Annotated in this window: 47 protein-coding genes and 1 riboswitch (1 of these 48 running past the window's edge); of the genes, 34 read left to right on the top strand and 13 right to left on the bottom strand. The window is 71.8% G+C overall.

Features of this window, described 5'->3' with window-relative positions; all coding sequences use genetic code 11:
* The 6 genes from A6A08_RS24915 to A6A08_RS24890 form a co-directional block, all read left to right on the top strand.
* A protein-coding gene (locus A6A08_RS24915; protein WP_073705249.1) for a mannose-1-phosphate guanyltransferase crosses the window boundary here: on the top strand, positions 1-1,949 show its 3' portion. The gene continues 553 nt to the left of window position 1, outside the view; only the last 1,949 of its 2,502 coding nucleotides appear in the window; the start codon falls outside the window, past its left edge; its stop codon occupies positions 1,947-1,949.
* A 623-nt stretch (positions 1,950-2,572) separates the two neighbouring features.
* Positions 2,573-3,115 carry an FHA domain-containing protein gene (locus tag A6A08_RS24910; protein WP_073705089.1) on the top strand — a complete coding sequence of 181 codons (543 nt, stop codon included), beginning with the start codon at positions 2,573-2,575 and terminating at the stop codon, positions 3,113-3,115.
* A 173-nt stretch (positions 3,116-3,288) separates the two neighbouring features.
* Positions 3,289-3,762: a bifunctional nuclease family protein gene (locus A6A08_RS24905; RefSeq protein WP_073705088.1), complete on the top strand. Its 474-nt coding sequence runs from the start codon at positions 3,289-3,291 to the stop codon at positions 3,760-3,762.
* Positions 3,763-4,238: 476 nt separating this feature from the next.
* A complete protein-coding gene (locus A6A08_RS24900) occupies positions 4,239-4,727 on the top strand; it encodes a MerR family transcriptional regulator (RefSeq protein WP_073705087.1) in 489 nt (162 codons plus the stop codon).
* A 204-nt stretch (positions 4,728-4,931) separates the two neighbouring features.
* Positions 4,932-5,021: riboswitch (glycine riboswitch) on the top strand.
* Between the two features lie 98 nt (positions 5,022-5,119).
* The gene (gene gcvP / locus A6A08_RS24895) at positions 5,120-8,014 is read left to right on the top strand and encodes an aminomethyl-transferring glycine dehydrogenase (RefSeq protein WP_073705086.1); all 2,895 of its coding nucleotides are present in this window, start codon (positions 5,120-5,122) and stop codon (positions 8,012-8,014) included.
* A 259-nt stretch (positions 8,015-8,273) separates the two neighbouring features.
* A complete protein-coding gene (locus A6A08_RS24890; protein WP_073705085.1) occupies positions 8,274-9,533 on the top strand; it encodes a tetratricopeptide repeat protein in 1,260 nt (419 codons plus the stop codon).
* 55 nt (positions 9,534-9,588) lie between these two features.
* Here the strand turns inward: A6A08_RS24890 and A6A08_RS24885 are convergent, their stop codons facing one another.
* From A6A08_RS24885 to A6A08_RS24870, 4 genes are all read right to left on the bottom strand, one after another.
* On the bottom strand, positions 9,589-9,777 hold the full coding sequence (locus A6A08_RS24885; protein ID WP_073705084.1) for a DUF5999 family protein: 189 nt from the start codon (positions 9,775-9,777) through the stop codon (positions 9,589-9,591).
* A 186-nt stretch (positions 9,778-9,963) separates the two neighbouring features.
* Positions 9,964-11,412 (bottom strand): threonine/serine exporter ThrE family protein, encoded by a 1,449-nt coding sequence (locus tag A6A08_RS24880; protein ID WP_242422882.1) that lies wholly within the window; start codon positions 11,410-11,412, stop codon positions 9,964-9,966.
* A 300-nt stretch (positions 11,413-11,712) separates the two neighbouring features.
* On the bottom strand, positions 11,713-12,417 hold the full coding sequence (locus tag A6A08_RS24875) for a response regulator transcription factor (RefSeq protein ID WP_073705083.1): 705 nt from the start codon (positions 12,415-12,417) through the stop codon (positions 11,713-11,715).
* 56 nt (positions 12,418-12,473) lie between these two features.
* The gene (locus tag A6A08_RS24870; protein WP_073705082.1) at positions 12,474-13,313 is read right to left on the bottom strand and encodes a RecB family exonuclease; all 840 of its coding nucleotides are present in this window, start codon (positions 13,311-13,313) and stop codon (positions 12,474-12,476) included.
* 205 nt (positions 13,314-13,518) lie between these two features.
* Between A6A08_RS24870 and A6A08_RS24865 the strand changes: the two genes are divergently transcribed.
* Entirely contained in the window at positions 13,519-14,613 is a 1,095-nt protein-coding gene (locus tag A6A08_RS24865) for a site-2 protease family protein (protein ID WP_242422876.1), read from the top strand.
* 42 nt (positions 14,614-14,655) lie between these two features.
* Here the strand turns inward: A6A08_RS24865 and A6A08_RS24860 are convergent, their stop codons facing one another.
* Positions 14,656-15,129, bottom strand: coding sequence for a hypothetical protein (locus A6A08_RS24860; RefSeq protein WP_073705081.1), 474 nt, complete (start codon positions 15,127-15,129; stop codon positions 14,656-14,658).
* Between the two features lie 32 nt (positions 15,130-15,161).
* Positions 15,162-16,442 (bottom strand): helix-turn-helix transcriptional regulator, encoded by a 1,281-nt coding sequence (locus tag A6A08_RS24855; RefSeq protein ID WP_083609268.1) that lies wholly within the window; start codon positions 16,440-16,442, stop codon positions 15,162-15,164.
* 200 nt (positions 16,443-16,642) lie between these two features.
* Here A6A08_RS24855 and A6A08_RS24850 point away from each other — a divergent pair, with 200 nt between their 5' ends.
* Positions 16,643-17,008, top strand: coding sequence for a hypothetical protein (locus A6A08_RS24850; protein WP_083609267.1), 366 nt, complete (start codon positions 16,643-16,645; stop codon positions 17,006-17,008).
* 166 nt (positions 17,009-17,174) lie between these two features.
* On the opposite strand, the gene A6A08_RS24845 is transcribed toward A6A08_RS24850, so the two are convergent.
* A complete protein-coding gene (locus A6A08_RS24845) occupies positions 17,175-18,032 on the bottom strand; it encodes an AraC family transcriptional regulator (RefSeq protein WP_242422874.1) in 858 nt (285 codons plus the stop codon).
* A gap of 75 nt (positions 18,033-18,107) precedes the next feature.
* Here A6A08_RS24845 and A6A08_RS24840 point away from each other — a divergent pair, with 75 nt between their 5' ends.
* Positions 18,108-18,518, top strand: a complete 411-nt coding sequence (locus A6A08_RS24840) for a DUF2000 domain-containing protein (RefSeq protein WP_073705078.1) — start codon at positions 18,108-18,110, stop codon at positions 18,516-18,518.
* A 33-nt stretch (positions 18,519-18,551) separates the two neighbouring features.
* Here A6A08_RS24840 and ppgK read toward each other — a convergent pair whose 3' ends face one another.
* Positions 18,552-19,316: a polyphosphate--glucose phosphotransferase gene (gene ppgK / locus A6A08_RS24835; protein ID WP_073705077.1), complete on the bottom strand. Its 765-nt coding sequence runs from the start codon at positions 19,314-19,316 to the stop codon at positions 18,552-18,554.
* 235 nt (positions 19,317-19,551) lie between these two features.
* Between ppgK and A6A08_RS24830 the strand changes: the two genes are divergently transcribed.
* The 4 genes from A6A08_RS24830 (at position 19,552) to A6A08_RS24815 (ending at position 26,591) form a co-directional block, all read left to right on the top strand.
* Positions 19,552-20,571 carry a tRNA (adenine-N1)-methyltransferase gene (locus A6A08_RS24830; protein ID WP_073705076.1) on the top strand — a complete coding sequence of 340 codons (1,020 nt, stop codon included), beginning with the start codon at positions 19,552-19,554 and terminating at the stop codon, positions 20,569-20,571.
* Between the two features lie 327 nt (positions 20,572-20,898).
* Positions 20,899-22,668, top strand: a complete 1,770-nt coding sequence (gene arc, locus A6A08_RS24825; protein ID WP_083609266.1) for a proteasome ATPase — start codon at positions 20,899-20,901, stop codon at positions 22,666-22,668.
* Positions 22,669-23,698: 1,030 nt separating this feature from the next.
* Positions 23,699-24,556 carry a SigB/SigF/SigG family RNA polymerase sigma factor gene (locus A6A08_RS24820; protein WP_073705075.1) on the top strand — a complete coding sequence of 286 codons (858 nt, stop codon included), beginning with the start codon at positions 23,699-23,701 and terminating at the stop codon, positions 24,554-24,556.
* A 226-nt stretch (positions 24,557-24,782) separates the two neighbouring features.
* Positions 24,783-26,591 (top strand): GAF domain-containing SpoIIE family protein phosphatase, encoded by a 1,809-nt coding sequence (locus A6A08_RS24815; RefSeq protein WP_073705074.1) that lies wholly within the window; start codon positions 24,783-24,785, stop codon positions 26,589-26,591.
* A gap of 94 nt (positions 26,592-26,685) precedes the next feature.
* Here the strand turns inward: A6A08_RS24815 and A6A08_RS24810 are convergent, their stop codons facing one another.
* Positions 26,686-27,030, bottom strand: coding sequence for a hypothetical protein (locus A6A08_RS24810; protein ID WP_206780080.1), 345 nt, complete (start codon positions 27,028-27,030; stop codon positions 26,686-26,688).
* Positions 27,031-27,732: 702 nt separating this feature from the next.
* Here A6A08_RS24810 and A6A08_RS28355 point away from each other — a divergent pair.
* The 4 genes from A6A08_RS28355 to dop all read left to right on the top strand — a co-directional run bounded on the left by A6A08_RS28355 (position 27,733) and on the right by dop (position 32,493).
* Positions 27,733-28,068, top strand: a complete 336-nt coding sequence (locus A6A08_RS28355; RefSeq protein WP_073705073.1) for a hypothetical protein — start codon at positions 27,733-27,735, stop codon at positions 28,066-28,068.
* Positions 28,069-28,127: 59 nt separating this feature from the next.
* A complete protein-coding gene (locus A6A08_RS28350) occupies positions 28,128-28,922 on the top strand; it encodes a hypothetical protein (protein WP_073705072.1) in 795 nt (264 codons plus the stop codon).
* A gap of 24 nt (positions 28,923-28,946) precedes the next feature.
* Positions 28,947-30,740: a hypothetical protein gene (locus A6A08_RS28345; protein ID WP_338013142.1), complete on the top strand. Its 1,794-nt coding sequence runs from the start codon at positions 28,947-28,949 to the stop codon at positions 30,738-30,740.
* 235 nt (positions 30,741-30,975) lie between these two features.
* Positions 30,976-32,493: a depupylase/deamidase Dop gene (gene dop, locus A6A08_RS24790; RefSeq protein WP_073705071.1), complete on the top strand. Its 1,518-nt coding sequence runs from the start codon at positions 30,976-30,978 to the stop codon at positions 32,491-32,493.
* 63 nt (positions 32,494-32,556) lie between these two features.
* Here dop and A6A08_RS24785 read toward each other — a convergent pair whose 3' ends face one another.
* Complete coding sequence (locus A6A08_RS24785) at positions 32,557-34,071, bottom strand: PucR family transcriptional regulator (RefSeq protein WP_073705070.1); 1,515 nt, start codon at positions 34,069-34,071, stop codon at positions 32,557-32,559.
* A 274-nt stretch (positions 34,072-34,345) separates the two neighbouring features.
* On the opposite strand from A6A08_RS24785, the gene A6A08_RS24780 reads away from it, so the two are divergent.
* Together A6A08_RS24780 and A6A08_RS24775 are read left to right on the top strand one after the other, a co-directional pair.
* Positions 34,346-35,644, top strand: a complete 1,299-nt coding sequence (locus tag A6A08_RS24780; protein WP_073705069.1) for an MFS transporter — start codon at positions 34,346-34,348, stop codon at positions 35,642-35,644.
* Between the two features lie 96 nt (positions 35,645-35,740).
* Complete coding sequence (locus A6A08_RS24775) at positions 35,741-37,354, top strand: amidohydrolase (protein WP_073705068.1); 1,614 nt, start codon at positions 35,741-35,743, stop codon at positions 37,352-37,354.
* Positions 37,355-37,471: 117 nt separating this feature from the next.
* Here A6A08_RS24775 and A6A08_RS24770 read toward each other — a convergent pair whose 3' ends face one another.
* Complete coding sequence (locus A6A08_RS24770; RefSeq protein ID WP_073705067.1) at positions 37,472-38,623, bottom strand: S1 family peptidase; 1,152 nt, start codon at positions 38,621-38,623, stop codon at positions 37,472-37,474.
* Positions 38,624-39,722: 1,099 nt separating this feature from the next.
* On the opposite strand from A6A08_RS24770, the gene A6A08_RS24765 reads away from it, so the two are divergent.
* The 6 genes from A6A08_RS24765 to A6A08_RS24740 all read left to right on the top strand — a co-directional run bounded on the left by A6A08_RS24765 (position 39,723) and on the right by A6A08_RS24740 (position 45,967).
* Positions 39,723-39,926, top strand: a complete 204-nt coding sequence (locus tag A6A08_RS24765; protein ID WP_073705066.1) for a ubiquitin-like protein Pup — start codon at positions 39,723-39,725, stop codon at positions 39,924-39,926.
* A 167-nt stretch (positions 39,927-40,093) separates the two neighbouring features.
* Entirely contained in the window at positions 40,094-40,936 is an 843-nt protein-coding gene (prcB, locus tag A6A08_RS24760) for a proteasome subunit beta (protein WP_073705065.1), read from the top strand.
* A 54-nt stretch (positions 40,937-40,990) separates the two neighbouring features.
* Complete coding sequence (prcA, locus tag A6A08_RS24755) at positions 40,991-41,752, top strand: proteasome subunit alpha (RefSeq protein WP_073705064.1); 762 nt, start codon at positions 40,991-40,993, stop codon at positions 41,750-41,752.
* 112 nt (positions 41,753-41,864) lie between these two features.
* On the top strand, positions 41,865-43,223 hold the full coding sequence (gene pafA, locus A6A08_RS24750) for a Pup--protein ligase (RefSeq protein ID WP_073705063.1): 1,359 nt from the start codon (positions 41,865-41,867) through the stop codon (positions 43,221-43,223).
* A 208-nt stretch (positions 43,224-43,431) separates the two neighbouring features.
* Positions 43,432-44,553, top strand: coding sequence for an FKBP-type peptidyl-prolyl cis-trans isomerase (locus tag A6A08_RS24745; protein WP_073705062.1), 1,122 nt, complete (start codon positions 43,432-43,434; stop codon positions 44,551-44,553).
* Positions 44,554-44,860: 307 nt separating this feature from the next.
* Entirely contained in the window at positions 44,861-45,967 is a 1,107-nt protein-coding gene (locus A6A08_RS24740; RefSeq protein WP_073705061.1) for a methionyl-tRNA formyltransferase, read from the top strand.
* Positions 45,968-46,021: 54 nt separating this feature from the next.
* Here the strand turns inward: A6A08_RS24740 and A6A08_RS24735 are convergent, their stop codons facing one another.
* Entirely contained in the window at positions 46,022-47,110 is a 1,089-nt protein-coding gene (locus A6A08_RS24735; RefSeq protein WP_073705060.1) for a DUF3866 family protein, read from the bottom strand.
* Between the two features lie 96 nt (positions 47,111-47,206).
* Between A6A08_RS24735 and A6A08_RS24730 the strand changes: the two genes are divergently transcribed.
* From A6A08_RS24730 to A6A08_RS24700, 7 genes are all read left to right on the top strand, one after another.
* The gene (locus A6A08_RS24730; protein ID WP_073705059.1) at positions 47,207-49,261 is read left to right on the top strand and encodes a YafY family protein; all 2,055 of its coding nucleotides are present in this window, start codon (positions 47,207-47,209) and stop codon (positions 49,259-49,261) included.
* A 60-nt stretch (positions 49,262-49,321) separates the two neighbouring features.
* Complete coding sequence (locus A6A08_RS24725) at positions 49,322-49,507, top strand: hypothetical protein (RefSeq protein ID WP_073705058.1); 186 nt, start codon at positions 49,322-49,324, stop codon at positions 49,505-49,507.
* 66 nt (positions 49,508-49,573) lie between these two features.
* Complete coding sequence (gene tatA / locus A6A08_RS24720; protein ID WP_073705057.1) at positions 49,574-49,894, top strand: Sec-independent protein translocase subunit TatA; 321 nt, start codon at positions 49,574-49,576, stop codon at positions 49,892-49,894.
* A 161-nt stretch (positions 49,895-50,055) separates the two neighbouring features.
* Complete coding sequence (gene tatC, locus A6A08_RS24715) at positions 50,056-50,886, top strand: twin-arginine translocase subunit TatC (protein ID WP_073705243.1); 831 nt, start codon at positions 50,056-50,058, stop codon at positions 50,884-50,886.
* Positions 50,887-50,993: 107 nt separating this feature from the next.
* The gene (locus A6A08_RS24710) at positions 50,994-51,416 is read left to right on the top strand and encodes a DUF397 domain-containing protein (protein WP_073705056.1); all 423 of its coding nucleotides are present in this window, start codon (positions 50,994-50,996) and stop codon (positions 51,414-51,416) included.
* Between the two features lie 100 nt (positions 51,417-51,516).
* The gene (locus tag A6A08_RS24705) at positions 51,517-52,413 is read left to right on the top strand and encodes a diacylglycerol kinase family protein (RefSeq protein WP_073705055.1); all 897 of its coding nucleotides are present in this window, start codon (positions 51,517-51,519) and stop codon (positions 52,411-52,413) included.
* A 12-nt stretch (positions 52,414-52,425) separates the two neighbouring features.
* Entirely contained in the window at positions 52,426-55,269 is a 2,844-nt protein-coding gene (locus tag A6A08_RS24700) for an RNA helicase (RefSeq protein ID WP_073705054.1), read from the top strand.
* Between the two features lie 111 nt (positions 55,270-55,380).
* Here A6A08_RS24700 and A6A08_RS24695 read toward each other — a convergent pair whose 3' ends face one another.
* Positions 55,381-56,454 (bottom strand): LacI family DNA-binding transcriptional regulator, encoded by a 1,074-nt coding sequence (locus A6A08_RS24695; RefSeq protein WP_073705053.1) that lies wholly within the window; start codon positions 56,452-56,454, stop codon positions 55,381-55,383.
* A 279-nt stretch (positions 56,455-56,733) separates the two neighbouring features.
* Here A6A08_RS24695 and panD point away from each other — a divergent pair, with 279 nt between their 5' ends.
* Together panD and A6A08_RS24685 are read left to right on the top strand one after the other, a co-directional pair.
* Positions 56,734-57,138: an aspartate 1-decarboxylase gene (panD, locus tag A6A08_RS24690; RefSeq protein ID WP_073705052.1), complete on the top strand. Its 405-nt coding sequence runs from the start codon at positions 56,734-56,736 to the stop codon at positions 57,136-57,138.
* Between the two features lie 200 nt (positions 57,139-57,338).
* Positions 57,339-57,623 (top strand): hypothetical protein, encoded by a 285-nt coding sequence (locus A6A08_RS24685; protein WP_073705051.1) that lies wholly within the window; start codon positions 57,339-57,341, stop codon positions 57,621-57,623.
* Positions 57,624-57,671: the final 48 nt, after the last annotated feature.

The following is a 57,671-nucleotide window of genomic DNA, read 5'->3' as shown; positions in this document are numbered from 1 at the left end:
CCGAGGGCGAGGTCGTGGACTGGTCCGGCGACGTCTTCCCCCAGCTCCTGGAGGAGGGCGAGCCCCTCTACGGCTACATCGCCGACGGCTACTGGGAGGACGTGGGCACCCACGAGAGCTACCTCAGCGCCCAGGCCGACGTGCTCTCGGGCAAGGTCGACGTGGAGATCGACGGCTTCGAGGTCTCCCCGGGCGTGTGGGTCGGCGAGGGCGCCGAGGTTCACCCCGCCGCCGTGCTCAAGGGCCCGCTCTACGTCGGCGACTACGCCAAGGTCGAGGCGGGCGCCGAGCTGCGGGAGTTCACCGTGGTCGGCAGCAACGCCGTGGTGCGCTCGGAGGCCTTCGCCCACCGCACCGTCCTGCACGACAACGTGTTCATCGGCCGCGGCGCCAACCTGCGCGGCGCCGTCATCGGCAAGAACACCGACGTCATGGCCGCGGCCCGGATCGAGGAGGGCGCGGTCGTGGGCGAGGACTGCGTCATCGAGTCCGAGGCCTACGTCCACAACGACGTCAAGGTCTACCCCTTCAAGACCATCGAGGCCGGGGCGGTGGTCAGCACCAACGTCATCTGGGAGTCGCGCGGGCAGCGCTCGCTGTTCGGCCCCCGGGGCGTCTCGGGCCTGATCAACGTCGAGATCACGCCGGAACTGGCGGTGCGCCTGGCCAACGCCTACGCCACCACCCTCAAGAAGGGCGCGATCGTCACCACCTCGCGTGACGTCTCGCGCGCCGCCCGCACGCTCAAGCGCGCCATCATCAGCGCGCTCACCGCCGCCGCCATCGAGGTGCGCGACCTGGAGGTGGTGCCGCTGCCGGTGGCCCGCTTCCACACCTCCCAGAGCGGTGTCAGCGGCGGCATCACCGTGCGCACCAGCCCGGGCGACCCTGAGTCGGTGGACATCCTGTTCCTGGACGGCGAGGGCGCCGACCTGTCGCCCGCCGCGCAGCGCAAGCTGGACAGGGTCTTCTCCCGCGCCGAGTACCGCCGGGCCTTCCCCGGCGAGATCGGAGAGCTGACCTTCCCGTCCCGCAACGTGGAGAGCTACTCGCACGAACTGCTGCGCAGGGTGGACACCTCCGGCGTCGCCGAGGCCGAGCTCAAGGTCGTGGTGGACTGCGCCGGCGGCAGCGGCTCGCTGATCCTGCCCTCCCTGCTGGGCCGGATCGGGGTGGACGTCCTCACCGTCAACAACCGGCTGGACGAGGCCTCGCCCACCGACAGCGTCGCCAAGCAGAACCGGGACCTGGCACGGCTGGGCGAGCTGGTCGCCAACTCGGGCGCCGACTTCGGGGTGCGGTTCGACCCCGTGGCCGAGCGGCTGTCCATCGTGGACGAGAACGGCGAGCTCGTCGAGAGCGGACGGGCCCTGCTGGTCGTCCTGGAGCTGGTCTGCGCCGAGTACGGCGGCGGAACGGTGGCCCTGCCCGTGACCACCACGCGGGTCGCCGAGACGGTGGCCGCCTCGCACGGGGTCAAGGTGCACTGGACGGCCACGGCCACCGACGAGCTGACCAAGGCGGTCCGGGCCGAGGACGACATCATCTTCGCGGGCGACGGCCGCGGCGGTTTCGTCGTGCCGCGGTTCAGCCCCACCAGTGACGCCATCGCCGCCTTCGTGCGGCTGCTGTCCCTGGTGGCCCGTACCCGACGCTCGCTGAGCCAGATCGACCGTACGATCCCTCAGGCGCACCTGCTGCGCCGTTCCGTGCCCACCCCGTGGGCGATCAAGGGGAGCGTGATGCGGGCCGTCGTGGAGGCGGCTGGCGACCGCCAGCTCGACACCACCGACGGCGTCCGGGTGATCGAGCCGGACGGCAGCTGGGCCCTGGTCCTCCCCGACACCGCGGAGGCCGTGACTCATCTTTGGGCCGAAGGTCCCGACTCCGACACCGCGCACCGTCTGCTGGACGAGTGGTCGGCCGTGGTGGAGCGCGCCGAGGGCTGAGCCGGGCCGCGTGGGCGCGGGCGACCCCCGCACGCGCCCACGCGGTGTGTGTCGGTACGATGACGCTGTGTACTCGACTGCGAACCCCGCACGGGGTGACTCCACTGGCTAAACTGGACATACAGGCAGGTCATGGCGGCCCGGTGCAGCCGGTGCGAATCCGCGTGGATCCTCGCAGAACCAAACCCGTCGGCGGGGCATCAGCCCCAGGACAGGTGTCCTTCTCCGACCGGGTCGGCCATCGGTGCGGGGCGGTGTTCCGGACAGCGGATCCCCCGCCGTCCGGGGCGTTCGCGCCGGGGTGTCCGCGGCGGACCGAGGAGGAGCGAAAACCTTCCTGGACAGGGATATGGTTTAAAGTCGAGTGTTCCCCGGAGCGCCGCGTCGCCCACGGGGCCGGGTATCCCGGCAACGGCGGACACCCTTCACCGGGGGTGACAAGGAGTACAACATGGGGGATGAGACCTAGCGACCGACCGTGTGAGGCGCACCGCTGGCGCGACAGTGGACGTCTCGCCGCGTTCGGGGCGGTGTGCGGGCCAGGTGTCCGCACGGTGCCCGGAACGTGCCACCGACCAGCCGAATCAAGCACCGCCCCGTGCGGTAGGAGGCCGAGCCGACCTATGTCGAGCGTTTACTGCACGCAGTGCGGTCACGCCGTTGCGGATGATGCCCGTTTCTGCTCCCACTGTGGGACTCCCCTCCGCAAGGCCGAACAGCAGGACCCCCGGCCCGGCGCTGGCGGGGACTCCGGCGGAGACGTCACGTCGACCATCTCCATCTCCGGCATCCAGGCCCTGGAGGACGAGGAGTCCGGTGACGATCTGGGCGGCGACGACCCCACGAACCCCGAAGCCCTGCCACCGGGCACGGCGCTGCTCGTGGTCAGGCGCGGCCCCAATGCCGGGAGCCGCTTCCTCCTGGACAGCGACGTGACCACCGCCGGCCGCCATCCCAACAGCGACATCTTCCTCGACGACGTCACCGTCTCCCGCCGCCACGTGGAGTTCTTCCGCCGCGGCGACGGGTTCGGCGTCCGCGACGTGGGCAGCCTCAACGGCACCTACGTCAACCGCGAGCCGGTCGACGAGGCCCAACTCGGCGGAGGGGACGAGATCCAGATCGGTAAGTTCCGGATGGTCCTGCTGACCAAACCGCGACGCTGACGGGCACACCGGACGCGGACGCGGGCGCGGTGGGCGGGCCGATGAGGTTTGCGGCCCCCCGCCACAGGACAGCTTTGTAACGAAGGGTGCCGATTTCGCCCTCGGGTCCTGATCCACAGGAGGAGCAGGGACGAGCGCCCATCCGGCATGACGACTCGTGGGACGGAGACGCTGTGAAGCACATGGAGGTCGTCGGCGTCCGGGTTGAGATGCCCTCGAACCAGCCGATTGTCCTGCTCAAGGAATCCGATGGGGACCGCTACCTGCCGATCTGGATCGGCGGGGTGGAGGCGACCGCGATCGCGCTGGCCCAGCAGGGCGTGGCGCCGGCCCGGCCGCTCACCCACGACCTGCTCCGGGACGTGCTCGACGCCCTGGACACCGGGCTCAAGACGGTGAACATCACCGGTCTCAGCGACGGCATCTTCTACGCCGAACTGGTCTTCAGCAACGGAGTGGAGGTGAGTGCGCGCCCCTCCGACTCGATCGCCCTGGCACTGCGGACGGGCACGCCCATCTACGCGCACGAGGACGTGATCGCCGAGGCCGGGATGCCGATACCGGACGAGCAGGAGGACCAGGTCGAGGCGTTCCGGGAGTTCCTGGACAACATCTCGCCCGAGGACTTCGGCAGACGCACGGAGTAGGACCGGGGCGCACTTCTCCCGGGACCCGCGTCCGCGCGGGTCCCGCGTGTGTGCGGCACCGGATGCCACCGGTCCGGCCCGGCCGAAAAGGAAACGCCGTGACCTGCGGCTTCGTTCCGGGTGCCGGTGATAGATTGGAGCAGGGAAATGGTCGTAGCGATCCGGGCCGAAACCCCGGCGGATGTACGGGACGCCGCCGGAAGGGCTCCGCGACACCAGCGCCGCGCGCACTTGGCGACGCGCCGCGTGGTGTCGTTGACGCTGTCGTGCGGCCGTCCTACCGTCAGTGCAGTGGAACCCACGGCGCACCCATTTCCCTGAGTGGACATCCCCTGTCGAGACCGCCGTGGGACGAGAAGCCGGAGGTCGGCGTGGCGGTAGCGGGCGGCGAGCGGGATCCCCATGACAGGCGGTTCGCGCTGCGGCTGGCGGGGCAGCAGGGCCTACTGTGCGAAGAGGACGTGGTGGCGCTGCCTATGGACGTCGGGTATCGGGGCCCCGCAGCGTGTACCGCTGCCGGGATCAGCTACCGCCAACTCGACTACTGGGCCAGGACCGGCCTGGTGGAGCCGAGCGTGCGCACCGGAGCCCACAACGCCCCCCTGTACAGCCTCCCCGACATCCTGTTGCTCAAGGTGGCCAAACGCCTCCTGGACACCGGGATCTCACTGCAGCAGATCCGTACCGCGGTCGACCACCTGCGCGGCCGCCCCGCCCCCGACCTGGCCCGCATCACCCTCATGAGCGACGGCGTCAGCGTCTACGAGTGCACCTCGCCCGAGGAGGTCGTCGACCTCATGCAGCGCGGACAGGGCATGTTCGGGCTGGCCCTGGCCAACGTCTGGCACGAGCTGGAGGAGGCGCTGGGCGTGGTCCCCGCCGAGGAGCGGACCGACCTGCCCGCCGCGGCGCCCCAGCCCGTGGACGAGCTGGCCAGGCGCCGCCGGGAGCGCCGGACCGGCTGAGCCCCGCTTCCGGGCGCACGGCGGACCCGCCGCGGGATCCGGGCGTTCGTTCGTGGGATCCCACAGGACGGCGCCGCCGATCCGGTGGAACACCTGACCGGAGGCGCTGCTCGGCACGGCCATCGAGTACCGTCGTAGTCACAACAGGGATGAAAAACGACATTCACCCTGCTTGTACACATGTACAGACTGTCAGCTGGCTGTCGATGCCGCGCGAGAGAGACCCCGCCAACGGGGCGCCGACGGGGCAATACTCCCCAGTAACCTCTCAGGCACCAGGACCGCGTGGAGTAGGCCGCTCTGAAGCCTGGGCACCGCCGTGCCCGGTGACAGAGGGGGAGACCGTGAGGAACACCGCCGACCGGAGTCGGCCCTGTCACCAGGAGGTCTCCGTGCCAGACCAGCCCCTGCACACCCCCGGCGCGCCCGCCAGGGTGTTCGCCGACCGCCACATCGGCCCCACGCCGGCCGAGACCCAGGAGATGCTCAAGGCCGTCGGCTACGGCTCCACCGCCGAACTCATGTCCGACGCCGTGCCCGAGTCCATCCTCACCGGCCCCGGCAGGAGCGCGCCGCTGAACCTGCCCGAGGCGATCGGCGAGGCCGAGGCCCTGGCCGAGCTGCGCGACCTGGCCTCGCGCAACGACACGCGCACCTCGCTGATCGGCCAGGGCTACTACGGGACCTTCACCCCGCCGGTCATCCTGCGCAACATCATGGAGAACCCCGCCTGGTACACGGCCTACACGCCCTACCAGCCCGAGATCTCCCAGGGGCGCCTGGAGGCCCTGCTCAACTTCCAGACCATGGTCTCGGACCTGACCGGCCTGCCCGTCTCCGGAGCCTCACTGCTGGACGAGGCCACCGCCGCCGCCGAGGCCATGACCCTGGCCCGCCGCGCCTCCCGGAGCAAGGCCGACGTCTTCGTCGTCGACTCCGACGTCTTCCCCCAGACCCTGCAGGTGCTGCGCACCCGTGCCGAGCCCCTGGGCATCGAGGTCGTGGTCGCCGACCTGTCCCAGGGCATGCCCGAGGGCGAGGCCTTCGGCGTCCTGGTGCAGTACCCCGCCTCCAGCGGCGCGGTCCGCGACCCCGGCACCGTCATCGCCCGGGCGCACGAGCGCGGAGCCCTCGCGGTGGTGGCGGCCGACATCCTCGCCCTGACCCTGCTGCGCAGCCCCGGCAACCTGGGCGCCGACATCGCGGTCGGCTCCACCCAGCGCTTCGGCGTGCCGCTCGGCTTCGGCGGCCCGCACGCCGGCTACATGGCCGTCACCGAGAAGCTGCGCCGCCAGCTGCCCGGCCGCCTGGTCGGCGTCTCGGTGGACAACGCGGGCAGGCCCGCCTACCGCCTGGCCCTGCAGACCCGCGAGCAGCACATCCGCCGTGAGAGGGCCACCAGCAACATCTGCACCGCGCAGGTCCTGCTCGCCATCATGGCGGGGATGTACGCCGTCTACCACGGCCCCGACGGACTGCGCGCGATCGCCCGCCAGGTGCACGCACGCACCGCCGCCCTGGCCGACGCCCTCACCGAGCGCGGCTTCGAGGTCGTGCACTCCGCCTACTTCGACACCCTGCGCGTGCGCGTGCCCGGCGCGTCGCGCGTCGTGCGGTCGGCCCTGGAGGCCGGGTACAACCTGCTGGCCGTCGACCAGGACACGGTCGGGGTGAGCGTGGACGAGACCACCACCGAGGCCGACCTGGAGAAGGTCCTGGCCGCCTTCGGCGAGTCCGAGCGCGGCTCCTCCCGGGGAGGCCTGGGCGTGGACGAGGACGCCGACCGCCTGCCCGCCGAGCTGGCCCGCGAGGTCGACTACCTGACCCACCCGGTGTTCAACACCCACCGCAGCGAGACCTCGCTGCTGCGCTACATGCGCCGCCTGTCCGACCGCGACCTGGCGCTGGACCGCACGATGATCCCGCTGGGCTCGTGCACCATGAAGCTCAACTCCACCACCGAGATGGAGCCGGTCACCTGGCCGGAGTTCGCGGGCCTGCACCCGCTCGCGCCGCTGGACCAGGCCGCCGGAAGCGTGGCCCTGATCCACGACCTGGAGGCCTGGCTGGCCGAGGTCACCGGCTACGACGCGGTGTCCCTGCAGCCCAACGCCGGCTCCCAGGGCGAGCTCGCCGGGCTGCTGGCCATCCGCGGCCACCACCGCTCGCGAGGTGAGTCCCACCGCGACGTGTGCCTGATCCCCAGCTCCGCGCACGGCACCAACGCCGCCAGCGCGGTCATGGCCGGTATGCGCGTGGCCGTGGTGGCCTGCGACGACAACGGCAACGTCGACATGGACGACCTGCGCGCCAAGACCGCGGAGCACGCGGAGGACCTGGCGGCCATCATGGTCACCTACCCGTCCACGCACGGCGTGTACGAGAGCACCATCACCGAGGTGTGCCGCCTGGTCCACGAGGCGGGCGGCCAGGTGTACGTGGACGGCGCCAACCTGAACGCGCTGCTGGGCTGGGCCAAGCCGGGGAGGTTCGGCGCCGACGTCAGCCACCTGAACCTGCACAAGACCTTCTGCATCCCGCACGGCGGCGGCGGTCCGGGCGTGGGCCCGGTCGCGGTCCGCGCCCACCTGGCCGGCTTCCTGCCCAACCACCCGAGCCAGCCCGAGGCGGGTCCGCACACGGGCGTGGGCCCGGTCTCCGCGGCCCCGTTCGGATCGGCGGGCATCCTGCCCATCTCCTGGGCCTACATGCGGATGATGGGGGAGGAGGGCCTGCGCTCGGCCACCGAGATCGCGGTGCTGTCCGCCAACTACCTGGCCAAGCGGCTGGAGCCGTACTTCCCCGTTCTCTACACGGGTGCGGACGGCCTGGTGGCCCACGAGTGCGTCATCGACATCCGCCCGCTGCAGAAGGCCAGCGGCATCAGCAACGAGGACGTCGCCAAGCGGCTCATGGACTACGGTTTCCACGCGCCGACGATGTCGTTCCCGGTCAACGGCACCCTGATGGTGGAGCCGACCGAGAGCGAGAACCTGGCCGAGCTGGACCGGTTCGCGGAGGCGATGATCGCCATCCGCGGCGAGATCGACAAGGTGGCCTCGGGCGAGTGGGACGCCGAGGACAACCCGCTGCGCAACGCGCCGCACACGGCCGAGGCGGTGACCGCCGACGAGTGGGAGCACGGCTACACCCGCGCCGAGGCGGCGTACCCGCTGGCGTCGCTGCGTACGGACAAGTACTGGCCGCCGGTCGGCCGGATCGACCAGGCCTACGGCGACCGCAACCTGGTCTGCTCCTGCCCGCCGCCGGAGGCCTTCCAGATGTAGGGCCGCCGGGGGAGTGAGGGGCGCCGGCCCGCGGGCCGGCGCCCCTTCCGCGTTCCTTTCAGTGGCGCTCCCCGGGGCCCGGTGCTGAATCTACGTCGTACAGGCGATGCCCGTGTTGAGGGAAGGTGGAGAGGGGCAGGAAAAAGGGAGATTAAACGGGTGCGGGCCGCCACCCCCTCGGTGCGACCCGCGTTAGAGTTGCGGCGACACGGCCCGCGTCCCCACCACACGCACCGACGCCCCCATGGAAAGCGGAACCATGACCACGACGTCCGGACCTCCCGCGCGCCCTGGCCCCGACGACCCGCCTTCGGCCATCGACCCCGAGGACACGGAGGGGACCGCCGCACCCTCCGGGCGGGACGCCTCGGGCCTGTGCGACCAGGCCCAGGACCTCGCCTCGACCGGTCACCTCGAACGCGCGGCCAGGCTCTACCAGCAGGCCGTGGCGGCCAACCCCCACCCGAGCGTGCAGGCCCGCGCCCTGTTCGGCCTGGCCGTGGTCGAGGACCAGCGCGGCGACCTGCCCGCCGCGCGCGAGGCGGCCCGCCGCGCGCTGGCCACGGGGGACTCCCGGTACGCCCCGCGCGCCGCCTACCACCTCGCGCTCTCCTTGGAGCAGGACGGCGAGGCCGCCGAGGCCGAACACGTCTGGCGCCGCCTGCTCGACCTCGGCGGCCCGGCCTACACCGCGGTGGCCCACTACGGACTGGCCCGCGCCGCAGAGGAGCGCGGTGACGCCGAAGGCGCCGAGGAGCACTGGGAGGCGGCGCTGGCCCTGCCGCCCGACCCCGAGGCGCTCAGCCGCCTGCACGCCGCCACGGTCGTCGACGCCTCACGTGACCTGTCCGGGCGCCTGCTGGGCCGGGGACTGCCCGGCGCCGCCGCGGCGGCCGTCGAACGCGGGCTGTCGGTCGTGGACGACCCCGGCCTGCGCCTGCTGCGCGCCGCCGCCCACCTCGAACACGCCATCGCCGACGTCGGCGCGGTCGTCGACTCGGGAGGGGAGGCGGGCGGTGACCGGAACGCCCCAGCGCCCGAACCGGATACCTCGGCCGCCGCCGTGGAGCTCCTCGCGGGGCTGCTCGCCCTGCGCGGGGACCCCGTCGCGGCCGAACGGGCCTGGCGGACGGGCCTGGAGGGCCGGGACCCGGCCACCTCCGAGGAGGTGCGCCGACGGCTGCGCAGGGGCTTCGCCACACCGGTGGAGGAGGACGGCGAGGCCGGACCTCCGTGGTGGACCCCCTACCTGGAGGAGGCCGTGGCGACGGCGAGCGCGCCCGCCCTGGCGGGGGAGCTCTTCGCGGTCATCACCCGGATGCACGCCCTGCTGGCGGTACCGGTGGTGGAGGGCGAGTCGCATCCGGCCGCGCTGCGGGCCGCCATGGACCAAGCCCTGCGCACCCCGAGCGAACTGGTGTGGGGCCCCGGCGTGCACGCCGACTTCCGGCGCCGGCTGAGCGAGGCCACGGGCGGACGGGACGTGCTGCCGGAGGGCTGGCCCGAGGACGGGGGATGACCGTCGGCGCGCCGGTGTCCGGTCCCCGGGGCCGGACACCGGTCCGCCCGCTCGGTCAGGCGGCGACGCGGGGCCGGTGCGGGGCGACGGACGCCCCGTCGGGGAGCAGTTCACCGGTGTCGTCGAAGAGGACGACACCGTTGCAGAGCAGGCTCCAGCCCTGTTCTGGGTGGCTGGAGACGATCCGGGCCGCCTCGCGGTCGGTGTCCTCGGAGGACGGGCAGGGAGGTTCATGGCTGCACATGGCACTGGCCTTTCGGTCCACAGGTGCTCGTCGTTGAGCTGAGGCCAAGAGTAGTGGCTCACATCACATGCTTGTTGCGGTTTGGGGCGGACGGAAGGCCCCTGCGGCCGTCGTTCGCCCATCACCGGATGGAACACTCCCAGGTCAGCGAGGGTGCTCGCCCGTCCGGTCCCGGCCGGAAGGAATTCAGTACCCGCCGCGGGTACGGCGTGCCGCCGGGCGGCTGCGCATTCCGGCGCCCGCCAGGCCGCCGCGCTGGAAGGCCCGCACCAACTCGCCGCCCAGGTTGACCCCCGCGCCCAGCGCCAGGCCCACCATGACCGCCTCCGCCAGGCTGAGCAGGCCCGCCACCGCGCTGACCTCCAGGTTGTCGGTGTTCTGGGTGATCTGGATCAGTCCCCGGTACAGGATGCTTCCCGGCAGCAGCGGCGCGATCGACGGAACCAGGTAGGGCAGCACCGGCCTGCGCGTACGCCGCGCCAGCCAGTGGCCCACCATGCCCACCGCGACCGCGCCCGCGACCGTGCCCACCACGGGCGGCACGTACAGCAGGGAGCGCAGGCCCGCGTAGATCACCCAGATCATCACGCCGAGCGCGCCGATGGTGGGCAGCATCCGGGGCGGTACCGCGAGCGAGATCGCGAACGCCATCGCGATCCCGGCCGCGCCGACCAGGACCGGAAGCTCCAGGGAGGTGCCGGCCGAGGGCAGGCTGTCCAGGTCGATGCCCACGCCCAGGCGCCCCGCGGTGTAGGCGACCGCGCCCACACCCGAGACGATCGCGCCCAGGATGAAGAAGGTCTCCAGCAGGCGGGCCGCCGCGGACACGTAGGTGCCGCTGATCCCGTCCTGGAGGCTGGCGACCAGCGGGCGGCCGGGCAGCAGGGCCATGATGTTCCCCGTGATGATCGCCCCCGCCTGCAGCCCCAGGTCCAGTGTGCTGCTCACCCACAGCAGGGCCACGCCGATGGTCGCAGCGACGATCGCGGCCGCCGTCATCTGGTAGAACTCGGCGACACCGCGCTTGGCCAGGAACACCGCGGTGCGGTCGCCCAGCACGGTGGCCATGAACGCCACGGTCGCCACGATGAAGCCGCCGCCCATCATGAGGCCCGCGCTGGAGGCGATGAGGCCGAACCCGACGGCGATGAGCCAGTTCGGGTAGGGCATGCGGGCGCGCCGGATCTGCCTCAGGCGCGCGGCGGCGTCCTCCAGCTCCAGCAGTCCCAGCGCGGACTCCTGCACGAGGGTGTGCAGCTCGTTGACGCGGAAGTAGTCCAGGGTGCGGCGGCGCACCACCCGCTCGCCGGTGATCGGGTGGTGGTCGCCGCCGGGGTGGATGGACAGGGTGATCGTGGTGAAGGTGACCGAGACCTCCGAGCGGGGCAGGTCGAAGGCGATCGAGAGGCTCAGCATGGCCTCGCTGACGGCCTCGGTGCCCTCACCGCTGGCCAGCATCAGCTCGCCGACGCGCAGCACCAGGTCGATGGCGCGCGCGTCCGGGAGATCGACGTCCTCGTCCTCGTCGAGGCCGTCCGGGGTCAGCTCGCGTTCGTGCGCGGCCCGCCAGTCCCGCATCCTGCTGAGCAGGCGGTCCTCGCTCGGGGGTACGGGCCGCTCCCGCTTGCTTGGCATCCCTGTCTCCGTTCCCTCCCCGCCTGTACACCACGGTGGTCGGCGCGTTGATCAAACCCTTGAGGGGACGCGGCCCGAGGGGGCCGGGTTCGCCCGGAGCGGGGGGCGCCTCGGGTGAGTTCGATCACCGGGACATCCTGTCAAGCCCCGTGGTCCTCCGACAGCGACGCGCCGGGGACGCGGGGGCGGCCGTGGGCGGCCTCCGGGCCCCGCGGAGCGTCCTGCCCGGAAACGGGAGGACGTACCGCGGGGCGGGGCGGCGGCGCCCCGGGGGCGGTGCCCGGGCCGCGGTCCGGCGGTTCAGCGTGAGGGCGGTCCGGCGTCCTCGTCGAGCTGCCCCGGGCGGACCAGACCGTGCTCGTAGGCGTACACCACCGCCTGGACCCGGTCGCGCAGCCCCAGCTTGGTCAGGATGCTGCCCACGTGCGACTTGACGGTGGTCTCGCCCAGGACCAGGTGGGCGGCGATCTCGGCGTTGGACCACCCGCGCGCGAGCAGGCGCAGGACCTCGTGCTCGCGGGCGGTCAGGGGGTCCTCGCCGCCCTCGGCGTCGGGCGGGGCGGCGGGCAGGAGCGGGGCGAAGCGGTCCAGCAGGCGGCGCAGCACCGGTGGGGAGACGACCGCCGACCCGTCCGCGACCACCTCGACGGCCGACACGAGCTCGACGGGCGGCGCGTCCTTGAGGAGGAACCCGGCGGCGCCCGCGCGCAGCACCTCGACCGCGTACTCGTCCAGGTCGAAGGTGGTCAGGGCCAGTACCCGCACCCGGTGGTCCAGGGACCGCGCCCACGACACGATCCGGCGTGTGGCCTCGATGCCGTCCATCCCGGCCATGCGCACGTCCATGAGGACGACGTCGGGCAGCAGGCTCCGGACCGCGCGGACCGCCTCGCGGCCGTCGGAGGCCTCACCCACCACCGACAGGTGCGGGGCGGACTCCAGGATCATGCGGAAACCGGCACGGACGAGGGGCTGGTCGTCGACCAGCAGTACTGAGACGGGCACAGGAGTGATTGTGCCCTACACGGGGCCGGGCCCCGGCAGCACGCCCGGGGACGGGTTCAGGCCTCGGAGGCCGGACCCGGTCCCGGGGCGGGGGAGCGGACGGGCAGGGGCGGCGGGGTGCCGCCGAACTCCGGGCACAGCGCCTGGTGCTCGCACCAGCCGCAGAGCTTGCTCTTCCTGGGCTCCCAGACCCCGGCGCGCCCGGCGGCCTCGATCTGCGCCCAGATGTCGGAGATCTCCGCCTCGGCGGACCGCAGTTCGTCCTCGGTGGGGTCGTACCAGCGCACGGCGCCGTCGCCGCCGAGGTAGACGAGTTGGAGGCGGGTGGGGACGATACCGAGGTCGCGCCAGATCATCACCGCGTAGAAGAAGATCTGGAAGCGCGACTTGTCCTCGAAGCGGGGGTGGGGCGACTTGCCGGTCTTGTAGTCCACGATCCGGATCTGGCCGGAGGGGGCGACGTCGAGGCGGTCGACGTAGCCGCGCAGCCTGAGTCCGGTGGGCAGGGACACGTCCAGGCGCATCTCGCGGTCGCGGGGTTCCAGGGCGGCGGGGTTCTCCAGGTCGAAGTAGCGCTGGACCAGGGCGCGGGCCGACTCCAGCCAGGTGTCGCGCTCGGCCTCGTCGGCGAAGAGCTCCTCCAGTTCGGGCTTCCTCTCGCGCAGCTTCCTCCACTGGGGGTCGACGAGGCCGAGGGCGTTGCGCGGGGTGCGTGACTCGGCGGGCAGCTCGTACAGGCGCTCCAGGCAGGCGTGGACGAGGGTTCCGCGCAGGGCCGCCGCGCTGGGCGCCTCGGGGAGCCGGTCGATGGTGCGGAAGCGGAACAGCAGGGGGCACTGCAGGAAGTCGGAGGCCCGGGAGGGGGAGAGGGCGGACGGAAGGAGCGCGGTGGTCATGTGGTGAGCCTATGAGAAGGCCGTGACAAGGGGGAACCCTGTGGGAGGAGCTGTGGACTCCGGGGCGGGCGGCCGCGTACACGGGAGGGCGTGCCCGGTCGCGGGGGGTCCGCGGGGCGCGGCGGGAGGGCCGTAGGCTGGGGGTGTGACGACCGGTAGTGACCCATCAGCGCCCCGAGCCCGCAACCGTTCCGCGAAGCCGGGGTTGCTGATCGGCCGACCCTTCGGCATCCCCGTCCACGTGACGCCCTCGTGGCTGATCGTGGCGGTGCTGATCACCCTGGTCTACGGCGGCGTCGTCCAGGACCGCCTGGCACTGGGGCCCTCCGCCTACCTGCTGGCATTCGTCTTCGCCGTCCTGCTCTACGCCTCGGTCCTGGTGCACGAGCTCGCCCACTCGGTGGTCGCGCGCATGTACGGCCTTCCGGTCCGGCGCATCGTGCTGTACGTGCTGGGCGGGGTCTCCGAGATCGAACGCGAGGCGCCCACACCGGGCCGCGAGTTCTGGATCGCCTTCGCCGGCCCCCTGTTCTCCCTGCTCCTGGCGGCGTGCGGGTTCGGCCTGTACCTGCTGGCCGACCCGTTCAGCGTGGTCGGTGAGCTGCTGTTCCAGCTGTGGATCGCCAACCTGCTGGTGGGCGTGTTCAACCTGCTGCCGGGGCTCCCCCTGGACGGCGGTCGGCTGCTGCGCGCCGCGGTGTGGAAGGTGACCGGCAGGCCCTTCCTGGGAAGCGTGGCCGCCGCCTGGGGCGGTCGGGCGCTGGCCCTGGTGGTCGTGGCGCTGCCGTTCCTGCTGGCCTGGTCGGCGGGCGGCGGACCCAGTCCCTGGACCGTGGTCTGGGGACTGATCCTGGGGGGCTTCATGTGGATGGGCGCCACGGACGCGCTGCGGGCCGCCCGGATGCGTGAGCGGCTTCCCCGCCTGCGGGCCCGTGACCTGGCCCGGCAGGCGGTCACGGTGCTGGCCGACACCCCGCTCGCGGAGGCTCAGCGCCGGGCGGGTGAGGCGGGGGGCGTGGAGGTCGTGGTGACCGACTCCGACGGCACGGCGATCTCGATCGTGCATCCGGCGGCGGCCGAGGCGATCGCCGAGGAGCGCCGGGCGTGGGTTCCGGTGTCGAGTGTGGCACGTGCGGTCACCGAGCATTCACTGGTTCCGGTGGGGCTTGAGGGCGAGGAGCTGCTGAACACGCTCACCAGTCGTCCGCTGCCCGAGTACCTGGTGGTGGCGGAGGACGGCGGTGTGCGCGGGGTGCTGCGGGCCGCGGACGTGAACGCGGCGGTGTCGGGCCGAAGCTGAGGCCGCGGCTGCGGGGCCGGGCAGCGCGGTCCCCGGGGGCCGTCAGCGGCGGGCGCCCTCGGGCCACAGCACCGAGACCGGGCGGGAGAGCGAACGGGCGTAGGACACCACGTCGGCGGTGCCGCCGGGCCCCCGCGCGGGGCGGCCGTCCCAGACGGCCACGAGCTGGTCGCAGCGCCGCACGAGCAGCCTTCCGGCCTCCAGGTGCGCCTCGGGCGTGGACTCGGTGCGCGGTAACTCGTGGACGAGGACGGACTGTGCCAACAGGCGGTCGTAGACGGGGCGGTGTTCCTCCGGGAGCGCCTCCCGGTAGCCGGCGGCGGGGACGACCGCCTCCAGCGGCGCCCCGGCGGCCAGGACCGCCTCGGCGAAGACGGCGTCGGCGCCGTCGGCCAGGCAGGACAGGCCCACCATCTCGCAGCCGTACGGCTCCAGGTGCTCGAAGACCAGTGCGGCGACGGCGCTGCTCACCTCGGGGGCCAGGGCCCGGTGACCGGTGACTCCGATGCGGATCACGAAACCTCCCTCTCGGTCGCTTCGCGGCTCTTCTACCCGGAAGCGGCGATGCCGGTAACCAGGGACATGAGCTGTTCGTCCAGGTCGGCCGCACCGCGCGTGCGGCGCCCCGGATACCGGCGCCGAAAGGCGCGCACCCGTCCGATGACCCGCTCCGACCCGAACCGCATCCCCGTGGTCAGCGCCTCCCGGGCCAGGCGGAACGCCTCGTCCTCGTCGCCCGCCTCGGCGTGCGCCGAGGCCAGCTCCACCTGCAGCACGGCGGACTGCTTGACGTTGGCCGCCCTCGGGGTGAAGGCCTCGGTGAAGGCCCGGCGGGCGTCGTGCGGACGGCTCAGCCGCACACCCACCAGGGCCCGGTAGCCGGCGACCTTGGCCTCGTCGAAGGCGAACACCCACGGCCAGGGCGGGTCGGCGTTGGCCGACCGTGCCGCCTCCCTCTCGGCCCGGCCGATGGCACCGACGGCGGCCGGGCCGTCGCCGGCCCCGGCGTGCGCGAGCGCCTCCACGCAGGCGAGCCAGGCGCGGGCGGTGGGGTGCGCCGAGGGGCCCAGGAGGTGCTCGGCCTCCTGGACCAGCCCCAGGCCCAGCCGGGGGTCCTGCGCCGTGTCGGTCTCGAAGGCCGACAGGGAACCCAGCATGTACACGTCGAGCAGGCGTATGCCCGCTTGCCGGGCACGCACCACCGCCGTGCGGTAGTGCATGCGGGCCGATCCCGTGTCGCCCTGGTCGGCGTGCAGCCACGCGGCGAACCCCGAGGCCTCGCTGGCGGCCGCACTCAGCTCCGAGTGGAACGGTGTCCCGTGCGCCTGCGCAAGCATCTGCTCGGACAGATGCACGTGCGCCACCGCGCTGGGCAGCAGGTGTCGGGCGGGGGAGGTGGCGTCCATGCGGCGCTGGCCCCCGGTGATGGAACGCAGGGCGGAGGCGGTCGTCTCGTTGACGGAGCGGTGGCCCGCCGCCGGTGCGTGCGACGGCGCGGCGGTCGCGGGGACGGCGGTGGCGGTGAGCAGGGCACTCGCGGCGACCGCACGTCCGAAGTCGCGGCGTCTCGTGGTGTCCACCCCCTTCTCTGCGGGACCGGCCTGGGGCGGGCCACCGCCGAAACGCAGCAGGTGCAGCGGGATGTCCAGCCGCCGGGCGAGGTCGTGTACCTGGCTGATGGTCAGTGACTGCTGGCCGTTGACCACGCGAGAGACCCAGCTCTGGGAGTAGTCGATCGCGCGGGCGAGGTCGCCCTGGGACCATCCGCGTGCCGTGCGCACGCCCTCGATGACCGCGGCCATGTCACAGTTGGCCAGGGCGCTCGCCATGCGAGGCCGCATCCACAGGTCCGGTGGAAGAACGCCGTCTGGTTGGGGCATGAGCCTAGATTAGGGATTCCGGGCGGCCTCAGTGGCTATGTGTGAAAAAGAAGGGGCCATGCGGGATCCGCATAGACCCGCCCGCCCCCCTCTCCGGTGCGGCAGAGTGCAAGGGTCGTTGGTCCCGGAAGAGCCTGGGAGGGGAACCCGTGACCGTTGAGACCCCGTCTGTGGGAAGCCCGAGCCTGAGAGGCGCCGCCGGCGCCGCCGGGGCGGTGGACCGTGGGGAGCTGGCGGGCCTCGCCCTGCGGGGCCTGGCCGCGGAACTGCGTTCACGCGGGGTGGAGGTCCGTGAGGACGGCGCGTTCGGCGCCGTCGACGCCGGCCCCAGGGCCCGGCCCCAGCGCGCCCTGCTGCGGCCCCACCGGGGCGGCCTGTGGTGGTGGATGCGCTGGCCGGCCCAGGACGGGGTGCCACCGTCGCTGGCGGGAGTCCCCCTCTCGCCGGTCGCCAGGACCTCCGACGCGGCGCGGCGGATCGCGGGCGCCCTGTCCGTGTCCGGCGGCCGCACCTGAGCACGCGCGGGCCGACGGCCCGCGCTCGTGCGGGCGTGAGTGTCGTCCACGCCCGGAAGGCGGACGGGGCCCGGGTCCTCCCCGAAACCCAGTCTCCCTCTGCACGGGGCCGCCCGGCCCCGTCCGCCCTCCACCCGGTCGGTACCGTCCAGCGGTCCTGCTCCGCTCAGCCCCGTCGCGGCGTAGCGGGGCCCGCGGCCCCGCCGCCCGCCTCGCGGAACACCCCCGGGGTGATGCCGTAGTAGCGGCCGAACCACCGGGTCATATGGCTCTGGTCGGCGAACCCCGCCCGGGCGGAGGCCTCCGCCGGCGGCATCCCGGCCGCGATCAGGTCCCGGGCCCGCCGCAGCCTCAGCTGCCGTTGGTAGTCGCTGGGCGCCATCCCCCGCACCATGCGAAAGGCCCGGTACACCGCGAAGCGGCTCCGCCCCGCCGCCGACGACAGCTCCTCGGCCCCCACGTCCTCGGGGAACCTCTCCCGCAGGACGGCCTCCACCCGCGCCGCCACACGCCCCGCGTCCGGGTCCGAGACCCCCGACACCACCGGCCGCGCCGTCGCGCCGCGGCGCACCATCGACATCACCGCGCCGCTCAGGGCCTCGTCCACGGCCAGTGGGGAACGCCCCCGCGACAGCGCCGTGTGCAGTGCGCGCAGCGCCCCGGCCAGCGCCGGGTCGCGCACCACCGGATCGGTGAACAGCGGCAGTCCGGCCCGCCCCTCGGCGGCGTCCGCGAGCACCTCCCGCACCAGCTCCGGCCCGATGTGCACGATCCGGTAGGTGAACCCCGCCTCGCCGCCGGCGTGCCCGTCGTGCGGATCCTCGGGGTTGAACGCCAGCACCATCCCCGACGCGCTCGCGTGCGCGCCGCCCCGGCAGTTGAACGCCTGCACCCCCGACTCGGTCACCCCGAACGAGTAGGCGTCGTGGCTGTGCCGGTGGTAGGCGTGCCGCTCGAAGTGCGCGTGCATCGCCTCCAGTGGCCGCTCGGGCGATCTCCAGTACCTGGCCCAGTCCCGTGTCACCCCTCCATTGTCGGGCACCGCCGGCGCGCACCAGCGTTCAAGACCGCGGGGCCCCGGCCGCGCCACCATCGGCGCATGCGTTTCGACACCAAGATCGCCGTGGCCGTGCGCGAGGACCTGGCCGCGTGGCAGAAGCTCAACGTCACCGCCTTCCTCAGCAGCGGCATCGCCCACTCCCGTCCCGAGGCCATGGGCAAGCCCTACGAGGACGCGTCCGGCAACACCTACCTGCCGATGTTCCGCGAACCCGTCCTGGTCTACGCCGCCGACCCGCGCACCCTGGCCCGCACACTCGACCGCGCCCGCTCCAGGGACCTGCCCGCCGCTCTCTACACCGAGGAGCTGTTCGCGACCGGCAACGACGACGACAACCGGGCCGCCGTGCTCACCGTGGCCGCGGCCGACCTGAACCTGGTGGGCGTGGCCGTGCACGGCCCCAGGGGAGACGTCGACAAGGTGTTCAAAGGACTGCGCCTGCATCCCTGAGCCCGACCGGCGCCGTCCGGGCCGTGCGCCCCCTCAGACGGTCTCCGTCTCGGCGGCGGCCAGGGCGGCGCCGACGATCCCCGCTGTGTTGCGCAGCGACGCGGCCACGACGGGGGTCCGGATGTGCAGGAGGGGGAGGAACCTGTCCGCGTCGCGGCTCACCCCGCCGCCGACCACGATCAGGTCCGGCCACAGCAGGTCCTCCACCACCCGGTAGTAGCGGTGCAGCCGCTCGGTCGCCCACTCGCGGTACGACAGCCCCTCCTCGTCCTTGGCCGCGGACGAGGCCCGCGTCTCCGCGTCGTGGCCGTCGATCTCCAGGTGCCCGAACTCGGTGTTGGGCACCAGCCGCCCGTCCACCACCAGGGCGGAGCCGATCCCCGTGCCCAGGGTCGTCATCAGCACCACCCCCGACACCCCCTTGGCGGCGCCGTACCGGGTCTCCGCCACGGCCGCGGCGTCGGCGTCGTTGAGGACGCGGACCGCATGGCCGGTGGCCTCGCCGAAGAGCGTCCGCGCGTCGGTGCCGATCCAGCTCTTGTCCAGGTTGGCGGCGGTGCGCACCACGCCCTGCTGCACCACGCCGGGGAAGGTGATGCCCACGGGCGCCCCCGCCGTCTCCGGGAAGTGCTCGGAGATCTCGTGCACGATCTCGGCCACCGCCGCGGGGGCGGAGCGCTCGGGCGTGAGGACCTTCTTGCGCTCCTTGAGGAACTCGCCGGTGGTCAGGTCGACCGGCGCTCCCTTGATCCCGCTGCCGCCGATGTCGATTCCCAGCCCCGTGGTCAGCTGTGACATGGGTATGTCGTCTCCCGTGGTCCTCGTGTGGTGGATGGGCGTCGTCAGGGCCCCGCAGGCTGAATCCTGCCCCGAAGGGCGGCTCTTCGCACGTGCCGCCGCGGTCAGGGCCGACGCGTCGGCCGCGGCCGTCCCGCCTTCGCGCCCCGCCCGCCCGTTCGCCGCGGTACCGGGAGGCCGATACGCTGGGCGATCGCCCTGCCAACCGATAGCGATGTGGAAGACGAGAGCGACGTTGACCGGTATCCATGGCCGCCGCGGCCCCTTCACCGACGGCGACACCGTGCAGTTGACCGACCCCAAGGGTCGCATGCACACGACCACACTCCGCGAAGGCGGCGCCTTCCACTCGCACAAGGGCAAGGTCGACCACGACGACCTCATCGGACAGCCCGAGGGCAGCGTGGTCCGCTCCAACACCGGCACGGCCTACGTGGCGCTGCGCCCCCTGCTGATCGACTACACCCTGTCGATGAAGCGCGGCGCGACCATCGTCTACCCCAAGGACGCCGCCCAGGTGCTCGTCGAGGCCGACATCTTCCCGGGCGCGCGCGTGGTGGAGGCCGGGGCGGGCTCCGGCGCCATGTCCAACTGGCTGCTGCGCGCGGTGGGCGAGCAGGGCATGGTGCACTCCTACGAGCGCCGCGCCGACTTCGCCGAGATCGCCCGCAAGAACGTGGAGCGCTTCCACGGCGGCCCGCACCCGGCCTGGCGGCTCACGGTCGGCGACCTGGTCGAGGAGCTGGACGAGACCGACGTCGACCGCGTCTTCCTGGACATGCTCGCCCCCTGGGAGTGCCTGGACGCGGTCGCCCGGGCCCTCATTCCCGGCGGCCTGGTGTGCTGCTACGTCGCCACCACCACCCAGCTCTCGCGCGTGGTGGAGGAGTTGCGCGAGGACGCCCGCTTCTACGAGCCGCGCTCGTGGGAGACCATGCTGCGGACCTGGCACGTGGAGGGCCTGGCGGTACGCCCGGACCACCGCATGATCGGGCACACCGGATTCCTGGTGGTCGCACGCCGCCTGGCCGACGGGGTCGAGGCCCCCGACCGCCGCCGCCGTCCGGCCAAGGGCGCCTACGGCAAGGACTTCACCGCCGCGCGGGACCGGGACCGGAGCGGTACGGCCGGCGGGCCGCCGGAGCAGGCTCCGGCCGGGGAGGCCGGGGACGCGGCCACCGGAGCGAGGGCTCCCGGGGCGGTCGAGGCGGCTCCCGAGGCTCCGGGGGGTTCCGCCCCCTCCGCCGAGGAGTAGGCGGCGCCCGGCTTCCTTCCTCTGAGCCCGCCCGCGCACACCGGCCGCCGCGGACACCCTCCGCACGGCCCCGCAGATCCTGCCCGGGCGGGCTCTCGCGTACCCGGACAAGCCCGCTGACGTGCGCCGGGAAGCGTCGCCGCAGGCATGGACCGCTTGCCCCGCGACGGGCGCGGAGGTTACTTTCTCATTACGTCGGGTCATCCGGTAGCACTCTGACCTGTGACGACGCAAGACTCGGGAATGAGGCCTACGACACTCGTCCTCCTCGGGAGGTTAGGAATCGGGCGAGGGTAGGTAGGCTCCGATGTAGTTCCTCATAGGGAGGTGGCGGACGTGGCCGAGCGCGACGACGAGCGTCAGAGCGACCAGGACCGTGAAGTCGCAGAACTCACGGCCCAGGTCTCCTACATGGAAAAGGAACTCAGCGTGGTCCGGCGTAAGCTCGCTGATTCGCCCCGGCATGTACGCCTGTTGGAGGAGCGGCTACGGGAGGCACAGGCCAACCTCGCCGCCGCCAACGGTCAGAACGAACGGCTCGTCTCCACTTTGAAGGAGGCGCGCGAGCAGATCGTGGCGCTCAAGGAGGAGGTCGACCGGCTGGCCCAGCCGCCCTCCGGCTTCGGCGTCTACCTCGGATCGCGCGAGGACGAGACCGTTGAGATCTTCACCAACGGCCGCAAGATGCGGGTCAACGTCAGTCCCTCCGTGGACGTGGACAGCCTGCGGCCCGGCCAGGAGGTCATGCTCAACGAGGCCTTCAACGTCGTCGAGGTGGAGTCCTTCGAGACCGTCGGCGAGGTCGTCATGCTCAAGGAGCTCCTTGAGGACGGCGAGCGCGCCCTGGTGATCTCCCACCACGACGAGGAGCGGATCGTGCGGCTGGCCGAGCCGCTGCGCGAGGAGCCGGTCCGCGCCGGGGACTCGCTGCTGCTGGAGCCGCGCTCGGGATACGTGTACGAGCGCATTCCCAAGTCCGAGGTCGAGGAGCTCATCCTCGAAGAGGTCCCCGACATCGCCTACACCGACATCGGCGGCCTGTCCGGGCAGATCGAGATGATCCGCGACGCGGTCGAACTCCCCTACCTCTACAAGGAGCTGTTCTACGAGCACCAGCTGCGCCCGCCCAAGGGCGTGCTGCTCTACGGCCCGCCCGGGTGCGGTAAGACGCTCATCGCCAAGGCGGTCGCCAACTCCCTGGCCAAGCAGGTGGCCGAGCGCACCGGCCGCGACGTCGGCAAGAGCTTCTTCCTCAACATCAAGGGACCGGAGCTGCTCAACAAGTACGTGGGTGAGACCGAGCGCCACATCCGCCTGGTCTTCCAGCGCGCACGTGAGAAGGCCTCCGAGGGCACCCCGGTCATCGTCTTCTTCGACGAGATGGACTCGATCTTCCGCACCCGCGGCTCGGGTGTGTCCTCCGACGTGGAGAACACGATCGTGCCCCAGCTCCTCAGCGAGATCGACGGTGTCGAGGGCCTGGAGAACGTCATCGTCATCGGCGCCTCCAACCGCGAGGACATGATCGACCCGGCGATCCTGCGGCCCGGCCGCCTGGACGTCAAGATCAAGATCGAGCGGCCCGACGCCGAGGCGGCACGGGACATCTTCGGCAAGTACATCACCCCCGACCTGCCCCTGCACGACGAGGACCTCGCCGAGCACGGCGGCTCCGCCAAGGCCACGGTGGACGCCATGATCCAGCGGGTCGTGGAGCGGATGTACACCGAGGGGGAGGAGAACCGCTTCCTGGAGGTCACCTACGCCAACGGAGACAAGGAGGTCCTGTACTTCAAGGACTTCAACTCCGGCGCGATGATCGAGAACATCGTCTCGCGGGCCAAGAAGATGGCCATCAAGGACTTCATCGACCACAAGGCCAAGGGCATCAGGGTCTCGCACCTGCTGCAGGCCTGTGTGGACGAGTTCAGCGAGAACGAGGACCTGCCCAACACCACCAACCCCGACGACTGGGCGCGGATCTCCGGAAAGAAGGGCGAGCGCATCGTCTACATCCGGACCCTGGTGACCGGCAAGAAGGGCGCGGACTCCGGGCGGAGCATCGACACGGTGCCCAACACCGGCCAGTACCTGTAGAAACGCATCCTGAGAGCACCTGTGGGGGGCCGACCGGACTTTCCGGTCGGCCCCTTCCCGTGCCGGCTGTTTCCGGATCCCGTGTCAGCAGGATGTCAGCACTTCTCCGGGGCCGGGCGGCTCGGGTGGAGCCTCCGTCGACCGCTGGGTGATCACCAAGGGTGACGACCGAGAGTTGGTACGGGATCGCGAACAGGGGCGGAAGCTATCCCGATGGACGCCTGGGCGGATGTGTGCCGCGTGGACGGACCCGGGATCGCGACCGGTCGGGCAGCAAACTACCACCGGCCCATGGCTGCCCAGGGTCCGAAGCGGGTCGAGAAGCCCTCGAAGAACCGCCAGACCCAAAGCCGCAGGGTGCCTGGAGGTATGGCGTGGGCGGGCCCGTCCGCCCACGCCACGAGAGGCCCTCCAAACGCCGGGGCCGCGCTGGTCTGACACGGCTTCCGCCCCTGCCCGTGCAGCGCTTGTCCACGGCCAAGGGGAGGTGGACAGGCTCTGGCGTGAACCATGACCGTTGGCTCGGGCAGCTCATCATGAGGTCTGGCCCGCGGTCAGAGAGCCTGATCCCCCAAGGCGGTACGGCTCTCTCCTTGCTTCTTAGCCAGAATTTATATTCACTGGCCAAGCTGTTGAAGCGCGCGTTCGGTTCAAATAAAAATTAACCAGGAAGTTTCGTTCGGTGCATGGTGGCTGGAGGCGCCTTGTCTGCGTGTGGTGTCGTTGAGCAGGAAAAACCGGTCGCTGTGCCTCGTGGGAGCACAGAAGCGGTCCATGAGGTGCAGCGGTTTTTCGTATGCTCTTCTTTGGTGGCCATGGGTGCGCATTGGGCTGGTGCTTGCCGTGTGGCAACAAAAATTTCTCCCCGGGGCTTTTGAAGTCATTTCTGAGGGAATGTACTCCCTGCACCACGATCACCCCCCACCGGACCACAGTCTCCTACGCGACCGACAGCGCGACCGTGCCGTCGGCTCACTGCCGTCCAGGCAGACATCAGGTACCAAGCAGGACATGACATCGGGGGTTGCTCTTGTCTACTACCGTTTCCCACGCGTCACATCAGGCATCTGATCACACACCCGTCATCCCCAGACCACGCAGACCGGTCCTGAATGAGGGCTCCTCGGCCGAGGAGCTCCTGTCCGCGCTCGGCCGCCTGGAGGACGGGGACCCCCAGGCGGCCAGACTGCGTGAACGGGTCGTTCTCCTCTACCAGCCGCTGGTCAACAAGGTTGCGCGCCGCTACGGCGGCCGTGGTGAACCGCTGGACGATCTGAAGCAGAGCGCCATGGTCGGCCTGATCAAGGCCATCCACGGCTACGACCCCGGCCGCGGCAAGCCCTTCATCTCCTACCTGCTGCCCACGGTCACCGGCGAGATCAAACGCCACTTCCGCGACCACACCTGGGCCGTGCGCGTACCCCGGCGCCACCAAGAGAACCGGACGAACCTACGACGCGTGATCGGTGATTTCCAACAGGCCCACGCGCGCACGCCCAGTATCCGCGAGCTCGCGGAAGAGATGGGACTGTCCGAGCCCGAGGTCAGTGAGCTCATCCAGGTCTCGGAGCTCTACCGCTCCCTGTCACTGGACGCCCCGGACGCCTCCGGTGCCGACGGTGAGGATGGTTCTCGGCTGGAAGACCACCTGGGCAGCGAGGACGGGGAGCTGGAACTGGTGGTTCAGCGCGAGTCGCTCAAGCCCGCCCTGACCCGCCTGCCCGCGCGCGAGCGAGAAATCCTCAAGCTGCGCTTCTTCGGCGACCACACCCAGTCCGAGATCGCCAACCGCCTCGGCTACTCCCAGATGCACGTGTCCCGACTCCTCAACGGCGTCCTGGAGCAGTTGCGCGAGGAGATGGGTCAGGCAACGCCCGCTCACAGGTGAGGTGCACGGCGTTTCCTGAGGACGCCACGGGGGCCGTCCTCAGGTGGGAGACCTCCAAGTGCCCCTTAGGGCGTTGCGGTCAGCGGCGGTGGCCGTGGGCCACCATCCCTTTGTGCATGCCGTCCGGTGATCGAATGCTGCTCAGTCATCTCCGTTGCCGCCACGCGGCCGGTCGTCCATATCCTTGGCGCGTGTGCGGGAGGCCCGCCGTGGGTGGTCAGCGTGGATGGTGGAACGGTTGGACGAGGACGGAATCTCCGGTAGGGAAGCTTCGCTGGCGACCTCGGAACGCCTGCACGCGCTGGAGCGCACCGGGCTGGGCGCGGAGTCGGACGAGGGCATGGAGCGCTTCGCGCGTCTGGCCGCGCACCTGCTCGGGGCCCCGGTGGCGTTGGTCGCGCTGCTGGGGGAGGGCCGCCTGCTCTTCCCCGGTATGGTGGGTCTGGAGGGACCGTGGGCCTTCTCCCGTCAGAGCCCGCTGTCACACGCGCTGTGCCACCGCCTGGCGGTCTCCGCTGAGCCGATCGTGTGCGACGACGTGCGGCCCTTTTCCCTCGCCCACGCCTCCAGTGCCATCGACGGCCTGGGGATGGCGGCCTATGCGGGGGTGCCGCTGACCGACGATCGGGGCAACGTACTGGGCGTCCTGAGCGCGATCGACACCGCGCCGCGCGCCTGGAGCGACCGGGACCGCCAGGCACTGTGCGACCTGGCCCTGGCCTGTCGCGGGGAGCTGCGCCTGCGCATCCTCACGCACACCGCCCACAAGGTCCGCGGCCGGGCTCAGCGCGCCTTCGAGCGCTCCCAGCTGTTGCTGCGCGCCGCCGACGACCTCGCCGACACCACCGGTCTGGCCCAGGTGCGGCGCACTGTCAAGGACCTGCTCACCAGCGACCTCGAACCCGCCTACGTGGGGCTGGTCCTGGTCGAGGGCGAGCGGATGCGCCGCGTCATCGACACCGAGTACCCCTCCAGCATGGACATGGCCTACGAGGAGTACGAACTAAGTAGCGCCTGGCCCACGGCACAGGCGGTGCGCACCGACACCCTCGTGGAAGTGCCCGACACCGACGCGCTGCAGGGCTACAGCCCGCAGGCGCGGGCCGCGTTCTCCCTCCTGGGGCTGTCCAGCGCGGTGTGTGTTCCGCTGCCCGGCACGCGCGTGCCCCTGGGTGCGCTCGTACTGGGGTGGGACAGCGCCCACGAGACCGACCTCGTGGAGCGCGCGATGCTGCGCTCCTTGGCCGGCTACACCGCCCGCGCGGTGGAGCGGGCGGTGTTCGTGGACCGTCGCGTACAGACCGCCCAGGCGATGCAGCAGGCCATGCTCACCGACCTCCCTCACATTCCCGGCCTGGAGATCGCCGCGCTCTATCGCCCCGCGGCCCAGGAGGACATGGTGGGCGGTGACTGGTACGACGCCTACCCCCTGCCCGACGAAGGCGGCAACGGGGCGGTGGCGCTCACCGTCGGTGACATCACCGGCCACGACATCCACGCGGCCACACTCATGGGACAGGTGCGCAGTATGCTGCGCCAAGCCGATATGGACTACTCCGGGCACGGACCCGCGCGGGTGATCGCGGCTTTCGAGCGTGCCAACCGGGAACTGGACGTCGACGCCAGCGGCACGGTGCTGCACGCCCACCTGCGCCCACGGCCGGAGGGCTGGCTGTTGAGCTGGACCAACGCTGGCCACATGGTGCCCCTGATCGCCAAGGAAGCAGGGAGCGCCGAGCAGCTGACCGAGCACGACCTGCTCATCCACCCCGACGTCCCGGACTGGCCGCGCACCGACCATCAGCGGCTGCTGGAGCCGGGCAGCACGCTGTTGCTGTTCACCGACGGGCTGGTCGAGCGCCGGGGCCAGGACCTGGACGCGGCCGTCTTCCACACCGCGTGCATGCTCGCGGCTGGAACCCGAGAGCCGCTGCCCGCTCTGCTGGGAGCGATCGCCGACGAGGTCGCCGGGGACGCGCACGACGACGACGTCGTCCTGCTGGTGGTGCGGTTGGCCGACGGGGCGGCAGCCTAGGACTCGACAGCCGACCACCGGCCTACGGAACTGAGCTCTAACGAGTTGGTGCGTGATAGCGGGTGAGGCGTGATGGCCCCGTCTGCCTTGCGTCTCAGATGTTCGCGGTGCGGTCGGAGGCCGATCCGGCGATGGACCGATAGGCGGCCGGAAGGTTCTCGCGTCGGTGGGTCCACCGGGTCAGTTGCCTCCAGCGCTTGCGGTCGGCCAGGGCGTGTTCGACGGTGACGCGGTTTGAGGAGTGCGCGTGACGGTGGTATTCCCACCGCTCATGGACATCCGGTAGTGCGCTCTTGTTCGGTTCACGCGGTGGGGTGCGGAACCGGTCGGGGCGGTCGCGCCGCAGGCCGAGGCAACCGTTGTCCAGCAGCACCTCTGCCTGCGGGAAATACCGGGAGCAGGAGTCGATGCCTCCGGTACGGACCTCGGTGGCGTCCAACCGCAGCTCCACATCCTCGTCCTGGGCGTAGGCGAAAGGCGTCCTCCAAGGTGCGCAGACGAAGCCCTGGCCGACCGGGAACCGCACATCCGCGTTCGGCCAACAGAGCGCGGATCCGACCGACAGCCCGTGTGAGGAGTGGAGCGGTCCACCCCGTACAGCAGACCCAGGGCCGCGTGCGGCAGGTCGTGGCGCAGAGGGATCAGATCGGCACGGGTATTACAGCCCCGACGGTCGACATTAACCCCATGCGGAGACAGCGAGCGGCTGTAGCCCTGCGGGTTCCCTTTGGCCACGGGTGGGGCAGCGGCGGCCTCGGCGAAGGGACCGCCTCGGCTGCGCGGGCGGTTACGGAGGCCAGGTCGGTCGAACAAGACGACAGACAAGAGCGGTTACGAACAGATGCGCTTGGTGCGTGGCGGCAAGGGGACCTCTCGCCGTCTGTTGAGATGGGCGATCTGCTCGTACTGACTGCCTCGTTTGCATTCGAGCCCAGGTCACGGGCAGGAAGGACGCGGACTCCGGGCGGAGCATCGACACGGTGCCCGGCATCGGCCAGTGCCTGTGACGACGCACCCGGGAGGGCCGAACGGCGTCGCCGGTCGGCCCCCTCCCATGGCGGCTGCTCCGGCCCCGACCACCCGCGCGAAGCCCACGGGAACGGCACACCCGCAGGTCAGCCGGGAGAAGGGCTGAAGTAGATTGTGGGGAGCCTCCCCCGTTCCCCGCGACCGCGCGGCCCGCCGCGCGCTGACGTTCCTGGCGGTGCCGCTCCTGGCCCTTCTCGCGGTGCTCTCCGCCTCCCCCGCCCACGCCGGTCCCGAGGACCCCTCCGGGGGCGAGGTGAGCGACGCCGAGTACTTCGCCGGGCTCCTGGAGCAGCGGCCCGCAGGCGAGGCGGTCCTCGTCCACGACTCGCTCGCGGACGAGTACCACCTGGCGGAGCTGGAGCGGAGCCTGAGCGATTCGTTCGGCCGACTGGACGTGTCGTACCACGTCGTGGCCACCGCCGTCCCGGAGGACGCGACCTGGGGCTGAAGACCAGCAACGGTCCGGCCGTACTGGGTGAGACCACCGCGGCCGCCGCCGGTCTGACGGTGACGGTGTGGCTGCTCCTCACCCTGGTCCGCTCCGGCAGGCGCCATCGGGCCACCGCGGTGGGGCTCACCGGAAGGCCGCCCGGGGACCGGGCCCTGATGGTGGGCACGACCCTGGTCCTCGTCGCGGGGACCGCCACCGTGGCCGCGTCCCTGGTCCACCTCAACACCGCGACCCTGCCCCGGGAGGAGCGGCAGGTGGGACCGTCCCCGCCCTCCGTCGCCTCCACGGTCCGGGTCGAGCGGGTCGCCGCGCAGCTGCGGGACGAGCCCCTGTACGTGGACCCCCTGGCGGGGGAGAGCGCGAAGGCGCTGTCCGGGATCGCCGAACGCGTGGCCGGTGCCGAGCCGCCGGTCTACACCGCGGTGCTTCCCATGAGCCGGTCCGACGAGTCCGGCGGCGATCCCGAGGTCTTCGCGCACGCACTCCACCACGTCATGGACGAGGAGGGCGTCTTCGTCGTCGTGGACAGCGCGGCCGGAACCGATCCCGAGGTGCAGGCGGCCCTGTTCGGAGTGGCCTTCCCCGAGGACGCCGGACTGTACCCCCTGACGGGCGTGACCGGAACCCGGTTCGACCGCACGGCCGCACAGGCCCTGGACCAGGTGCTGGACGAGCTGGAGAAGTTGGTGGCCGATCCGGAGGGGGAGCCACAGGTACCGAGCGGGATCGACTTCGGCGCCGACCCGGCCCCCGAGCCCTCGCGGTGGTCCCAGTTCGTCTCCGGGGACTTCGGCAAGGCGCTGTTCGCGGTCGGCCCCGTCTTCGGCCTGGTGGTCCTCGGGCTGGTGTAGGCCGGGCTCGGCGCGGTGACGCGTATGAACACCGTTCCCGGACACTTCCTGCGGCCGCGTGCCGACCGGGCGGTTCGCCGTGCGGCCAAGGCGGTCCAGAAGGCTCCGGACGATCGCGTCGGCCTGGACGGGGCCCTGCGCGAGACCGACGCGGCCATGGCCGTCCTGAGCGGGGAACCGGACGAACTCGACCTGGTCGGGGTCGTGGTGTTGGCGGACCGCGCGGTGCGTCGGCTCGACTCCGACCCCGACACCGCGGCCGGGGCCGATGTCCCGGTCTGTATGGTCAATCCCCTGCACGGCCCGTCGGCCCTGCACGGTCCCCGTCACCGGCAGCCCGTGTGCGCCTCCTGCTCCCTGCTGTCGGACCGGATGCGCGAGCGCCGCACACTCAGGGTCGCCGTCCCCTCGGGCGGACGCCGACCGCACATGGAACTGGCCCGGCGGTGGGTCGTGACCGCATACGGGGCCAGGGGCCGACTCGAAGCCGAAGACCTGATGGGGAGTCCCATGTTCGCTGAGCACCGATCCGTCCGCTCCTGGCCGGCCGTGGTGGCGGCGCTTTCGGCCCTCGCCCTCCTGCCCGCCGCGCCGGCGGTGAGCCGGGCCGACACGGTCCAGGAGCAGACGAGTGCGACGGAACGGGTCGTCGCCGAACTCGAGGAGGCGCCGGTCCACGTCGACCCCTCCTACGCGAGTGCCTTCCCCGAGGAGCCCGCCCAGGAGATGGGGCAGCGGATCACCGACTCCGGCGTGCCGCTGCGTGTGCTGGCCGTCCCGCTGATCGAGGGCGGGGACTGGAACGGCCAGGCGGACCTCATGGCGGCGGCCGTGCACGACAGGATCGGCGGCGAGGGACACTACCTGGTCCTGGACGGGGAGAGGCTGTCCGGGCACGACTTCTCCACGGGGAGCGCGACCCAGGTGAGCCGCGCCTTCTACGGCTCCCAGACGGTCTCCATCGAGATGGGCTACGACGCTCCGGTCGCGGAGCGCGTGGAGAGGGCGGTGGACGTCGCGCTGTCCGACGACCCCGAGGGGATCTACACGGCCGCCGACGAACAGCGCGACCCGGGGGTGCTCGACTGGTACCACTCACTCGGCCCGGGCACGTACGTGCTGTTCACGGTGCTGCCCTGGATCCTGGCCGGACTCGCCCTGCTCGGGCTGGGCGTGGGCCTGTTCCGCTGGCGCAGGCCCCGCGGGGTCCCGTCGCTGCCCCAGCACGCCGCCTTCGACAACGCGAACCAGGCCCGCAGGGACGAACTGGCCGCCCGGGCCGGCAGGGAGCTGGTGGAGGTCGGCGAACGGGTGAGCCGTGCCGTACCGGTCGCCGACGACCCCACCGCGACCGAGGCGCTCCACCAGGCGCTCGACGCGCACGCGGCGGCCCGCCGGGTCTACGACGAGCTCCCCGCCGAGGGGACGCTGGCCGACATCGCCGGGGTGCTGGTGCTGCTGGACACGGCCGAGGACCACATGGCCCGGGCCACCCGCCCGGCCGGCCGCCGGCGCTCCACGCCCGTGCGCTCGCACTGCTACGCGAACCCGCTCCACGGCACCGACACCAGGATGACGCGGTGGCGCGAGTTCGGCGGACGCGGTGACGTCACGGTGCCGCTGTGCGCCCCGTGCGCCAGGGCCGTCCGGGACCGGCGGCGCCCCACCGTCCTGCCCGCGCGCCACCGCGGCCGTGAGGTCCCCTACTACGAGGTGCCCGCGGAGGAGAGCGTGTGGGCGGCCACCGGATACGGGACGCTCCGCGAGGACCTGGTCGACCGGATCCTGCGCGGCGACCACGAGGTCCGTTCGCGGTGACGGCGGCCCCGGATCCGGCGCCGCCGGGTCCGGGGCCCGTGTCCCGGCGCCGGAAGGCGTGTGGCCGCGACGGGAAGTTCTCAGGCCCGCCGGCGCGTTCCGCCCTCGCGTGAGGGGGGATGACCTGGGATGACAGCGGTGCCTCGCCTGTCGCGAAACGCCCGGGAACACGGCACTTGGGCCACAATTGGCGCGTAGGCGTTCAAGACCGGGCCACGGTGGATAACCTCTCACCATGAGTGTGCGGCGGATTATGGGTATCGAGACCGAGTACGGAATCTCCGTGCCAGGCAACCCCGGGGCCAACGCGATGGTCACCTCCACCCAGGTGGTCAACGCCTACCTGGCCGCCTCGGCGGCCCGGGCGCGACGTGCCCGCTGGGACTTCGAGGAGGAGAACCCGCTGCGCGACGCGCGCGGTTTCGACCTGGCGCGTGAGGTGGCCGACCCCACCCAGCTCACCGACGAGGACCTGGGCCTGGCCAACGTCATCCTCACCAACGGCGCCCGCCTGTACGTGGACCACGCCCATCCCGAGTACTCGGCGCCGGAGGTCACCAACCCGCGCGACGCGGTTCTCTGGGACAAGGCGGGGGAGCGGGTGATGGCCGACGCCGCGGCCCGGGCCGCGGCCACGCCGGGGATCGAACCCATCCAGCTGTACAAGAACAACACCGACAACAAGGGCGCCTCCTACGGCTGCCACGAGAACTACCTGATGAACCGGTCGACGCCCTTCGGCGACATCGTCCGGCACCTGATCCCGTTCTTCGTCTCCCGGCAGGTGGTGACGGGCTCGGGCAAGGTCGGCATCGGCTCCGACGGGCAGGGCACCGGGTTCCAGATCTCCCAGCGCGCCGACTTCTTCGAGGTCGAGGTGGGGTTGGAGACCACCCTGAAGCGTCCCATCATCAACACACGGGACGAACCGCACGCCGACCCCGACCGCTACCGGCGGCTGCACGTCATCATCGGCGACGCCAACATGAGCGAGATCTCCACCTATCTCAAGCTGGGGACGACCGCTCTGGTGCTGTCGATGATCGAGGACGGCTTCCTGAGCGTGGACCTGTCCCTGGAGACCCCGGTGGCCGACCTGCGGGCGGTCTCGCACGACCCGGGCCTCACACACCGGGTGCGGCTGCGCGACGGGCGGCGGATGACCGCGCTGGAGCTGCAGTGCGAGTACCTGGACCAGGCCCGCAAGTACGTGGAGGACCGCTTCGGCACCGACGTGGACGCCGACACCGCCGACGTCCTGGACCGCTGGGAGTCGGTGCTCAACCGCCTGGGCGGCGACCCGATGGACCTGGCCACCGAGCTGGACTGGGTCGCCAAGCTCAAGGTGCTGGAGGGCTACCGCTCCCGCGACGGCCTGGAGTGGTCGCACCCGCGCCTGCAGCTGGTGGACCTGCAGTACTCGGACGTGCGGGCCGACAAGGGGATCTACAACCGCATGGCGGCGCGCGGGCGGATGGGGCGCCTGTTGGAGGAGCCCGAGGTGACACGCGCGGTCACCGAGCCGCCGGAGGACACCCGGGCCTACTTCCGGGGACGCTGCCTGGCCAAGTACGCCGACGAGGTGGCCGCGGCCTCCTGGGACTCGGTGATATTCGACCTGCCGGGCTACGACTCCCTGCAGCGGGTGCCCACCCTGGAGCCGCTCCGGGGGACCAAGGAGCACGTGGGAGACCTGCTGGACGCCTCCGACACCGCCGTCGACCTGGTCTCGGTGCTCACCGGAGGACGCTGAGCCCGGGGCGCACCCGGGCCCCGCACGGGGCGGCCGCCGGGCTCCGGCGGCCGGGCGGGGCCTTCAGGCGTGCCAGGTGCCGTCGTGGCAGCGCATCGGCTCCAGGCTCAGGGCGGTCCACAGCTCCAGGCGGGTCCGGGGCTCGTCCAGCGTGCGGCCCATGACCCGCTCGGCGACACGCAGGCGCGACCGCAGGGTGTTGCGGTGTACTCCCAGGTCACGGGCGGTCGCCTCCACCTGGGAGCTGTTGTCCAGGTAGTGGCGCAGGGTGTGCGCCAGGTCCGTGCCGTTGCGCGCGTCGTGGGCCCGCAGCCGTCCGAGCACGGCATGGTCGAAGGCGCGCGCACCCTCCGGCGGAACCGATGAGCGCAGCAGGGACCAGGCGTCGCTCTCGTCCGCGTGCCGGTACCCCTCCGTGGCGGTCTGCCGGGCCCGCTCCACGGCCGAGGGCAGGTCGTCCGGGCCCCGCGCGCCGCAGGCGCCCGCGGCGCGCGGGGCGTCGGGCAGGCCGGACAGCACCGAGAAGAGGCGTCGGCCCAGCCGCTGCCCGCCGCCGGTGTCGGGCAGGACCGCCACCAGTGCCCCGTCCACGACGCACAGCCCGGACCTGCGGGCGGCCTCGGTGTCGCCCAGCACGTCGGTCAGCGCGTCCGCGGCCTGGTCCAGCAGCGGGGCGGGGGAGGCGCCGCGAAAGCACACCACCTCCCACGGGGGAGCGGGCAGGGTCAGCGGCGCCCGGGAACGCCCGGTCACCGCGGCGAGCAGCACCGGCGCGCGTTCGCGGTACAGCGCCCGTCGGGCGTCGCGCGAGTGCAGCAGGTCCACGGCCAGCAGCGACGCCGCGTGGTTGGCGAGCACCCGCACGTGCGGTGTCACCGGGAACGGGCAGTGCAGCGCCAGCCAGCCGAGCGTCCGGCCGGTCGGCCCCAGCGTCTGCAGGAGGACGGTCGCGTCCCCGTCCGCCAACACCGTCATCCCGCGGGGGCGCCCCGCCAGCGCCGAGCGCACCAGCGCGTGCCATGGCGGTTCGGCGTCGGGCACCGCCGTGCTCGTCATCCCGTTGCGGTCCAGCAGCAGCGACGCTCCGGACGTCGCCGAGGACAGTTCGCCCATCACCCCGGTCGGACCCGACCGCAGCGCGGCACGCGCCATCGCGTCCTGCGCGGTGAGGACCCGCTGCTGCTCGCGTGTGCGCTCGGCCGCGTAGTGGTCGGCGACCGCCTCCACCACCGCGATGAACGGGGTATCCCCCTCCACACGCAGGACCGGCAGGCCCAGAGCGTCGCCCTCGGCCAGCACCTCGGGCGGGACGCCGCTCATCCACACGTCGATGGCGAAAGCCAGTCCCACGCACCCGGCACCGTGCAGCCGGCGCACGTAGGCGCGGCGCTCCTCCTCCGAGGATCCCAGCCCCAGCCCGACGGTCAGCACCAGTTCTCCGCCGCGCAGCCACCGCACGGGGTCGCGCAGCTCGATCACGTGCGCCCACCGGACCACCCGGTCCAGCCCCGAACCCCCCGCCGCCACCCGTACCTCCAGGGCCGGGTTCGCGGCGATGTCGCGGACCGTGATCGCCAAGGCCCTCCTCCTCCCCTTCCTCGGACTGTGCACACCGCACATGTGTAACAGCAGGTGGAGTGCGGATCGTCCTGGCATGGACGACTCCCGCGTGTCTACGGTCACAACCACACCTGAACCACCGGCTGTGGCCGGCGGCGTCACCCGCCCCGGCGTCCCCAGCAGGGCCGTCCCGGGCCGAGGACCCGAGGCAGGGCCTTCCGGAGGAGGCACGGCCGTCCGGGGAAGGGCACGCCGACCATCCCGGCCGCACCGAACGCGCAACGGAGTACACATGTCAGAACGGACCGCCCCCACGTCCTCGCACCCCGCGCGCGCGGCCGTAGCGGCCTTCGTCGGCACCACCATCGAGTGGTTCGACTTCTACGTCTACGCCACGGCCGCCAGCCTGGTGTTCGGCACACTGTTCTTCCCGCCCGACACCGATCCCATGATCGGCCTGATGGCCTCCTTCGCCACCTTCTCCGTGGGCTTCTTCGCCCGGCCCCTGGGCGGTGTGCTCTTCGGCCACTTCGGCGACCGCCTGGGCCGCAAGTCCGCGCTGGTCGTCACCCTGCTGATGATGGGCGTGGCCACCTTCTGCGTCGGCCTGCTGCCCACCTACGAGCAGGCCGGGTTCCTCGCCCCGCTGCTCCTGGTCCTGCTGCGCTTCGTCCAGGGCATCGCCGTGGGCGGGGAGTGGGGCGGCGCCGTCCTGATGGCGGTCGAGCACGCCCCGGAGGAGCACAAGACCTTCTACGGCTCCTTCGCCCAGCTCGGCAACCCGGCCGGCGCGCTGCTGGCCACGGGCTCCTTCGGGCTCATCGCCTTCTGGGACGCGGACCTGCTCTACACCTGGGGCTGGCGCCTGCCCTTCCTCGCCTCGGTCCTGCTGGTCCTGGTGGGCCTGTTCATCCGCCTGAAGGTGGAGGAGTCCCCCGTCTTCGAGGCGGTCCGGGAGAACCAGGGCGGCCACGAGGAGCTGCCGCTGCGCGAGGCCGTGCGCACCTCCTGGCGCCCCCTGCTGCTCGGTATCGGCGTCCTGCCGGTGGCCGTCGGCGGCTACTACGTCGTCACCACGTTCCTCCAGGCCTACGGGGTCACCGAGGTGGGCATCAGCGAACAGGTCATCCTCAACGGCCTGAGCCTGGCCGCGTTCGTCGAGCTCGTCGCCACCCTGGGCGTGTCCTGGCTGGGCGACCGCTTCGGTACCGTTCGCGTCGTCACCATCGGCCTGGTCGGCGTCATCGTGCTGGCCCTTCCCCAGTTCCTGGTCCTGGAGACCGGCAGCACCGCCCTGATCTTCGTGGCGCTGTGCGTCATGCGCCTGGCCATGGCCGCCGTCTACGGGCCCATCGCCCGAGTGCTCGCCCAGATGTTCCCGCCGCGGGCCCGCTACACCAGCATCTCCATCGCCTACCAGGTCGCGGGCGCGGTCTTCGGCGGCCTGTCCCCGATCGTGTGCACCGCCCTGCTCGCCGCGACCGGCAGCATCCTGCCCGTGGCGGGGCTGCTGATGGCCATGTCCCTGGTCAGCATCGTCTGCCTGGCCAGGGCGCCCCGGTACCGCGACGCCGACCTGGCCGCCGCCTGACCCGGTCCGCCGGTCCGCGCCGCGCGCCCGTCGTTCACCACCACCGCCGCCGGGCCGACCGGCCCGGCGGCCGCCCACCGAGGAGGAACCGCACCCGTGTCCGGACTGCTCATCCACAACGCCAACGTCCTGACCATGGACGACACCAACCCCCGGGCCAGCGCCGTGGCCGTGCGCGAGGGCCGGGTCCGCCTGGCCGGGAACGTCGAGGCCGCCCGAGCCGCCGCCGGTCCGGGCGCGGTGGAGGTGGACGCGGGCGGGCGGACCGTCCTGCCCGGGTTCATCGACCCGCACAACCACCTGCTGTCCACCGCGGAGTCCCTGGCGGCCGTCGACGCCGGGTACCCCCGGGTGGGCAGCGCGGCCGACCTGGTCGCCGTCATCGGCGCCGAGGCAGAACGCACCCCCGCCGGGCAGTGGATCCGCGCCTTCCACATGGACGACGCCAAGTTCCCCGGGGGGCGCCCCCACCGCAGGGACCTGGACAACGCGACCAGCGAGCACCCGGTCATCGTGTACCACGTCTCGGGCCACCAGGCCGTGGTCAACTCCGCCGCCCTGGCCTGGAGCGGCATCGACGAGAACGTGACCGACCCGGCGGGCGGCTCCTTCGTCCGCGACGAGGGCGGGCGCCTGACCGGTATGGTCCTGGACTCGGCCATGGAGTTGCTGCTGCCCCTGGCCGTGGACATCGGCTGCCACGGCCCCAACTTCCACACCGACCTGCCCGCGGAGCAGCTCCTGGGCTGGCTGTCCGCCGCCGCGGGGCCCTACCTGTCGGCCGGGGTCACCACCGTGTGCGACCCGCAGGTCTCGGCTCGCGAGCTGCGCACGTACCGGGCCGCCCGCGCGGCCGGGACCCTGCCGCTGCGCACGTTCGGCATGCCGCTCTCCCACCAGCTGGAAGCGCTGACTTTCGCCGGACTGGCCAGTCCGTTCGGCGACGACTGGCTGCGGCTGACCGGGATGAAGTTCTACTCCGACGGCACCCTGCTGGGTGGCACCGCCAAGTTCAGCGTTCCCTACGGCGAGCACGGAGAGTTCGCGGGCAGCCTCTACCACCACCCCGACCAGCTCGTCGACCTGGTCACGCGCGCCGCCCGGGAGGGCTGGCAGATCGCCGTCCACACCCAGGGCGACGCCGCCATGGAGAACACCCTGGCCGCCATCGCCTCGGCCGCGCGCGTGTCCGGCCCCGATCCGCGCCCGCGCGTGGAGCACTGCGGCCATCCCACTCCCGAGCAGGCCAAGCGCTTCACCGAGTACGGGGTCATCCCGGTCAACCAGCCCAACTTCCTCCACGACAGCGGCGGTGACTTCCTGCGCCGCCTGGGGGAGCGGGCCCACCGGCTCCAGCCCATGCGCGAGGAGCTCGACCTGGGGCTGCGCCCGGTCCTGTCCAGCGACTCCTTCGTCTCCAGCCTGCGCCCGATGGACACGGTCGCCAACGCCGTGTGCCGTACCACCCGTGAGGGCGAGCTGATCGGCGCGGAGCAGGCCGTCACCCTGCACGAGGCCCTGCGCGCCCACACCCTGGACGCCGCCCACGCGCTGGGTGTGGAGGACCGGCTGGGCGCGCTGCGCCCCGGCTACCTGGCCGACCTGGTGGTTCTGGACCAGGACGTCGAGGGCCTGCCGAAGGAGCGCCTGCGCGAGGTGAACGCGTGGCTGACCGTCCTGGACGGGCGGATCGCCCACCGGGTCGCCTGAGGCCCTTCGGCCACCGTGCGCCTCCGCGCACGGGCGTCGCCGCCCGCACTCCGCGTGCACATGGGCGTCCCCCGCCCGCGCCTTGCGCGCGGACGGGGGACTGGTCAGGGGACGGGGTCAGCTGGTGCGGATGCGCACGCCCCAGGAGTTCACCATCGGCATGACCTCCTGGTAGTAGGTCGTGCCGCCGGAGGAGCAGTTGCCGGAGCCACCGGAGGTGACGCCCTGCGCCTGCGAACCGGAGATGAACGAGCCGCCGGAGTCACCGGGCTCGGCGCACACGTTGGTACGGGTGAGCGAGTAGACGGTGCCCTGGGGGTAGCGCACGGTCTGGTTGCGGGCCTGGATGGTGCCGCAGTGCCAGCCGGTGGTGGAGCCGGAGCGGCACACCGCGGAGCCGACCGGGGCCTGGCTGGTGCCGGTCACCGACTGGTAGCCGCCGTTGTAGCGGGAGACCAGGTTGTGCAGGGTGAAGTTGGACGTACCCCGGACGAAGGCGGCGTCGTTGCCGGGGAAGACCGACCGCTCGAAGGTGCCGCGGCCGTTGCCGATGGTGACGCCGGTACCGACGGTGCCGCAGTGGCCGGCGGTGACGAAACCGGGCTGGCCGGAGCTGTTGGTGGCCGGGAAGCCGACCGAGCAGCGGCCGCCCATGTAGTAGGCCAGGCCACCGATGATGTCGGCGTAGGTCTGCGGGGTCTCGCCGGCCTCCTTCACCTGGACGGCGGAGGCGTCCACGCCGGCGTCGGCGATCAGGGCGTCGACGTCGGCCTCGGAGCCCTTCAGCACCTCGACCACGACGGTGTCGCTGGCCGCGTCCGGGTACCAGCCGAGGACGCCCTCACTGGCCTCGGCCTCGTTGAGGTCCTCGACGACCTCGGCCAGGCCGTCGGCGCCGTGGGAGACCACGGTGGCCTCGGCGCCGGTGGCCTCGACCGCCTCGACGGCCGATGCGTCGGTCACCAGGACGGTGAGCTCCTGGCTTTCGGCGTCGAACAGGGAGCCGCCGTAGGCGTCTCCCGCGGCCTCGGTGGCCTCGGCATCGGTGTCGATGGCCTCTTCCTGTGCCTCGAGGAGAGACTCGGCCTCGAACGGGGAAAGGTCGAGGTCTCGCTCGAGCGCGGCCACCATGCTGGAGGCGCTGTCGTCGGCGACGGGGGCCTGGGGCGCGGGTCCGGTCGCCGCGAGGGCTCCCGGAGCCATGGACAGTGCCAAGCCGAAGGCCAGTGCTCCTGTGCCGACGGCGGAGATAACGGGGGAGGGTCGCATAGTCCCTAACTCTCCAGGGGGATTGACGGGGGTGGACGGGGCTTCCATTCCGGTAGGTACGGAAAGCCCCTTTCGGGAGCTGGAGTTGGTCCAACTCCCGAAGTTCACCGAGACATCCGGTAAACGATGCCTAACCATAAGTGCACACTTTGTCGGTGAAAAGACCCTCTTCGTGTAGATCCATTCAGAAGGACAAGGGATTATCCTATGACCCGTTGTTCCGTGATGGCTACGCGTAGTCGCCGTTCGTGCGACCTCGCGGTCCTTGCGTTCGCGTGATCACGGATCGAAGTGGCCCACCGGGCGCAAGGGGTGTTCGGTGGCCGGATGCGGACACTGGTACCGGGTGCCATCTGTGATCGCACGGCTACATGGATGTAACTCCAGAGGTCACAGGTTCCCTGGAGGAGGGAAATGACCGGTTCGGAATGCGCACAGAGGGGCGCGCGCCTGGCCGGAACCGGTCGCACCCGCGTCAGTTCCCGTGTCCGGCGCTCGGGGCCACGCCGGCTCCGGCTCCCGCCCGCGCGGGGCGCCGCGCTCGCCGCCGGTGGCGCCGGCGCGCGGGAGCCGTCCCCTCGCGCCGGAAGGGGAGGGGCGGGGAAGGGCGGACCGTGTCGAACTGTGTGGCCTGTGGAGCTGGTCTGTTCGGCCTCGGGCGGTTTGGCTAAGGTTGTTTTCCATCCACAAGCACGTGGGTAACGCAAGGGGTGCGGTATGGCCGGATGCGGTCACCGGTGCCGGGTGGCGCCCGTGACGGGACGGGCACGGGGGAGCGGTTCGGAAAGGCCGGGCCGGTGCTCCGTCGAGCGCGTGTTCGAGACCGGGTGGCCGCGTGGCCGGGGAGGGCGCGCGTCCCGGGGCGGGACCCGGGACCGGGACGAACGGCGCAACGGTCGTCGCCGCGGCGCTTCCCACACGGGTGCGGGACACGCCCGAAGCGCGGTCGACACCTGTACGGGCACGTGCACGGGCATGCGGGACGACCCAAGGTAACTAGCGGGTATCGGGCCCCGGGAAGGGGGTTGAGTCGCCCGGTGTTGGGCCAAGATAAGGGCGAGAGCCCCGAACGGGGATCCCGAACGGGAGGTAGGAAGCCATGGCGACGAAGGACACCGGCGGTCAGAAGCACACCTCACGCCGCGACGAGGAGGTCGAGGAGACCGAGGCCGCGACCGACGTCCAGGAGGGCAAGGACCAACTGGACGAGGACGTCGACGACATCCTCGACGAGATCGACGACGTGCTGGAGAACAACGCCGAGGACTTCGTCCGGCAGTTCGTGCAGAAGGGCGGCCAGTAGCCCCCGACGGCGGTTCGCTGACAGCGCATTCCAGCGCGGCCGGCCCCGCCGTACGCAGGACTAGGGTCAGTCCCAACGGCCGGAGCACGGTCCGGCCGACGTCAACAAGAGCAAGTGCGCCCCACCCGCCCCCAACACAGGGGTGGGGCGCTAGTGGAGGGAGTCGCGTGTTCGAAGGGTTCGAGGGCGGACGGTTGCCTGCCGCTTTCATGAGTGCGGGGACCTCGTCCTTCACCGAGTTTCTCAGTTCGGTCAGCCCCGAGATGCTGCCCGGACACAAGCTGCCCCCGGGCGGCGGGACCGAGCACCTCACTCCCGACGCCACGACCATCGTCGCCCTGACCTTCCCCGGGGGCGTGCTGGTGGCCGGCGACCGCCGGGCCACACAGGGCAACGTCATCGCCAACCGCGACATGGAGAAGGTCTTCCGCACCGACGAGTTCTCCGCCGTCGCCATCGCCGGATCGGCCGGTATCGGCATCGAACTGGCCCGCCTCTACCAGGTGGAGCTGGAGCACTACGAGAAGATGGAGGGCCGATCGCTCTCCCTGGAGGGTAAGGCGAACAAGCTCTCCCAGATGGTCCGCGGCAACCTGGGCATGGCCATGCAGGGCTTCGTCGTCGTCCCGCTCCTGGTCGGCTACGACGAGAACACCGAACAGGGCCGCGTGTTCAGCTACGACGCCGTCGGCGGCCGCTACGAGGAGCACCGCTACCACTCCATCGGGTCCGGGTCGGTCTTCGCCAGGGGCTCGGTCAAGAAGCTCTACCGCGAGGACCTCGACCAGACCGACGCCACCAAGGTCGCCCTGGAGGCCCTCTACGACGCCGCCGACGACGACTCCGCCACCGGAGGCCCCGACCTGCACCGCAAGATCTTCCCCCTCGTCGACGTCATCACCGAGGACGGCCACCGCCGCCTGCCCACCGAGGAGGTCGCGCGCCTGGCGACCGAGGTGGTCGAGGGACGCGCGGCCAACCCCGACGGCCCCACGGCCCCGTTGGGCTGAGCCGCCCCGTCCCCACACCAGACATCTCACGACTAGGTAAGGAAACGATCCGCGGTGTCGATGCCGTTCTACGTCGCCCCCGAACAGCAGATGAAGGACAAGGCGGACTACGCGCGCAAGGGCATCGCGCGCGGCCGCAGCGCCGTCGTCCTGCAGTACGAGGGTGGCATCCTCATGGTGGCGGACAACATGTCCCGCACCCTGCACAAGATCAGCGAAATCTACGACCGCATCGGCTTCGCCGCCGTCGGGCGCTACCCCGAGTTCGAGAACCTGCGCCTGATGGGCGTGCGCTTCGCCGACGTGCGCGGGTACCAGTACGACCGCCGCGACGTCAGCGGGCGCCAGCTCGCCAACATCTACGCCCAGACCCTGGGCACCGTCTTCAGTGAGAGCCTCAAGCCCTGGGAGGTGGAGATCGTCGTCGCCGAGGTCGGCGACACCGCGGACGAGGACGAGATCTACCGCATCACCTTCGACGGCTCCATCGTGGACGAGCAGGGCTTCGTGGCCGTGGGCGGCTCCTCCGAGCACGTGTCGAACGTGCTCAAGGACCGCTTCGCCGCCGACGCCCCCCTCAGCGCCGCCCTCAACGCGGCCACCCACGCACTGGCACGGGAGAACGGCGAGGAACGTGAGCTGGAGGCCTCCAACCTGGAGGTCGCCATCCTGGAGCGGGCCAGGGAGCACCGCAAGTTCCGCCGTGTCCACGGCCGGCGCCTGACCAGGCTCATCGAGGAGGGCAAGGCCAACGGGCGTGCCGCCTCCGAAGGCGGGGCCTCCGCTACGGCCGCCGCGGACGAGGCCGACGAGTGACCTGGAAACGATGATCCCGGTGCGGCGCGCCCGAGGCGCTGCACCGGACGGGCGGGTGCGGACGGCGAGGCCCCGTCGTCCGCACCCGGTGACGGGAAGTTGGTGAGGCCGCGTGGAACGACGGATCTTCGGGCTGGAGAACGAGTACGGGGTCACGTGCACCTTCCGGGGGCAGCGCCGCCTGTCCCCCGACGAGGTCGCCCGCTACCTCTTCCGCAGGGTGGTCTCCTGGGGACGCAGCAGCAACGTGTTCCTGCGCAACGGCGCCCGCCTGTACCTGGACGTGGGCAGCCACCCCGAGTACGCCACCCCCGAGTGCGACAACCTCGTGGACCTCGTGGCCCACGACAAGGCCGGCGAGCGCATCCTGGAGGGGTTGCAGGTCGACGCCGAACAGCGCCTGCACGAGGAGGGCATCGCCGGGGACATCTACCTGTTCAAGAACAACACCGACTCCGCGGGCAACTCCTACGGCTGCCACGAGAACTACCTCGTCGGACGGCACGGCGAGTTCGGCCGCCTGGCCGACGTGCTCATCCCCTTCCTGGTCACCCGCCAGATCGTCTGCGGCGCCGGAAAGGTCCTGCAGACCCCCCGCGGTGCCCTGTTCTGCGTCAGCCAGCGCGCCGAGCACATCTGGGAGGGCGTCTCCTCGGCCACCACGCGCTCGCGCCCCATCATCAACACCCGCGACGAACCCCACGCCGACGCCGAGCGCTTCCGCCGCCTGCACGTCATCGTCGGCGACTCCAACATGAGCGAGACCACCTCCCTGCTCAAGTTGGGCTCCACCGACCTGGTGCTGCGGATGATCGAGGCCGGTGTGGTCATGCGCGACTACACGCTGGAGAACCCCATCCGGGCCATCCGCGAGGTCAGCCACGACATGACCGGCCGCCGCAAGGTGCGCCTGGCCAACGGCCGCGAGGCCAGCGCGCTGGAGATCCAGCGCGAGTACCTGGACAAGGTGCAGAGCTACGTCGACCGGCACGGCACCGACGCCACCGGCAAGCGCGTCCTGGACCTGTGGCAGCGCACCCTGGAGGCGGTCGAGACCCAGAACCTGGAAACCGTCTCCCGGGAGATCGACTGGGTCGCCAAGTACCTGCTGCTGGAGCGCTACCGGGACAAGCACGACCTGTCCCTGTCCTCCCCGAGGGTGGCCCAGCTCGACCTGACCTACCACGACATCCACCGCGACCGCGGGCTGTTCTACCTGATGCAGAACCGCGGCCAGATGGACCGGGTGGTCGGCGACCTGAAGACCTTCGAGGCCAAGTCGGTACCGCCGCAGACCACGCGGGCCCGGCTGCGCGGCGAGTTCATCCGCCGTGCCCAGGAGCAGCGCCGAGACTTCACGGTGGACTGGGTGCACCTGAAGCTCAACGACCAGGCACAGCGCACCGTACTGTGCAAGGACCCCTTCAAGTCGGTGGACGAGAGGGTGGAGAAGCTCATCGCCGGGATGTGAGCCTCCCGGAACCGGGACGTGCTTCCGCGGGCGCCGCCCGCCACACGGCGGGGTGCGCGCCCGCGGAACACGCCCAGGATCCCGTCATGCGGTCGAAAAGGCCGCCTGTGACCGGGTCGCGGTGTTCGTGGCGTTCCCGGGGGTGGTTACGGCCCTTCTTTTCGGTAGTGTGAGCCTGTCCTGAGCCGGAAATCAGAGGTTGTGACTCATGCACCGACGTGCTGCCGCCCTCGCGGTGCCGCTGACCGCCATCGCCCTGGCGGTCTCAAGCTGCTCGAACATCCCCGAGGAGTGGCGTACTCCCGCTTTCCTGCGTATGGGAGAGGAACAGCTCGACTCGCGGATCCCCACCGTCACCGGCCCGGTCGGTGAGGAACCGGAGATCACCTTCCCCGATGAGGAACCCCCGGACGAGGAACTCTCCGGCATCGTCAGCGAGGGCTCGGGCGAGGACGAACTGGTGCGCGCCGACGACCTCCTGATCGCCAACGTCGTCCAGTACCAGTGGACCGGCCCCGGCGAGGGAGAGCCCGTCGAGGGTCAGTCCAGCTACGAGACCGGCGCTCCCGACCTGATCCGCATGGAGCAGATGCCCGAGCAGATCGGCGACGTGCTGGTCAACCAGCCCGTCGGCAGCCGGGCGGTGTACGTCTTCCCGCCGCTGACCGAGGAGGAGAGGCAGCAGGCCGAGGCCTCCGGCCAGCCCGCTCCGGAGGGCGCCAGCGTCCTGGTCATCGACCTGATGAACCGCTTCAACAAGGGTTCGGTCGTGTCCGGGGAGCAGACCACCGACGGCGGTGACGGCCTGCCCACGGTGACCCAGGAGGGCCACAGCGAGCCCGCCATCGAGATCCCCGACACCGACCCGCCCGAGGAGTTGCAGGTCGTCCCGCTCATCGAGGGCGACGGCGACAAGGTGGAGGAGGGCCAGCAGGTCATCGTCCAGTACACCGGTGTGCGCTGGGAGGCCGACGAGAACGGCGACCACGAGGTGTTCGACTCCACGTGGAGCCGCGGCGGCGACCCGTTCGACACCACCATCGGCGCGGGCGCGGTCATCGAGGGCTGGGACGAGGGCATCGTCGGCCAGCCGGTCGGAAGCCGCCTGATGCTGGTCGTACCCGGCTCCATGGCCTACGGCGAGACCGAGGAGGAGGCCATGGGCGCCCCCGCCGGAACGCTGGTCTTCGTCATCGACGTCCTGGGCGCCTACGACAACCCGCCGCCCGCCGAGACCGAGGAGGGCGCCGAGGGCGAGGGCGCGGAAGGCGAGGACTCGACCGAGGAGGAGGCCGACGCCCCCGAGGACGGCGGCGGCAACGAGGAGTAACCCGCTCCCGCGCCCCTGAGCGCCCGAGCGCACGAACGCCCCCGCGGAGGCCGACTCCGCGGGGGCGTTCTCCCTCCCGTCACCCTCCACCACCCTCAACGGTCGTCCTTCGGCCGCAGACACTCCCTCTTCGTCACCCTCCACCACCCTCAACGGTCGTCCTTCGGCCGCAGACACTCCCTCTTCGTCACCCTCCACCACCCTCGAACGCCGCGCTTCGCGCGCAGACACACCTTTTGGGCCTCCGCGGTGCTCCTTCGGGCGGTGCGTAGAGTCGAAACATCGGCGCACAGGTGAGGGAGAGCTGATGTCAGACCGGCGGCGCTACTGCTACGTGTCCGGACTGGGCCTCGGTGCTCCGGCGCTGGAGGAGCTCTGCGAACAGGGGCGCCCGCCGAGCCTGGTGGTGTCCTATCCGGCCGAACTCGCGCACCGTTCCGGTTACCTCGACTACGAGACCGTCGCACGCCGACACGAACTGCCGCACCTGCGCGCGGCCGACCTCGGCTCGAACGAGGTGGGCGAGGCCCTCTCGGAGCACGGTGTCGACCTGCTGGTCGTCGCGGGCTGGTCCCAGCCGGTCCACGACCACGTCCTGTCCCGCCTGCCGCTGGGCGGGGTCGGCCTGCACCCCGCCCCGCTGCCCGTCGGGCGCGGCAGGGCACCCATCCCGTGGACCATCCTGCGGGGCATGCGCGCCAGCGCCGTCACCCTCTTCCACCTGGACGGGGAGGCGGGCAGCGGCGACATCGTCGACCAGGCCTGGTTCGACGTGGAGCCCGACGCCACCGCCAGCGGCCTGTACGAACGCGTCGGCCGGTTGCAGTCGGAGCTTCTCGTGCGCCACCTGGACGGCCTCCTGGAGGGCGGCGCGCCCCGGCGCCCGCAGACCGGCCATGCGTCGGTGTGGCCGCAACGGCGCCCCAGCGACGGCCAGATCGACCTCACCGCCTCCGGAAGCGACGTGGACCGGATGGTGCGCGCGCTCGCCGACCCCTACCCGGGGGCGTTCGCGATGTTCGGCGGCGCGCGGATCACCCTGTGCGCGGGGCGGCTGACCGACCGGTGCCCCGGAGGGGCGCCCGGCCAGGTGGTGGCGACCGGAAACGGACGTGAGTGGGGTATCACCTGCGGGGACGGCACGGTGTTCGTGCCCGAGGTGCTGCGGGTGGACGAGGGGGTGCGGGCGGAGCCGACGTCGCTGGCCATGTTCCGGCCGGGCACCTTCTTCGACGCGCCCTCACCGCACATGCTGGCGGCCACCCGCGGGTCGCCCGTCCCAGGCCAGCCCCAGGAGGCGGCGTGCCAGGCGGTGCCCGCGGCCAGGAACGCCTCGGATCCCGCGGAGGTGGTCGATCCGGGTCCGGCGCCTGGTGTCACAGCGGGCGATCCCAGTCCGGCGGACCAGCGCTGACACGGGCCCCGGCCCAGCACCCTCGGCGTCCCGCTCCGGCGGGGACGGGAGCGGCTACGCCAGGTCGGCCGCGCGGCGGCCCGCCGCCGCGGCGCTCAGGAAGGCCGCGCGGTCCTCCTCCAGCCCCCGGCCCATCGTCGACACCTTCACCGGAAGCGCCCGCACCGCCTCCTCCAGCCCGTCGACGCCCACCTCCACCAGGTCGTGCCGCTCGCCCAGCGCCGCGGCCTGGGCGCGCACCCGCTCACCGAACACCCCCGGCAGCAGCGGCACCACCACCTGCGCCCGGGCCAGCGCCACCCGCCCGTAGGCCGTCATGCTGTGGTGCGACACCCCGCGGTGCCGCTCGCGCGGGTCGGCCTCGCTCACCCGCAGCGACGCCACCGGGCGCCCGCCCAGCGCCGCCGCCGCGTTCACCGCCTCGCCGCACGAGACCCCCGAGAACCCCCACGGGGTCCCGGTGCCCAGGTTCCCCGGGCCCTGGCACACCACGGCCACGTCCGCGCCCATCACGTGTCGGGCGGCCAGCAGCCCCGAGTGCACGGTCACCGCCTCCAGATCACCGCCGAAGGACTGGCCCGTGGTCACGCACCCCGCCAGCAGTCCCTCCTCGCGCAGGGTGCCCACCAGCCGCGAGAACGCCGCCGGCAGCGCGCCGCCGTCCAGCATCACGTTGACGATCCGCGCCCCGGGCCGCCGTGCACGCACCCCCGCCACCACGGCGGGCAGCGCGGAGTGGAGGTCGGCCACCACCACCGGCATGCCCTCCACACCCTCGGCCGAGCGCAACACCCCGTGGTGGGGGGACTCCTGCTCGTCGGCGCCCAGGACGGTCGCCTGAAGCGGCGTGTACCGGGCCTTGACCAGGTGCCCGGGCCCCTCCCGGTCGGCGGGTAGCCGGTCCGGAAGGGCCACGACCAGCGCGTACCCGCCCGTTCCCAGGCCCAGGTCCAGGGCCCCGGTGTTGAGCAGCACGGTGTCGCCCACCTCGGGAGCGCCCACCAGGTCGGTGTAGGCCAGCGCGCGGCAGGTCGCCGCTTCGCCCGCTCCGTCGTCGGCGGACTCCACCGCCGCCGTGCACAGGACGACCCCCGGCCAAGAGGGAAGGATCTGACGGACTTCGCCGCGACGCCACCGGATCATGCCTGGCACGGTACCGTCGTTGCTGAACCGGCTGAGGGACGACGCGCCAGTGCGCCCCGCCCGGTACACACACCACGGTCGAGAAGGGTGCGGACGATGTCGCGCAGAAAGACGGAACGACAGCTGAACCTCGTCATCTGCCTGTTGTCCACGCGCCGCCATCTGACCGCGCAGGAGATCAGGAAGACGGTGCACGGCTACGCCGAGGCCGAGACCGAGTCGGCCTTCAAGCGCATGTTCGAGCGCGACAAGCGCGAACTGCGCGACAGCGGCATCCCCATCCAGGTCGGTACCGGCGACGCCATCAGCGGGGAGGAGGGCTACCGCATCTCCCGCTCCGACTACGAGCTGCCCGAGATCGAACTCCTGCCCGACGAGGCCCTCGTCCTGGGCCTGGCCGCCCGCGCGTGGCGGCACGCCTCCCTCGGCGAGGCCGCCGCCAACGCCCTGTTCAAACTCCGCTCCGCGGGGGTCCCCGTCGACAGCGAGGCCGCTCCCGGCCTCACCCCGGCCATGCGCACCGACGAACCCTCCTTCGGGCCCGTCTGGCAGGCCGTGCGCGACCGGCGCCCCATCTCCTTCGGCTACCGCAAGCCCGGCCAGACCGAGACCGAGACCCGCGAGATCGAGCCCTGGGGCATCGTCAACCTGCGGGGCCACTGGTACGTGGTCGGCCACGACCGCCTCCGAGGCGCCCGACGGGTCTTCCGCCTGGGCCGTATCCGCGGCGAGGTGACCGTCCTGCGGGAGGGCCCCGACGTCGTCATCCCCGAGGGCGTCGACCTGCGCTCGGTGGTCGCGGGGCAAAAGGCCGAGCCCGAGCGCACCGCCGTCCTGCGCGTGCGCACCGACTCCGCGCACGCCCTGCGCCGCAGCGCCCTGCGCGTGGTCCCCGGCGAGCGCGACAGCTCCGGCGGTGGCTGGGACACCCTCACCTACCCCTACGCCGACACCCCCGACCTCGTGCGGCGCGTGGCCTCCTTCGGCTCGCGCGCCGTCGTCGTCGAACCCGCCGAGGCCCGCGAGGCCGCGGCCGCCCACCTGGCGGCCGTCGCCGAGGCCGAGCCCGCCGCGGCCGCCGCCCCCGACGGCCCCGGACCGGCCGAGCACCCCGGGGCCCCCGCGCGCGGCCCGCGCTCGGCCGACCAGCTGCGCCGCCTGCTCATGCTCGTCCCCTACGCCCTGGGCCGGGACGTGCGCGTACCCGAGGTGGCCCGGCACTTCGGGCTCAGCGAGAAGCAGGTGGTCGCCGACCTCAGCCTGCTGTGGATGTGCGGCCTGCCCGGCTACACCCCCGGCGACCTCATCGACGTCGACCTCGACGCCGCCAAGGAGACCGGCGAGATCATCATCGGCAACGCCGACACCCTCGCCCAGCCGCTGCGCCTGACCGCCGACGAGGCGGCCAGCCTGGTCGTGGGCCTCTCGCTGCTCGAAGCCCTGCCCGAGGCCGAGGGCCTGGAGGTCGGAGCGCTCAAGAGGGTCGGCGACAAGCTGCGCACCGCCGCCGGTGCGGCCCTCGGATCCCTGGCCGACTCGGTCCAGGTGCGCCTGGAGGGCGACGAGCAGGTCGACCGGACCCGGCGCCGCTGCGCCGACGCCCTGGAGTCGGGCCAGCGCCTGCACCTGCGCTACCTGTCGGGCTACCTGGACCAGGTCACCGAGCGCGACGTGGACCCCATGGGCCTGGTGGTGCAGGACGGCTACCCCTTCCTGGAGGGCTACTGCCACCTGCGCCGCGACGTGCGCCTGTTCCGCCTGGACCGGGTACTGGAGCTGACCGTGCTGCCCTACGCGGCCCAGGTGCCCGAGGGTGTGGGCCGCCGCGACCTGTCCGGCGGCGTGCTCCAGCGTTCGGACCGCGACGCCGAGGTCGTCCTCGAACTGGAGCCCACCGCCCGCTGGGTGACCGAGGACTACGTGTGCGAGTCGGTGGCCGAGCTGCCCGGGGGCAGGATCCGCGCCACCCTGCGCACCCCCGCGCCCGCCTGGGTGGTGCGGCTGGCGCTGCAGCTGGGGCCGCAGGGGCGCGTGGTGGCTCCCGAGGCGCTCGCCGAGGAGACGCGTGCCGAGGCGCGGAGGGCCCTGGAGCACTACCGTGCACCTCAAACCTCCGCGAAATTGGTCGAGACCACTTCGTCGCCCGAGTGAGGCCCAGACGTTCACCCGGGGTCGGGGTGTAATCCATGTCCGAAGGGATAGGGTTGGATCGTGATCGTCCTCGCTGTCCTGTTCGGTGCGTTCGCGGCCGGACTCGTCGTCATCGGCGTCCTCGCGCTGCGTGCGTGCCGCGCGGCCGACGTGTTGTCGGCGGCGGTGGCACGGGCGTCGGACGAGTACCAGACGAGCAGCGCTGACCTGCGTGAGCGCGTCGGCCGAAGTGGCGCGGGGTCGTGATGGACCCGCGTCCGAAAGCGCGTACCATCGAAGGCGCTTGGTCGCGCCCCACAGAGAGGTAGAACCATGGGACCGTTCAACGGACCTACCATCGCCATCCTGGTGATCTTGGCCCTGCTGCTGTTCGGAGCCAAGAAGCTTCCGGACCTGGCCCGCTCCCTGGGGCGCAGCGCGCGTATCCTCAAGGCCGAGAGCAAGGGCCTGATCGACGAGGAGAACGACACCGAAGAGGCCAAGGACGCCAAGAACCAGCAGGCCTCCTCTCCGCAGCAGAACGCGCCCGCGGAGCCGCAGCAGCCCCAGCAGACCGGCTACCCCCAGCTGCCCGCCGGCCAGCGCATCGTCAACGAGTCCGGTGAGACCACGCACCGCACCTACGGCAACTAGCACGGGAACCGGCCCGAGCGCGCCCAGGGCCTCGCGGTGCGCCGCGCGGCGCCACGCCGGGCCCCGGCCGCGGGTCCCGCCCCCACCGGCGCGGGCCGAAGGAGATAGAGAGTGACCGCACGATGAGGGCACGAAGCCGGGCCGCCAACCCCGAGGCCCGGATGCCGCTCATGGACCACCTGCGCGAGCTGCGCAACCGCCTGGCGAAGGCGCTGATCGCCCTCGCGCTGGGCGCCGTGGTCGGCTACCTGGTCTACGACCTGGTGTGGGACTTCCTGGTGGAGCCCTACTGCTCCCTCCCCGAGTCCCAGGTGAGCGGACCCGATGACTGCTCCCTCATCGTCACGGGTCCCTTCGACGCCTTCTTCGTCGCCTTCAAGGTCTGGCTGTTCGTCGGCGCCCTCGTCTCCGCGCCTTTCTGGATGTACCAGCTGTGGGCCTTCGTCGCCCCGGCCCTGCACGGACGCGAGAAGCGCTACGCCTACATCTTCGCGCCGCTCGCCGCGCTGCTGTTCACCGCCGGCGCGGCCCTGGCCTACTACATCACCTCCTACGCGCTGACCATGCTCTTCGGGTTCCTGCCCGAGGACGCGGATCCCTTCCTCACCATCGGCGAGTACCTGAACTACATGCTCATCATGATGGGCATGTTCGGTGTGGGCTTCGTGCTGCCGCTGCTGGTGGCCCTGCTCAACATCGCCGGGATCGTGTCGCACGAGGCCATCGCCAAGTGGCGCCGGGTCATCGTCTTCGGCGCCTTCCTCATCGCGGCCGTCATCACCCCGGCCGAACCGATCTCCATGCTCGCCCTGGCGGTACCGCTGGTGGTCCTCTTCGAGGTGGCCGAGCTGTTCGCCTTCCTCAACGACCGGCGCAGGCGGCGCGCCGACCCCTACGCGGGCCTGGACGACGACCAGATCTCCGAGCTCGACGAGACCCCCTCGGAGCTGGAGGACCCCGACCTCGGCGAGCAGACCGGCAAACGCCGCTGAGACGCGCCGGACACGCGCTAGGGTCGTGCGGTGGGGCGGTGGCCGGTGGCGCCGCCCACCGGTCCGGGGTTCCCGGCCGGGGACGGTTGTTGGGAAGAGGAAGTTCGATGAGCGAGCGGACCGAGGCCGAGCGGGAGCTCCCGCCCGAGGCCATGGGCAACGAGAAGTGGCACGACACCACCGACGCGGTCTGGATGCGGTCCTCCCTGTCCAAGGAGGAGTCCGAGGCCGTGGTCGAGGTCGCCACCTTCGACGACGGATTCCGTGCCGTGCGCGACGGCAAGTCCCCCGAGAAGGGCACCCTGTTCTTCACCCCCGCCGAGTGGGAGGCCTTCGTCCTGGGCGCCCGTGACGGCGAGTTCGACATCCCCGAGGAGTACCTCACCGAGGAGGAGCGCCGTATCCAGCGCGGCGAGGTAGACGCCGAGGCCGCCTGGGTGCCCTCTCCGCTGAACACGCCCAAGGCGATGGAGGAGTACCATCGCCGCCAGCGCGAGGAAGCCGAGCAGAAGCAGGCCGAGGGCTCCTAGCAGCTCCGCGCGCGCACCCGGGCGCGGGGGTGTGCGGGCGACCTCCGCCGCCCCGTACACCCTTCGTCCACCTGGTCCCCTGGGTAGCTAAAGGACTCGCATGCCCCCTCACATCGCCCTCCTGGTCAACCCGCACTCCGGTCGGCGCCGAGCGGCCGTCCTCGCGGTGCGGCTGAAGGAGGCGCTGCGCGACGCCGGAGCCCGTGTGCACGTCTACACCGGCCGCTCGGCGGCCGACAGCCGTCGCATGGCCCGTCTGGCCGCCGCCGACCGGCCCGACGCCCTGGTGGCGGTGGGCGGGGACGGGCTGGTTCACCAGGCGCTGCAGGGAGTGGTGGGCACCGGGATCCCCCTGGCCGCCGTCCCCGCCGGGACCGGCAACGACATCGTCCGCGCCTTCGGCCGCCCGCGCGGGTCGGTCCAGGACATGGCCGCCGCGATCCTGCGGGGCCGCACCCGTCCGACCGACGCCGTGCTCCTGCGCCTGGCCAACGGCACCCGGCGCTACTTCCTCAGCGTTTTGGCCTGCGGCTTCGACGCCCGGGTCAACGAGCGGGTGAACGCCCAGCGGTTCCGGATCGGCCGAGCCGGGTACGTGGTCGGGCTCCTGGCCGAGCTGCGCTCCTTCCGCCCCATCGACTACGAGATCGACGTGGACGGGCGCCGCATCGCCGAACCCGGCATGCTCGTCGCGGTCGGCAACACCTGCGCCTACGGCGGCGGTATGCGCGTGTGCCCCGACGCCGAACCCGACGACGGCCTCCTCGACGTGGTCTTCGTCCGCCAGGCCCCGATCGGCCGCTTCCTGCACCTGTTCCCGCGCGTGTTCAGCGGCGGCCACACCGGACTCGACGAGGTGGTGGTCGAACGCGGGCGCACCGTCACCATCCGCGCCGAGGCCGGCGCGGCCTACGCCGACGGCGAGCGCATGGGCGAGCCGCCACTGGTCTGCGAGGTCGTGCCCAAAGCGGTCGAGATGCTGGAGCTGACCTCATAGGCTGGAGGTCATATGAGTAGTCACGCTGAGCGGTACGCCGCCTTCCGCCGGCGCCAGGGAGAGTCCAGCGCCGCCATCGAGGCCTTCCAGGGCCTCTACGGGTTCGACTTCGACCCGTTCCAGACCAGAGCCTGCAAGGCCCTGGAGAGCGGTCACGGGGTGCTGGTGGCCGCGCCGACCGGCTCCGGCAAGACCGTGGTCGGTGAGTTCGCCGTGCACCTGGCCCTGGGCGAGGGCACCAAGTGCTTCTACACCACGCCCATCAAGGCACTGTCCAACCAGAAGTACAACGACCTGGTCAGGCGCTACGGCGCCGAGCAGGTCGGACTGCTGACCGGGGACAACAGCGTCAACGGCGAGGCGCCCGTGGTCGTCATGACCACCGAGGTGCTGCGCAACATGCTCTACGAGGGCTCGGCGACCCTCGGCGGACTGGCCTACGTGGTCATGGACGAGGTGCACTACCTCGCCGACCGGTTCCGCGGCGCGGTCTGGGAGGAGGTGATCATCCACCTGCCCGAGTCGGTGAGCATGGTCGCCCTGTCCGCGACCGTCAGCAACGCCGAGGAGTTCGGAGAGTGGCTGCAGCAGGTGCGCGGTGACACCACCGTCATCGTCGACGAGAAGCGGCCCGTGCCGCTGTGGCAGCACGTCATGGTCGGCAACCGCGTCCACGACCTGTTCGTGGACATGGAGGAGGAGCCCTCCGCCGACCGGGAGGAGCGGGAAGGGACACGGAGCCGCAAGGGCAAGCGCAAACGCGAGCGCCGCCGCCAGGGCTGGCAGCCCCGCGAGATCGAGGTGGGCGGGCAGAAGCTGCGGATCAACCCGCGGCTGACCCGCTTCGCCGAGGAGGACTCCCGCCTCACCCAGCTGGCCGACCGGCGCCGCCACCCGCAGTCGCGGGCCCGCGGCAATGTGCGGCCCCGCTCCCGGTTCGCGCCGCCCTCCAGGCCCACCATCATCGAGGAGCTCGACGACAGCGGCCTGCTGCCCGCGATCACCTTCATCTTCAGCCGGGCGGGCTGCGACGACGCCGTCCGCCAGTGCGTGTCGGCCGGGCTGGTGCTCACCACCCCGGAGGAGGCCGACGAGATCCGCGAGTACGCCGAGACCCAGTGCGCCGACATCCCCGCCGCCGACCTGGCCGTACTCGGCTTCGACCCGTGGCTGCGCGCCCTGGAGGCGGGCGTGTCCGCCCACCACGCCGGGATGCTGCCCAAGTTCAAGGAGATCGTCGAGCACCTGTTCTCGCGCGGCCTCATCCGCGCGGTGTTCGCCACCGAGACCCTGGCGCTGGGCATCAACATGCCCGCTCGCACGGTGGTCATCGAAAAGCTCGACAAGTGGAACGGCGAGACCCACGCCCAGCTGACCCCCGGCGAGTACACACAGCTCACCGGACGCGCCGGGCGGCGCGGTATCGACGTGGAGGGCCACGCGGTGGTCGTGTGGCAGGCCGGGACCGACCCCGAGGCGGTCGCCAGCCTCGCGGGAACCCGCACCTACCCGCTCAACTCCAGCTTCCAGCCGTCCTACAACATGGCGGTCAACCTGGTCGGCCAGGTCGGCCGACAGCGCAGCCGCAACATGCTGGAGGCCTCCTTCGCCCAGTTCCAGGCCGACCGCGCCGTGGTCGGCCTGGTCAAGCAGCTGCGCAAGCACGAGGAGGCCCTGGAGGGCTACGCCAAGGCCGCCGAGTGCCACCTGGGCGACTTCATGGAGTACGCCTCGCTGCGCCGTGCCCTGAGCGACCGCGAGTCCATGCTCGCCAAGAACCGCTCGGTCCGGCGCCGCGACGAGGCCCTGGAGAGCCTGGAGAAACTGCGTACCGGCGACATCATCCGCATCCCGTCGGGCCGCTTCTCCGGACACGCGGTCGTGCTGGACCCGGGACTGCGCCACGACCTGCCCGCGCCGCTGGTGCTCACCGTGGACAAGCAGGTCAAGCGGGTCAACGCCAGCGACTTCACCGTGCCGGTGCAGCCGTCCGGGCGGATGCGCGTGCCCAAGTCGTTCTCGGCCAAGTCGCCCCGCTCGCGCCAGGACCTGGCCTCCACACTGCGCAACAAGCTCAAGGAGCGGGGCACCGAACCCTCCTACGAGCGGGGCTCACGCGAGGCCGGGGAGGACGCCGAGGTGCTGCGGCTGCGCTCGGAGCTGCGCCAGCACCCCTGCCACGGGTGCTCCGACCGCGAGGACCACGCACGCTGGGCCGAGCGCTACTTCCGGCTGCGCAAGGAGACCGACGGGCTGCGCCGCCGGGTGGAGGGCCGCTCGCACGTCATCTCCCGCACCTTCGACCGGGTGTGCGGGGTCCTGGAGGACCTGGAGTACCTGTCGGGGGACGACGTCTCCGACGGCGGGGCGCGGCTGGCCAAGATCTACTCCGATCTCGACCTGCTCGTGGCCGAGTGCCTGCGCCGCGGACTGTGGAGGGACCTGACCCCGGTGGAACTGGCGGCCTGCACCGCCTCGCTGGTCTACGAGGCGCGCCGGAGCGACGACGCCTATCCGCGGCTGCCAGGCGGGCGGATCGAGGAGACGCTCGTGGAGATGGTGCGGCTGTGGGGCGAGCTCAACGAGGTCGAGTCCCGGCACCGGGTGTCGTTCCTGCGCCAGCCCGACCTGGGGTTCGTGTGGACGGCGCACCGCTGGGCGAGCGGTGACCGGTTGGACGCCATCCTGCGCCAGGCCGACATGACCGCCGGGGACTTCGTGCGCACCACGAAGATGCTGGTGGACATGCTCAGCCAGATCGCGGGGGCCAGCGGCGACGCCGAGGTGCGCTCCACCGCGCGCAAGGCCTGCGACCTGGTGCGCCGGGGCGTGGTGGCCTACTCCTCGTTCAGCTGACGGTGCACCGCGACGGGAACGGCCCCGCGCCGGGGCCGTTCCCGTCGGCTGGCGGACGGCCGGTGCGCCCCCTCCGGCGATGGCGCGGGCCGGGGCACGGGGAGGAGCGTGTCACCGGGACGGGGGGATCTCTCCCGAACCGCGCGCGATCAAGGCGGTGGGCACCCGGAACTCGCGGGGCGGTGTGTCGTCCCCGGCGATGCGCTCGAACAGGCGCTGCACCGCCAGGGTGCCGATCCGCATCACGTCCTGGGCCACCACGCTCACCTTCGGAGACATCAGGTCGGCCATGGGGAAGTCGTCGAAGCCCACCACGGCGATCTGCTCGTGCAGCCCTCGTTCCTGGAGGGCCTGGATGGCACCGATCGTGACCAGGTTCTGCGCGGTGAACAGCGCGGTGGGCGGGTGCTGGGAGTCCAGCAGCGCGGCGACCGCGCGCGCGGCGCCGGCGGTGCCGTGCAGGTCCCGCACCACCAGACCGGGGTGTTCGGGAAGGCCGCGTGCGGCCAGCGCGGCCCGGTACCCCGCAAGGCGCTCGTCGCAGGTGCTGACGGTGCACCGGTCGCCGAGGAAGGCGATCCGGGTGTGCCCGTGGTCGGCCAGGTGCACAACCGCCTCACGAGCACCCTCGGTGTTGGTGGACAGCACCGCGTCCGCAGCCAGCGCCCGCGGGGAGCGGTCCACGAACACCACGGGGGTGCCGTTGCGGATCTCCCGCTGCAGGTACCCCTGGTCGGGCGCTGCGGGAACGAGGATGATGCCGTCCACCCGGTGCAGGGTGGCGGCCCGCACGAGCTCCACCTCGCGCTGGGGATCCTCGTCCAGGCTCCCGGCGAACACGAGGGTGTCCTGGCCCCGGGCGACGTTCTCCACCGCACGGCTCAGCGTGGCGGAGAAGGGGTTGGCCACATCCTCCAGCAGCAGGGCGATCTGACGGGTGGCGCCGTCGGTGCGGCGCAGGCTGGAGGCGGCCAGGTTGGGCTGGAAGTCCAACTGGGCGATGGCCCGGGTGACGCGGTCGCGTAGTTCGTCGGAGACCGTGGCGACCCCGTTGATGACACGGGAGACGGTCTTGATGCTCACCCCCGACAGCTCGGCGACGTCGCGCATGGTGGCGCGGCGTGCGGGTGGTGGGGGCCCTGAGGGTGTGCCGACCTGCCTGTTGTCCGTCTGGTCCACCGACATCTGACCTGGCTTCTCCTCATGAACAGTACAACCGGGCCGTTGGACGGATCTCATTCTGCCCCACAGGCCTGGCCCGGCGGAGCGGCTCGGCGACCGTGGGCGTGCACCCGCCGGCCGCGGAGCCCGGACGGACCGGGGAGGAACACCCGGTCCCTCCGCGACGTTGCGTGCGATGGAGGCCCCCGGTGGCCGAAGCGGTACACGGGTGGGGCCATCATGGAGGAGCACGGGACCCCCGAGGCCTGTAGTCCGCAAGACACCTGAAACGAGGCTTGAGCAGTGCTGCGCACCCTCATCAACGGAAAGATCCACCGCGCCACGGTCACGCAGGCCGACCTGCACTACGTCGGGTCGGTCACGATCGACGCCGACCTGATGGACGCCGCCGACATCGTCGACGGCGAGCAGGTCCACATCGTCGACATCGACAACGGCGCACGGCTGGTCACCTACGCGATCACCGGCGAGCGCGGCACGGGCGTCATCGGTATCAACGGCGCCGCCGCACGGCTGGTCAGTCCCGGCGACCTGGTCATCATCATCTCCTACGCCCAGCTGACCGAGGCCGAGCGGGCCGAGCACGTCCAGCACATCGTGCACGTGGACCGGGACAACAGGATCGTCGCCCTGGGCAACGACCCGGCCGAGCCGGTTCCGGGCAGTGAGCTGGTCTCCGGCCGCTGAGCCGTTCCCACACCGGGCGGGTGCCCGTGCCGACGCCGCGCGCGCCGACACGGGCACCTCGTTCTCGGGGGGTGCCCGTGCCGGGTGCCCCCTCGTACGCCGCCGTCCGGGACCGGGGGCACGCCCGGCGTCCGCGCAAGGGCCGCACGTCACCGCCGGCGTGGCCGGTTCCGGCCTGGTGGGCCGTCCCGGTGCCGGGTATGTCCCCGATCGGCATGGACGAGACCGGGGACGAGGAACAGCGCAGGATCGCCGAGCACGTCGAGTGGCAGAAGCAGGGCGCGTGGGTCGTCCTGTGGGGTCCCTACACCCGCTGCTTCTGGGCGTTCGCGTGCTGGCCGGTGGTTCCCGAGAGCGGGGTCGTCATCAGCGCGGAAGACCCGCACGTCCTCTACTCCGAGATGCGCCACGTCGAACGCGAGCACGACTTCCTGCGGTGGCGCTACGGGAGCGACCGGGCGCCGCGTGTCCGTAAGGGTGGGTAGCCCGACATGGCCGCCGTACGGTACTGGGGGCTAGGGCCTGTTTGGGAA

The organism is Nocardiopsis sp. TSRI0078, from assembly GCF_001905145.1.
Taxonomy (GTDB): Bacteria; Actinomycetota; Actinomycetes; order Streptosporangiales; family Streptosporangiaceae; genus Nocardiopsis.
The sequence above is the reverse complement of the archived record's forward strand: the minus strand, read 5'-3'. Positions and strand labels throughout refer to the sequence as shown.

Coding starts and splice junctions, on each gene's coding strand:
- A6A08_RS24910 (WP_073705089.1), top strand. CDS start 2,573: ATGTCGAGCGTTTACTGCACGCAGTGCGGTCACGCCGTTGCGGATGAT.
- A6A08_RS24900 (WP_073705087.1), top strand. CDS start 4,239: ATGGACGTCGGGTATCGGGGCCCCGCAGCGTGTACCGCTGCCGGGATC.
- A6A08_RS24890 (WP_073705085.1), top strand. CDS start 8,274: ATGACCACGACGTCCGGACCTCCCGCGCGCCCTGGCCCCGACGACCCG.
- A6A08_RS24885 (WP_073705084.1), bottom strand. CDS start 9,777: ATGTGCAGCCATGAACCTCCCTGCCCGTCCTCCGAGGACACCGACCGC.
- A6A08_RS24880 (WP_242422882.1), bottom strand. CDS start 11,412: ATGCCAAGCAAGCGGGAGCGGCCCGTACCCCCGAGCGAGGACCGCCTG.
- A6A08_RS24870 (WP_073705082.1), bottom strand. CDS start 13,313: ATGACCACCGCGCTCCTTCCGTCCGCCCTCTCCCCCTCCCGGGCCTCC.
- A6A08_RS24855 (WP_083609268.1), bottom strand. CDS start 16,442: ATGGCGAGCGCCCTGGCCAACTGTGACATGGCCGCGGTCATCGAGGGC.
- A6A08_RS24840 (WP_073705078.1), top strand. CDS start 18,108: ATGCGTTTCGACACCAAGATCGCCGTGGCCGTGCGCGAGGACCTGGCC.
- ppgK (WP_073705077.1), bottom strand. CDS start 19,316: ATGTCACAGCTGACCACGGGGCTGGGAATCGACATCGGCGGCAGCGGG.
- A6A08_RS24815 (WP_073705074.1), top strand. CDS start 24,783: ATGGTGGAACGGTTGGACGAGGACGGAATCTCCGGTAGGGAAGCTTCG.
- A6A08_RS28345 (WP_338013142.1), top strand. CDS start 28,947: ATGAACACCGTTCCCGGACACTTCCTGCGGCCGCGTGCCGACCGGGCG.
- dop (WP_073705071.1), top strand. CDS start 30,976: ATGAGTGTGCGGCGGATTATGGGTATCGAGACCGAGTACGGAATCTCC.
- A6A08_RS24780 (WP_073705069.1), top strand. CDS start 34,346: ATGTCAGAACGGACCGCCCCCACGTCCTCGCACCCCGCGCGCGCGGCC.
- A6A08_RS24770 (WP_073705067.1), bottom strand. CDS start 38,623: ATGCGACCCTCCCCCGTTATCTCCGCCGTCGGCACAGGAGCACTGGCC.
- A6A08_RS24765 (WP_073705066.1), top strand. CDS start 39,723: ATGGCGACGAAGGACACCGGCGGTCAGAAGCACACCTCACGCCGCGAC.
- A6A08_RS24745 (WP_073705062.1), top strand. CDS start 43,432: ATGCACCGACGTGCTGCCGCCCTCGCGGTGCCGCTGACCGCCATCGCC.
- A6A08_RS24740 (WP_073705061.1), top strand. CDS start 44,861: ATGTCAGACCGGCGGCGCTACTGCTACGTGTCCGGACTGGGCCTCGGT.
- A6A08_RS24735 (WP_073705060.1), bottom strand. CDS start 47,110: ATGATCCGGTGGCGTCGCGGCGAAGTCCGTCAGATCCTTCCCTCTTGG.
- A6A08_RS24730 (WP_073705059.1), top strand. CDS start 47,207: ATGTCGCGCAGAAAGACGGAACGACAGCTGAACCTCGTCATCTGCCTG.
- tatA (WP_073705057.1), top strand. CDS start 49,574: ATGGGACCGTTCAACGGACCTACCATCGCCATCCTGGTGATCTTGGCC.
- tatC (WP_073705243.1), top strand. CDS start 50,056: ATGCCGCTCATGGACCACCTGCGCGAGCTGCGCAACCGCCTGGCGAAG.
- A6A08_RS24710 (WP_073705056.1), top strand. CDS start 50,994: ATGAGCGAGCGGACCGAGGCCGAGCGGGAGCTCCCGCCCGAGGCCATG.
- A6A08_RS24705 (WP_073705055.1), top strand. CDS start 51,517: ATGCCCCCTCACATCGCCCTCCTGGTCAACCCGCACTCCGGTCGGCGC.
- A6A08_RS24700 (WP_073705054.1), top strand. CDS start 52,426: ATGAGTAGTCACGCTGAGCGGTACGCCGCCTTCCGCCGGCGCCAGGGA.
- A6A08_RS24695 (WP_073705053.1), bottom strand. CDS start 56,454: ATGTCGGTGGACCAGACGGACAACAGGCAGGTCGGCACACCCTCAGGG.
- A6A08_RS24685 (WP_073705051.1), top strand. CDS start 57,339: ATGTCCCCGATCGGCATGGACGAGACCGGGGACGAGGAACAGCGCAGG.